Here is a 57,671-nt window from a genome sequence, read left to right on the forward strand (position 1 = left end):
AAATCGCACCAAAACGGAATCCCATACGATTCATTCATCACGCCTGATGCTCTAACCCATTGAATCTACGCATCGTGCTTTCCGAAAATCGATTCCGATTTTCGGGCGAATGCTGTAGCGGCTTGTACTGGAAAGGGCGGCGCGCATCTGTTGGGGTGCGCTGTCTGGAAACGTCCAGTTCCAAAAAAAATACCCCCGGAAGCGTTGCCGCTCCGGGGGTAGTGCAGGGCCCGAAGGACCCTGCGATCTGTTTGCGTGACTTAGAAGTCGCGCTGCAGACGGAACCAACCGGCCCAGTAGTCATCAGCGTAGTACTGATCAGGCGTGTCGGTGTACTGTACGTTCAGCTTGGCGCTCAGGCCTTCGACGATCGTGTAGTCGAACAGGGCACCAGCGGACCAGAAGTCTTCGTTGTCGGCACCCGGAACGTTAGCCGAGGTCCACTGAGCAGCAGGCGTGATCGAGAACTTGTCGGTCACGTTCAGCTTGTAGCCGGCAGCAAGAGCCCACTCGGCGTAGACGCCCGGGATAACGGTCGGGGTCGGCAGCGAGTAGTTGATGAAGTCGTCGTTGCCGTAGGTGTTGGCATAGGCGTTCCAACCGGTGGAGTAGTTCGCACCGAGGTCGAGCGAGCCCGGGCCAAGCGCCAGCGAGGTCATCAGGCGGAACGAAGCTTCTTCGTTGTAGGTGTCGTAACCGACATCAAGCTTGGCGCCAACGCCGCCAGCCTGGAAGCCAACGCGACCGGAAACGCCGAGATGCGGAACATTGTCGCCCGAGTTGGAAAGGCCGATCATGGACGGCTCAAGAGCGTCGAGCGAGATACCGCCTACGAAACCTTCACCGACATAGACGTAACGGATCGAGTTGAAGCGGGTGTTGCCGGACAGGTCATCGATTTCGCCGATGAGACCTTCATCCCAGTAGCTGTAGAAGAAACCGGCCTGGAAGCCGCCGAGTGCGAGGTAGGTCTCGTCGAGGTAGGTGTCGGTCGAGGCGTCGTTCGAATAGTATTCGCTGTTCAGAACGATCGCGCCGGTCAGAGCGCCGAGCTCGGTGTCGGTCTTGGACGTGATAGCGATCTGGCCGCGGGTCCATACGTTCCAGCTGTCCGGGCTGTTAGCGCCGGTCTGGGCGTCGATCTGGAAACGGATGTAACCGCCGACGTTGAGGCAGGTCTCGGTGCCCGGGATGTAGAAGTAGCCGGCGCCGAAAGCGTCGCAGACTTCAACATAGTTGGCCTGTACGGGTTCGATCACGACGACCGGATCAGCTGCCTGGGCAGCGGAGGCAGCGGCGAAAGCTGCTGCGGAGCCCAGGAAAAGGCTTTTGATGGTCATAGTTAAATCCTCAATTTAATCGAGCATGGAAAGGAGGCGCTAGCCCCGATTTAGTGAAGTCCGGTGAATTGCCCCCCGGCTTCTGACAACCATTAACAACGTCTTGTGCGTCCGTCTCAATAAACCATAGGTGGAACTATAAATCATTTGATTGAATAAAGGGGGGTGGTGCAAATTCGCAACAAAAACAGAGGCCGCGCGTCAATGGCGAATCACGCCGGTTGCCGCCGCAGCGCCAAATTGTTTTTCGCGCCCTGGCGCAGAATTCCTTTTAAATCAGACGATTAAACGAGGGGCGCTTCGCAAGCGCACAGGGCTTTGCGGAGATGTATCCTGCATTCGCCCGGTTCGTGAGGCCGCTGAACGGAGGAGAAAATGAACAAAGTGTTAAGACCTTTCCCTTTGCTCGCTCGGACCCTGAGAACGGCCCACCTGAATGACGGGATGACTGTGAACTCAACGCCGGTTGATCGGCGCCTTTATGAAGAAAAACATTTTATAACAATAAGATAGAATGATATTGATGGGTGATTTTCGCTGCCAAATGCGATGACGTCGGGTGGTTTTATCCTCGTATCTGGAAGAGATGCGGCACTGATTCCATCGCGAATTGCGTCAGACGAAAAAAAGACGCGCTCATCGAAATGAGCGCGTCTTATGCAACCTGAGATTTAACGAAGCATTAACGGATGCCGGAATCAGGTCTCCGGATCGCCGCGCCGCATCATTTCGGGGATGGGCATGGACAGGATATTGTAGCCATTATCGACGAAATGAATCTCGCCGGTCACCCCGGAGGCGAGATCGGACAAGAGATAGAGCGCCGAACCGCCCACATCCTCGATCGTGGTCGAGCGGCGCAGTGGCGCGTTGCGCTGCTGCCATGCGTAGACGAGGCGCGCATCGCCGACGCCGGAGCCGGCGAGCGTGCGCACCGGACCAGCCGAAATCGCGTTGACGCGGATTCCCTGCGGCCCGAAGTCGCCGGCAAGATACCGCATCGAAGCCTCGAGACCGGCCTTGGCGACGCCCATCACGTTATAGTTCGGCACCACGGCGGTGGAGCCGCCATAGGTCAGCGTCAGCAGCGATCCGCCATCCGGCATCAGCGCCGCGGCGCGCTTGGCAACTTCGGTGAACGAGAAGCAGGAGATCACCATGGTGCGGACGAAATTTTCCCGCGAGGTGTTGGCGTACTGGCCCTTCAACTCGCTCTTGTCAGAAAAGCCGATCGCGTGAACGAGGAAATCGAGCTTGCCCCAGCGTTCCTCGATTGCGGCAAACACCGAATCGACGCTGGCGATGTCTTCGACGTCGCAGGGGACCACGAAGTCGGAGCCGACCTCTGCCGCCAGCGGATGAACCCGTCGGCCGAGCGCCTCGCCCTGATAGGTGAAGGCAAGCTCCGCGCCCTCGGCGTGAACCGCCTTGGCGATGCCCCAGGCAATCGAATGATTGTTGGCAACGCCCATAATCAGGCCGCGTTTGCCTTTCATAAGTCCGGTCATTTGCGCATTATCCATTGTAGCGCTGGAAGACCAGCGTAGCGTTCGTGCCGCCAAAGCCGAACGAGTTTGAAAGAACAGTGTCGATCTTGGCATTGTCGATGCGCTCGCGCACGATCGGAACGCCTTCGAACTCGGGATCGAGTTCTTCGATATGGGCGCTCTCGCCAATGAAGCCTTCCTGCATCATCAGCAGGCTGTAGATCGCCTCCTGCGCGCCGGCCGCGCCGAGCGAATGACCCGTCAGTGATTTCGTCGACTGGATTTTCGGCAGCTTGTCGCCGAAGACTTCCTTGATCGCGCCGATTTCGCGGGTATCGCCGACCGGGGTCGAGGTGCCGTGGGTGTTGATGTAGTCGACCTCACCGTCAACTGTTTCGATCGCCATCTTCATGCAGCGCACCGCGCCTTCGCCGGAAGGGGCGACCATGTCGTAGCCGTCGGAGGTCGCGCCGTAGCCGACAACCTCGCCGTAGATCTTGGCGCCGCGCGCCTTGGCGTGTTCCAGCTCTTCCAGAACCACGACGCCGGCGCCGCCGGCAATGACGAAGCCGTCGCGGTTGGCGTCATAGGCGCGCGATGCCCGCGTCGGATCGCTTTCGTTGAAGTCACTCGACATCGCGCCCATGGCGTCGAACAGGTTGGACATCGTCCAGTCGAGGTCCTCGTGGCCGCCGGCGAACATCATGTCCTGCTTGCCCCACTGGATCATCTCGACGGCATTGCCGATGCAGTGCGCCGAGGTCGAGCAGGCCGAGGAGATCGAGTAGTTGACGCCGTGGATCTTGAACCATGTGGCGAGCGTCGCCGAGGCCGTCGAAGACATTGCCTTCGGCACGGCGAAGGGGCCGATCCGCTTGGGCGAGCCGTTCTTGCGAGTGATGTCGGCCGCATCGATCAGGGTGCGGGTCGAGGGACCGCCCGAGCCCATGATGATACCGACGCGCGGCTTCTCGCTGTAATCGGCCTCTTCCAGACCGGCATCGGCGATCGCCTGCTTCATGGCGATGTGGTTCCACGCGCCGCCCTGCGAGAGAAACCGCATGGCGCGGCGGTCGACCTTGTCGCTGGTATCGATATCGGGGCTGCCCCAGACCCTGCACTTGAAGCCGTGCTCCGCAAAGTCCGGCGAAAAGGTGATGCCCGATTTGGCCTCACGCAGCGAGGCGGTGACTTCGGCCGCATCGTTTCCGATCGAGGATACGATTCCCAACCCTGTGACGACAACACGTCTCATATCTGTTGACCTCTTTATTTATCTTGCAAGCGAAGCGTCACTCGGCCTTGTCCTTGGACAGGCCGACGCGCAGGTCGCTCGCCTGGTAGATCGTTTCGCCATCGGCCTTCAGCCAGCCATCGGCCGTGCCCAGAACCAGGCGGCCGCGCATGACGCGCTTGAAGTCGATGCCGTATTCGAGAAGTTTCACGGAGGGACGCACCATGCCCTTGAACTTCACCTCGCCGGTGGAGAGCGCCATGCCGCGGCCTTCCTCGCCCAGCCAGCCGAGGAAGAAGCCGGTCAACTGCCACATGCCGTCAAGGCCCAGGCAGCCCGGCATGATCGGGTTGCCCTTGAAGTGACAGGCAAAGTACCAATCGTCGGGGGCCACATCATATTCGGCGCGAATGAAACCCTTGTCGTGGGCGCCGCCGGTCTCCGAAATCTCGGTGATCCTGTGGACCATCAACATCGGCGGAAGCGGCAATTGGGCATTGCCCGGGCCGAAAAGCTCGCCCTCGGCGCACTTGATGATGTCCTCGTAGTCGAACTGCGATTGTCTCGTGCTCATTAAAACTCTGCTTCCCTTCGTTCAGCGAGGGGTTTTCGTGTCTGCTTCAAGATAAGGGCGTAACCGCTTTCCAGCAATGCGCGGCGGCGCACCTTCACCAAAATCTGCAAACCCTTCATCGTTTCACTCCACCCGTGGCCATACAGGAAGCCGCCGCCTGCGACCAGAGTGAAACGCCATTCGGGCCCGTATTTGCAGTTTAATTTCAAGTGCTGCAAGCCCTCGCCCTATTGAAAGCGATTCTCAACCCCGTTATATCGGGCTATATTTATGTTGTGACAGTTCAGGCACCGTAGGAATTATGGCAGCGAGACATCGTATCTCCGAAGAAAGGCTCCGCGAAAGCGGTCTGCGTCCCACGCGTCAGCGTGTCGCGCTGGCCGAACTGCTGTTTGCCAAGGGCGATCGCCATCTGACCGTCGAGGAACTGCATGACGAGGCGATCGAGGCCGGCGTTCCGGTTTCGCTGGCGACCGTCTACAACACGTTGCACCAGTTCACCAATGCCGGCATGATCCGGGTGCTCGCGGTCGAGGGCGCAAAGACCTATTTCGACACCAATACCTCCGATCATCACCATTTCTTTATCGAGGGCGAAAACCAGGTCGTGGACATGCCCGCAAGCAGCATTTCACTCACCGGCATGCCGACCCCGCCCGAGGGCATGGAGATCGCCCATATCGATGTCGTGGTCCGTCTGCGGCCCAAGCGCCGCTGATATGCTTACGGACCACCCGACGAGCGCCGCAGCAGTAACAATCCCGCCCATTCCCTGAGTGCGGTCGATAGCATCATCGCATTGATCATCGGCTTGTCGAAGCTGAAGCCGAACCGGATATTGCCATCGGTGCGATAATCCGCCGGCCACGGCGTGATTTTCATGCGCTGGCGGCCAAACAGCGCCATCGAACGCGGCATGTGATAGGCCGATGTGATGACGATGCAGCTTGCGTCCTTCAAGCCCTGGCTTTCCAGCAATGCCGCCGTCAGGCTGGCGTTTTCCGCGGTATTGCGCGCGCTCGGCTCGTAGATCAGCCGGTCCGCGGCAATACCGTGATCGGCAAAGAACCGAGCGGCGGGCGCGGCTTCGCCACGGATATTGCTCGACAGCGAATTATCGCCGCCAGTCACCAGAATTTTCATCTCCGGATAGAGCCGCGCGAGTCGGAGCGTCTCGATATAGCGGTCGGCCGCGCTGGTGAAGACATAGGTGCCGCGCCGCGCAGAAATGCCGGTGCTGATGCCGCCGCCGAGCACGATCGCAAGCGCCGGCGCCGCCGCAAGTTCCGGGCGGGGGTAGCGGTTTTCCAGTTCCGCCATCAGCATGGCCCCGGTCGTCGTGAAACAGGCGATGCCGAGCGTGATCGTCGCAAGCGCTGCGAAGACCGCCGCCGCCGCGCTCCAGGAAAAGGCGAGGCAGACGAGCGAGGCCAACGTCGTCAGAAAGGCGAAGGCGAGCGGCTGGAAGATCATCCAGAACAGTTTTGAAACGACAAACATCCGACCGCGATTCCAGTCCTGGGCCCTTAGGCCGGGGCCTTTTTCGTCTCGCTTTTGCGGAAGACATAGTCCGTCTCCTGCCGAAGCGTCTCGCCCGGGCGCAGGATGGCGTTTGGAAAGCCCGGATGGTTGACGGCGTCTGGCCAGACCTGGGTTTCCAGACAGAAGCCGGCGAACGGGCCGTAGGGAAAGCCGCTCAGCCCTTCGGGCGTCTCGTCCAGCTTGAAGGCGGTGTAGAACTGCACGCCGGGCTCTGTCGTCAGCACGTCCATGGTAACGCCGGAAGAGGGTGCACGCACGCTGATCACCGGCCGCTTTTCCATGCGCTCCGATGACAGGCAGAAATTGTGGTCGAACAGCGCCTGCCGCCCGTTCGGATATTCCCGTTTCATCGGCTGGGGCTTGCGGAAATCGAACGGCGTGCCCGCCACCGGCGCCAGTTCGCCGGTCGGGATCTGGCGCTCATCGGTCGGCAGATAATGCTCGGCGGCGATCATGATCCGGTGTTCCAGCGTGTCCGTGCCATTGCCGAGATTGAAGTAGCTGTGATTGCAGATATTGGCGATCGTCGGCTTGTCTGTTGTGGTCTCGTAGACCACCGAGAACACGCCGCGCGGCTTGAGCTGAAAATGGGCGCGGATCGTGCAATTGCCGGGAAAGCCGCCGCGACCGTCGCGGTCGACGATCTTCAGCGTCACCCGATCCTCGCCGATCTCCTCGAATTCCCAGAGGCTGACGCTGGTGCCGTCACTGCCGCCATGGAGATTGGTAATGCCGTTTTCGTTGCGGTCAACCTGGTATTCCGTGCCGTCGATCGTGAAGCGGCCATCGGCGATGCGGTTGGAGGAGCGGCCGGGCGTTGCGCCGAAATAGGGCGAATAGTCGAGGTAATTCTCGAACGTCTCGAAGCCCAGCACCAGCGCGTGCGGATGACCGTCCAGGCGCAAATCCTGCACCACCGCGCCCCAGTTGAGTATGTTGGCGGTCAACCCGCCGCCGGAGATCGTGACCCTTTGCACCGCCTGTCCGTCTCGGGTTTTTCCGAAGTCCTGGGGCGTGTTCATTGTTTTTCTCCGCGAAATGTCATTGCGGCGCGATACTGCGCCGGAAAGGGGAGAGCTTCAAGCGCCCTCCCGACCGTTCCCGATTTCTTCCAGATGATAGGGGGTCGTCTGGTAGACCTCGTTGATCCAGTTGCCGAACAAGAGATGGGCGTGCGAGCGCCAGCGGTTCTGCGGCGTGCGCTCGGGGTCGTCGCCAGGGAAATAATTGTGCGGCAGGTCGACCGGCACATTGGCCGCAACGTCGCGCCGGTACTCGTCGCCGAGCGAGTTCGAATCATATTCGATATGGTTGAACATGTAGAGCCGGTTGGCGAATTCCTCATGCGCGAGGCACGGTCCGACCTCCTCGGAATCGATCAGGATCTCCATGCCGGAAGCCTTCGCCAGTTCCGCGCGCCGCACCTCCGTCCAGCGCGACACCGGGACCTGGAAATCATCGGAGAAGCCGTTGAGATAGACCGAGGCCGGCTTCAGGTTCTGGTGGCGATAGATGCCGAAGGCCTTCTTGTCGAGAAGATGCTTGGCGACGCCGTGGAAATGATAGGCCGCCGCCATCGCGCCCCAGCAGATGTTCATCGTCGAGTGGCAATGGGTGGTGGTCCAGTCGAGGATCTCCTTCAGCTCATCCCAGTAGGTGACTTCCTCGAAGGCGAGCGTCTCGACCGGCGCGCCGGTGATGATGAAGCCGTCGAACTTGCGGTCGGCGACCTCGTCCCAGGTATTGTAGAACGACAGCAGATGCTCGATCGGCGTGTTCTTGGCCTTGTGGCCGCCGACGCGAATGAGAGAAAGTTCGATCTGCAACGGCGAGGCGCCGAGCAGGCGGGCGAACTGCAGCTCGGTCTTGATCTTGTTCGGCATGAGATTGAGCAGCCCGAAGTGCAGCGGGCGGATATCCTGCCGCTCCGCAACCGTTTCCGTCTTGACCCGCACGCCTTCCGCAATCAGCGTTTCATAGGCGGGCAGTGTGTCTGGAATCTTGATAGGCATGTTCACATCCATACAAACAGAAAACCGGCCGCGTACAAATCGCAGGCCGGGGGCTTCCGCTCGCTCGGCCCTTTAGCGACTTGTTTAACGTGGCTGCAAGCCGGCCGGCCAAATCACCACGAGGAAGAAGTCAATAGCGCCGCGCGGGGCAGGCGTCAACATTCCGGCTTATGACGCCGCCCGCCGCCATGTCGCCGTGGCAATGCCCATGGCCATCAGCGCGCCGCCGCCGAGGCGGGGCAGAAGGGCGGTGACGGGGGGGGAGGCGAGCTTTTGCCGGAGCCTGTCGGCGGCAAGCGCATAGGCGAGCGCGTTGAGGGCGGCAAGCGTGACGAAGGTCGCGATCAGGATGGCGAATTGCGGGAAAAGCGGCGCCTGCGGCTGCACGAATTGCGGCACGAAGGCGATGAAGAACACGATCGATTTCGGGTTTAGCGCGGTCACCATCAGGGCATGGGTGAAAACATGCCGGGGCGGGAGGGTGGCTTCCGACGCTGAGGGCACGGCATCGCCGACGCCCTTGCTGCGAAACAGCTTGAAGCCGAGATAGACGAGATAGGCCGCGCCGATCCATTTCAGCACCATGAACAATTGCGCCGAGGCCAGCACCAGCGCGCCGAGACCGGCAAGCGAAGCGGTCATGGCGATGAAATCGCCGAGCGCGACGCCGGCGACTGTCGCCAGCGCCACCCGCCGGCCCTGGCTCAAAGCGTAGCTCAGCACCAGCAGGACTGTCGGTCCGGGGATCAGCAGCAGCGCGGTCGATGCGGCGGCGAAGGCGAGCCAGATATGCAGGTCCATGGCGTTTCATCTCCTGTTTCGGCAAGCAAAGACAGAGGTCGAGATCGTTTTCAAGCGTGGTGACAAGAAAAATCGCCGCACCGCCCTTGACCTTCCAGCAACTGGAAGCCCCATCTCTGTCGCAACAGGTTCCAGAAGGAGAATGGCAATGACCGAGACCTTGAAGATTGAAGGCATGGGCTGCGGCGGCTGCGTCGCCACCGTGACCAAGGCGCTTTCCGCCGTGCCGGGCATTTCCGACGTGGCGGTCAGCCTCGATAGCCACGAAGCCAGGTTTCAAATGGCTGCGCCCGCAACGCGCGCGCAGGCGGTAAAGGCCGTCGAGGATGCCGGCTACGACGTGAAGGGCTGAGGCGGAGCCAGCCGATTATGGCTGGGCTGTCTTGATCCGAAAACGCCGCAGCCAACAATCTCCCCCCTTGAGGGCAGGGCTATCGCAGATAACTGTTTCGCATAGCCCCCCAATCTTCTCGCCCCGGAGGGGAGAGATGTCGCGACAGCGACAGTGAGGGGGGAGCCTATCACCGCGAACGCCCTCACTGTTCTGGGAGGCTGCTTTACCCTCACTGCCCCTTTCGGGGCATCTCTCCCGCAAGCGGGAGAGAGTATTGGGAGCAAGCCGCTACGCCGTATGCGATAACCCTAGCCTCAAGGGGGAGAGTGTTTGGAGCGAGCGGCGAGCCATAGACCAAAGGAAAATGACAATGGAACAGACGCTTGCGAAAAAGCCCACCCACATCACCCTGCCGGTGACGGGCATGACCTGCGCGTCCTGTGTGCGCAGCGTGGAGCGGGTCGTGGGCCGAGTGGAGGGCGTTTCGGCGGTCTCCGTCAATCTCGCCACCGAGACGGCCGATGTCGCGCTTGATGACCCCAAGGCCGCCGGCGACGTGGTCGCGGCGATCGAAAAGGCAGGCTATGGCGTGGCGCTGGAAACCGTCGAGCTTGGCATCGAGGGCATGCACTGCGCCTCCTGCGTCGGCAATGTCGAACGCGCGCTGATGGCCGTGCCCGGCGTCGTCTCCGCGCATGTGAACCTTGCAAGCGAGCGGGCGACCATTGAAGCCATGGCCGATACCGCCGCTCTGATGGCCGCCGTCGAGGAGGCCGGTTACACGCCGCGCCGCATCACGGATTCGGCGGCGGAAACCGAGACCCACGCGGATATAAGGGCGAAGGAACAAGCCGCGCTGAAGCGCGATGTTCTGACAGCAGCGATCTTCACCCTGCCGCTGTTCGTGCTGGAAATGGGGTCCCATCTCATTCCCTCGCTCGGCCATGCGCTGATGAACGCGGTCGGCGTCTTTCCTCTCCATATTCTTTATTTCGTGCTGGCGACCATCGTCGTGTTCGGCCCCGGCCGCCGTTTCATCCGCCATGGCGCGGCGTCGTTCAGGCGGCTGTCGCCGGATATGAACGCGCTGGTCATGCTCGGCTCGCTGGCGGCCTGGGGCTATTCGACGCTCGCGACCTTCGTGCCGCAGCTTTTCCCGCAAGGGGCGGCGCAGGTCTATTTCGAAAGTGCGGCCGTCATCGTCACGCTGATCCTGCTCGGCCGCTATCTGGAGGCCAAGGCCAAGGGCCGCACCTCGGCCGCGATCACCCATCTGATGGGCCTGCAGCCGAAGACGGCGCGGGTGGAGCGCGAGGGCGAGACCGCCGATATCCCGATCGCCGATGTGAAGCAGGGCGATATCGTGGTCGTGCGCCCCGGAGAACGGATCGCGGTCGATGGCGCGGTGGTCTCGGGAGCCTCGCATGTGGACGAATCGATGATTTCCGGCGAACCCGTGCCGGTGAAGAAGGCCGAGGGCGATGCCGTCACCGGCGGCACCATCAACAAGACCGGAAGCTTCACCTTCCGCGCCACCGCCATCGGGGCCGATACCGTGCTGGCGCGCATCGTGAAAATGGTGGAAACCGCGCAAGGCGCGAAACTGCCTGTGCAGGCCATGGTCGACAAGGTCACGGCGTGGTTCGTGCCGGCGGTGCTGGCGGCGGCTGCGCTGACCTTCGTCATATGGCTGGTGTTCGGGCCCGCCCCGGCGCTCTCCTTCGCGCTCGTCAACGCCGTGGCGGTGCTGATCATCGCCTGCCCCTGCGCCATGGGGCTCGCCACGCCGACCTCGATCATGGTCGGCACGGGCAGGGCGGCCGAAACGGGGGTGTTGTTCAGGAACGGCGAGGCGCTGCAGACCCTGCGCGATACAAAAATCGTCGCCTTCGACAAGACCGGAACCCTGACCGAGGGTCGGCCGCAGGTCACCGATATCTTCACCGTCGGCGGCTTCGAGGATGATGCGCTGCTGGCGCTCGCCGCTGCGGTGGAGGCGGGTTCGGAGCATCCGCTCGCCGAGGCCGTCGCCGCCGGTGCGCGGGAACGGAAACTCGCCGTTGAAAAGGCGGAGAATTTCGAGGCCGTACCGGGCTATGGCGTCATGGCCTCGGTCGGCGGCAGGTTCGTCGCCGTCGGCGCGCGCCGGTTCATGGAAAAGCTTGTCGTCGATACCGAAGGCCTCGACGACGAGGCCGAAAGGCTGGCGGCGAAGGCGCGCTCTCTGCTGTTCGTCGCGGTCGATGGCCGCCCCGCCGGCGTCATCGGCGTTGCCGACCCGGTCAAACCCTCGGCAAAGGCCGCGATCGCGGCACTGCACGAGGCCGGCGTGAAGACCGCGATGATCACCGGCGACAACGAAAAGACCGGCCGGGCGATCGCAGCCGAGGTCGGGATCGATACCGTGGTTGCCGATGTCCTGCCGGATGGCAAGGTCTCGGCGCTTGAGAAGCTGCGGGCGGAGCACGGGGCGATCGCCTTTGCCGGCGACGGCATCAACGACGCGCCGGCGCTCGCCGCAGCCGATACCGGCATCGCCATCGGCACGGGCACCGATATCGCCATCGAAACGGCCGATGTCGTGCTGATGTCCGGCGATCTCGCTGGCGTGGTCAACGCCATCGCGCTGTCGCGGGCGGTGATGCGCAATATCGCGGAAAACCTGTTCTGGGCCTTCGCCTATAATGTGGTCCTGATCCCGGTCGCCGCCGGCGCGCTCTATCCCGCCACCGGCATCCTGCTGTCGCCGATGCTGGCAGCGGCGGCGATGGGGCTGTCGAGCGTGTTTGTGTTGAGCAATGCGCTCAGGCTGAAGCGGTTTCGGAAGGTGGCGTAGCGGCGCGTTTCAGCGCGCGGCGATCATCGTCACACGGAGGGGCGTTTGCGGTTTGCTCCCAATACTCTCTCCCGCTGGCGGGAGAGATGCCCCGCAAGGGGCAGTGAGGGTGGTGCGGCATCTCGTCTCGTGAGGGCGTTCGTAATGATGGACTCCCCCCTCACTGTCGCTGTCGCGACATCTCTCCCCTCCGGGGCGAGAAGATTGGGGGGCTATGCGGGGAGACCATATGTAAAAACCTCGCCCATGTTCAGCCGCTACTTCGCCGGCCGCAGATACGAGGTCGGGTTGCCGTAAAAGGGGGCGATGCGGGTGATGGCGTGGTCGAGGTTTTCGCGGGTCACGCGCATGGTCGCGCCATTGGCGTGGATCAGTGTCTTGGCGTCCTCCATCAGTCCGACATGGCCTTTCCAGAACACCAGATCGCCGCGTTTGAGGCCGCGCCGGGTCACCGGGTCGCCGTCCATCAGTTCCTGCATGTCGGAATCGCGCGGCACTGTGCGCCCGGCCATCATCATCGCGATCTGCACCAGCGCCGAGCAATCGAGCCCGAAGCCGGAGCGCCCGCCCCAGAGATAGGGCGTTTCGAGAAAGCGCAGCGCCGTCTTCACCGGGTCGCGCTCGAACGGGCGGCCGAACGGAAAGCAATGATCGGCAAAGACGGCGGTGCCGTCCGCTGACAGAAGATAACGGCTGCCGCGAAGCTCCGCCTCGTCCACGAAGGTCATTCGGCTGCCCATGGAAAGCGCGGAGACCGGGCCGGTCTTCAGGTCCGGCTCGGGATAGAGGAAGGTTCGGGGCACGGAGATCACATGGGTCGCCGCCGGATGGGCGCCCTCGGCCACCATATCCTCCGGCAGATAGCCGACATAGCAGTCGAAGCGGGACTGCACCCACAGCCAGCCATTGGCGCGCTCGAATATATCGACCGTCTCGCCGAACAAAAGCTGGGTGTCGACCCCGGCCGCATGTGACGGCTCGCGCCGCACCGAGGCAACCGGGACGATCACCTGCGCCGGGATCGGATCGGAAAACCGCGCCGCGCGGACGATGCCGGAAAGCCGGACATCGGCGAGATCATCCCTGAATGCGTGAAGCCGGCGGTCGAGTTGCATGCGTCAGCCCTTGCGGATGGTTTCGAAAATGGCGCGGATCGCCTGGGCCTCGCCGCCGGCGGGACCGATATCGCGGTCGGCCTGGGCAAAGGCGTAGGCGTAGATGTCAAAATGGGCCCATGCCTTGGCGCGACCGACGAATTGCTTGAGAAACAGCGCGGCGGTGATCGCGCCCGCCATCCCGCCCGAGGGCGCGTTGGTGAGGTCGGCGATGCCGGTCTTCAGCTTGGCCTCGTAGCCGGCAAAAAGCGGCATCCGCCAGACCGGGTCGCGCAGCCGCTCGCCTTCGGCTGCAAGCGCTTCGGCGAAGGCGTCGGAAGTCGCGAAGAACGGGGCGATATCCGGGCCGAGCGCGACGCGCGCAGCCCCCGTCAGCGTCGCCATGTCGATCAGCAGGTCGGGCAGTTCCTCATCCGCATAGGTCAGCGCGTCGGCGAGGATCAGGCGGCCTTCGGCGTCGGTATTGTCGATCTGCACCGTCAGGCCCTTGCGCGAGCGGTAGATGTCGCCGGGGCGGAAGGCGTTGCCGGCTACGGCGTTTTCGACGCTCGGGATGATCACGCGAAGATCGACGTCGAGCCCGGCATCCATGATCATCAGCGCCAGCGCCATCACATTGGACGCACCGCCCATGTCTTTCTTCATGATCAACATGCCGGCGGCGGTCTTGAGGTCCAGCCCGCCGGTGTCGAAGCAGACGCCCTTGCCGACAAGCGTGATCGCCCGCGCGCCGTTGCGGCCCCAGCGCATTTCCATCAGCCGCGGTGCCTTTTCGCCGGCGCGGCCGACGGCGTGGACCAGCGGAAAGCCGGCGGTGAGCAGATCGTCGCCGCGGATCGCGTTGAAGCTGGCGTCATAATGGCGGGCAAGCCCGGACAACACCTCTTCCAGATGGTCGGGCTGCATGTCGTTGGCGGGCGTGTTGACGAGGTCGCGGGCAAGACAGATCGCCGCCCATGCACGCTCGATTTCCGCAGCGTCAACGCCGTCGGGGATCGCCAGCCGCACGACCTTGGCTGCGGGCTTCACATAGCGCTCGAAGCGGTAGGAACCGGCCGCAAAGCCGGTCAGCGCAAGCGCGGCATCGCCGCCATACTGCGCCAGACGCCAGTCGCCGGCCGGCAGCAGTTTCGTCAGACGGCCGAAAACGAAGGGGTTTGCGCCACCGCCGAGGCCGAACAGCGCCGCGCCAAGGCCGCCATCTCCGCCGGGAACCAGCAGGAACTCTCCCTCGTTTCCCGAAAAGCCGGCGGCGCTCGCAAAGGCGTGGACGCTTTCCGGCAACCTGTCCGTCTCGCCCTGGGCGAGTGCGTAGAGCGGCCGGGCGGGCGCGTCGGCGGGACAGAAGGGGAGCGGGCGGGCGATAAACTGGAAATGCGACATGTAACTTTGCTCGGAACTGGTTTTCCCGCGTACTTTCGCGCGAAAAAACTTTCTGTAAAGTAACCAAAGGCGGTGGACGGTGATTCCATACGCCGATCGAGGCGCTGAGAACAGACGGAGATTGCATGAAAACGAACAATCCCACCGGCCATGCATCGCGCGCGGCGATTGTGCTCGCCGCCGGCCTTGTTGCCCTGTCGGGTTGTGCCAGCGTGCGCGGCGGCGGCATCAACACTTCCGGCTACCGCATGGCGGAAGATTTCGCCGGACTTTCGCTGTCGCAGCAGGCGCAGGTGAGCTACCGGCTGGAAAGCGCCTATCTTGCCCGTCCCGGCCGGCTGAACAGCGGTATCGAGTATTCGGAATATCTAAAGGCGACCGGCGATTACAAAAAGGCCAATGAGGTGATGCGACAGGTGGCCGCTCTCAACCCCGGTTCCGGCGAGGCGCAGCTTTTCTACGCCAGGTCCCAGGCCGCACTCGGCTATTATCCGGATGCGCTCAGAACCGTCCGGCAGGCGGCCGCGCTCAGCCCCAATGACTGGCGGGTCTATAACGAGGAGGGCACGATCCTCGACCAGATGGGCCAGCCGATGGAAGCGCGGATGCGCTATCGCAAGGCGCTCAGCCTGTCGCCGAACAATCCCGACGTGCTGTCGGCGATGGCGACCTCCTATGTGCTGACGCACGACCTGCCGACGGCGGAAAACTACCTGCGGGAAGCGGTAAACCAACGCGATGCCGGGTCGGATGTCCGGGTCAATCTCGGCCTCGTTCTGGCGCTTCAGGGCAAGCAGGAAGAGGCCCAGCGCGTTGTCACCGCCGGCGTTTCGGCCGAAGAGGCGCAGCAGAACCTCGCAGCGCTTGCGGCAGCAACCGCGCCGGGAGGGGCATGGGAGCAGTATGCTGTCGGGATGTAGACGGCGCGGGCGGCCTCAATACGCCCGCATATCCCACAATTGCTTCAGCGATTGCCGGTAGTTCGGAAACTCGAACTCGTAGCCGAGCTTGCGCAGCTTGGCGTTGCTCACCCGCTTGTTCTCGCCCCAGAAGGACCTTGCCATCGGCGTCATGTCGGCCTTCTCGAAGGGAATTTCCGGCGGCGGCTCGATGCCCATCAGCCGGGCCGCTTCGGTGATCACGTCCTGCGGCGGAGCCGGTTCGTCGTCGGTGACGTTGAAGATGCCGCCGATCTCGCGCTCGGCCAGAAAGGCCACCGCATAGGCGATATCCTCCACCCGGATGCGGTTGAAGACCTGCCCCTTCTTGATCACCCGTTGCGCCGTGCCATCCATCAGCTTGCGGAACGGGTTGCGGCCGGGGCCGTAAATGCCGGAAAGCCGGAGAATGGCGACCGGAAGCCCGTGTTTCGCGCCGGTCTCCAGCCATTGCTGTTCGGCGGCCAGACGCTGTTTCGAGCGTTCAGAAGTCGGCCGGCATTCGGAGGTCTCGTCCACCCATGCGCCGTCATGATCGCCATAGACGCCGACGGTCGAGAGATAGCAGAGCCATTGCAGGTCCGGCAGTTCGTTGTGGGCCGTGTTGCTGGCGATGTTCAGCAGGCTATCGCCCTCGGGGCCCGGCGGGATCGATTGCACCAGATGGGTGACGCAGGAAAGCTTGTGGCCGAGCGCGGGATCGATGGTCTCGCCGTCAAAGACGAAAGCCTCCATGCCGCAATGGCCGAGGCTGGCCGCCTTCTCCGCGCTGCGGGTGGTGCCGGCGACCTGGCTTGCGGAGGGAGCAAGCGCTGTGGCGATCGCCTTGCCGGAATAGCCGGCGCCGAAAATCATCAGATGCATAGCGTTTCCTCCTCGCGTTGCCATTCGTGGCGGACGGATTCATCACTCTCATGTAAGCGCGTTCTTGCCAATGCCGCAAATTCTTCCGCGGGCATAAGCCGCGCCAGCGCCCAGACAGCCATCGCCCGCACTGCCGCGCTGTCATCGTCGATCAGGCGGCGGCAGAGCGGAACGAGCGTGGCGTCGCCGCTATTGCCCGCCGCGATCAGACAGTTGCGGACAAAGCGGTCGCGGCCGATCCGCTTGATGGGCGAGCCGGTGAAGAAGGCGCGGAAGGCGGCGTCGTCGAAGCCGAGAAACTCGGAAAGGCGCGGGGCCTTCAGATCGTCGCGCGCGATCAGCTTCATCTCCGAGGATTGTTCGGCGAACTTGTTCCAGGGGCAGGCGGCGAGACAGTCGTCGCAGCCATAGATGCGGTTGCCCATCGCCTCGCGAAATTCCAGCGGAATGACGCCATGATGCTCGATGGTGAGGTAGGAAATGCAGCGCCGCGCATCGAGCCGGTAGGGTGCGGGAAAGGCATTTGTCGGGCAGACGTCGAGACAGGCGCGGCAGGAGCCGCAATGGTCGCGCTCGGCAGTATCGGGCGCGAGTTCCTCGGTGGTGAAGATCGAGCCCAGGAACAGCCATGAGCCGAATTGCCGGCTCACCAGATTGGTGTGCTTGCCCTGCCAGCCGATGCCGGCCTTTTCGGCAAGCGGCTTTTCCATCACCGGCGCGGTATCGACAAACACCTTGACGTTGGCCCCCGAACGGGCGGCGAACCGGCCGGCGATCTGCTTCAGCTTACCCTTGATGACGTCGTGGTAGTCGCGGTTTCGGGCATAGACCGAGATATTGGCACGGTCCTTCTGCTTCAGAAGCGGTCGCGGATCGTCTTCCGGCCCGTAATTCATCGCCAGCATGATGACGGAGCGGGCTTCGGGCCAGAGCTTCAGCGGCGAGGACCGGCGCTCGAAGGTTTCCGCCATCCAGGCCATCTCGCCGTAATGGCCCTTGGCGATCCCCTCGGCGAGCGCTTGAGCGGCCTCCGGCATGTCTTCGGCGCGCGCGATCCGGCAGGCGGAAAAGCCTTGCGAGAGGGCCTCCGCGCGCAGGAAGTGTTTCAGCTTTTCGGTACGCTCATCCATGCCACCGCCATTCACGTTGATCGCCCCTTGGACGATGCTTCCCCAAAGGTGGCGTGTTCCGGCCTAAAAATCCAGATCGGCGTAGTGAGAAACCGGCACCACGCCGCGCACCCGATCGGCGAGCAGCGCCCGGAAGGCGGGGCGGGATTTCAGCCGCTGGTACCATTCCTTGGCGGCGGGCGTCTCGTCCCAGTTGATCTCGCCGAGATAATCGAGCGCGGAGATCGCGCCGCCGGCGGCAAGGTCGGCATAGCTCATCCGCTTGCCCGCCAGCCATCCCCGGCTGCCGGCCAGCCAGGCGACATATTTCATGTGCTGGCGGATATTCGCGCGGGCGGCGCGCAGCACCCGCGAATCAGGCGCGCCGCCGCCATATTCGCTGCTCATCTGCAGCTTGTAGACGCGCTCGCGGCACAGCGGATGGGTGACATCCTGTTCGAGCTTCAGCAGGAACCATTCGGTGAGCCGGCGGATTTCGGCGCGCTGGAACGGTTCTTCCGCCAGAAGCCGGCGTTCGCGCTGGAGTACGCCATGGGTCTCGTCCATGAACTCGGCGATCACGAACGGGCCACAAAGCGCGCGCATATTGTCATCGACATAGACCGGCAGCGTGCCGGCCGGGTTGGCCGTCAGGAAGGCCTTGCGTTTTTCCCACGGCCGCTCCTCGATCATGTCGACCTCGAAGGCATATTCGCCGATCACCAGGCGAATGAAGCGTGAGGCGGCGGACATCGGGTGGTGATAGAGCGTAGACATCTGGCTTCCGTCGCGTAGGTCATGGATCGGCGCCCGTCGTAAAGCCGTGAGACGACCCGATCATGTGATTGTTTTGCCGCCCATCTAACCACCGAAGGATTAATGATGGGTGACCGTCAGCCGACGGGACTGATCACGCCGAGCGCGAGCAGGACCAGAAGGCCTGCGCCGAGCGCCACCCGGTAGTAGACGAACGGCATGTAGCTGCGGGTCGAGACCAGCCGCAGGAAGAAGACGATCACGGCATAACCGACGAAGAAGGCGATCGCGGTGGCAAGCGCCGTTGCCCCCCAGCCGACCGGGTTGTCCTCGCCGATGCTCTTGAAGAGCTGGTAGAAGCCCGAGCCGAACACGGCCGGAACGGCCAGCAGGAAGGAATAGCGCGCCGCCGCCTCGCGGGTGTAGCCGAGCAGCAGCCCGGCGCTGATCGTGCCGCCGGAGCGCGAGACGCCCGGTATCAGCGCCATAGCCTGGGCGAAGCCGTAGAGAATGCCGTCGCGCCATGTCAGGCTTTCCAGCCGGATGCGCTTCGCGCCGATCCGGTCGGCAATGCCCATGATGATGCCGAAGATGATCAGCATCGCGGCGGTGATGTAGAGATTGCGCAGCGAGGTCTCGATCTCGTCCTTGAACAGAAGGCCGAGGATGACGATCGGCAGCGAGCCGATGATAATCAGCCAGCCCATACGGATATCGGCCTTGTCATAACCGCTGCCGAGCCGCAGATTATGGCCGAGCCAGGCCTTGGCGATCCGCATGATATCGGACCAGAAATAGACCAGCACGGCGAGTTCGGTGCCGATCTGGGTGATGGCGGTGAAGGCTGCGCCCGGATCGGCCCCTGAAGGCAGGAATGCGCCGGCGATACGCAGATGCGCGCTGGAGGAGATCGGAAGAAACTCCGTCAGTCCCTGCAACAGGCCCAGAAAGGCGGCTTCAATCCAACCGATGGTCATTGAGTGTCATCCGATCTCGAATGAATGAAAGAAACAAGCGGTGCTGAAAACAAGCCCCGGCGTCTGGCGGCGGCCAGACGTGTACTACCGCAAGACAGCGGGCTTGGAAAGAACGTAGGGTGGGAAGATGGTGGCTGTTATTGCACTCCCTGCGCACCGGGCGTAGTCTGACACTGGGACAACAGGGGACAATCATGTCGGAATCATCAAACTCAATTGTCGGCCGCGAACACCGCGAAGTCGGTTTCGTCGAGGCCTTGCAACTCGCCTTCAAGAATTATGCGCTTTTCAGCGGCCGTTCGTCGCGCGGGGCCTTCTGGTTCTGGATCCTGTGGACGATCATCATCAGCGCGGTTCTCGGCGGCGTCGATTCACTCCTGTTCGGGAAGATGGGGTATCTGCAGGGTCTGTGGAACCTCGCGACCTTTATTCCCGCCATCGCCATCGGCGCGCGCCGTCTTCACGACGTCAATCGCAGCGGCTGGTGGCAGCTGATCGGGATTACCGTGATCGGGGTTCTGGTGCTGATCTACTGGTTCATCAAGCCGGGCCAGGAACAGACCAATGATTTCGGCGCCGATGTCGAGGCGGGACGGGCCTGAGGGTCATAAACGCCCTGATAATGCCCTGAAGCGGCCATAATTGATTTATCATTCGGTAACCCTGATGCCCGAGAATCCGCGCGAAAAGGAGAAGCCGGAATGACCAGATCACGCCCGTTTATGGCCGTACGCATCCTCTGCGCCCTGTTTGCGATCGCGCTCGCCTTCCTTGCCGGCGCGGGGTTCTCCACCGTCGCCAACGCCTATGACAGGGGAACCGTCGATCGCCAGTTCTCGCAATGGCTGGCGACCGATATGCGGCAGGCGGCGCTGCGGTCCGGGGTGTCAGCATCGGTCTATGACCGGGTGACGCAGGGGCTTTCGATCAACTGGTCGCTGCCGGATCTGGTGCCGCCCGGCACCAAACCGCCGGCGCAGCGCAAACAGACCCAGCCGGAATTCTCCGAGCCCGGCCCCTATTTCAGCGAGAACAACCTCAACTATCTCGCCGTCAAGGGACGCCAGCTCTACAACCAGTACAAGCCGGTGCTGGACCGGATCGAAGCTCGCTATGGCGTGCCGGGCCGGATCGTGCTCGCCATATGGGGCCGCGAGATGGGCTATGGCGCGGCGGAGGAAAAATACGACATTCTCCAGGTGCTCGGCACCAAGGCGTTCATGAGCGGATCGCGCCAGCAGATGTTCCAGCGCGAATTCATCGCCGCGCTGCAGATCATCCAGAGCGGGGCAGCACCACTGGACAAGCGCAAGGCGTCGTGGGCCGGCGCCTTCGGCCAGCCGCAGCTCATGCCGTCCAATTTCATGAACTACGCCGTCGATTTTGACGGTGACGGCGTCATCGACGTCTGGGATTCGGTGCCCGATTCGCTCGCCACCATCGCCAAGCATCTGGCAAGCGACGGCTGGGAGCGCGGACGCGACTGGGGCTATGAGGCGGTGATCCCGGATAACGTCTCCTGTGCCCAGGAAGGGCCCGACAATGCGCGGGCGATTTCCCAATGGACCAAGCAGGGCATCACCCGCGTCAATGGCAAGGCCTTTCCCGCAGACGAACTGCGCAAGCCCGGCATGATGCTGGTCCCGCAGGGCCGCTACGGGCCGGAATTCATCGTGACGCCGAATTTTTACGTGCTCAAGGAATACAATAATTCCGACCTTTACGCCCTGTTCGTCGGCAATCTCGCCGACCGCATCCAGTATGGTATGGGCGCCTTCGCCCAGCCCTGGCAGCGCACCGGCACGCTGTTGCGCTCCGACGTCGCCGCCATGCAGCGCAAGCTCGAGGGCATGGGCTACGACGTCGGCGGCGCCGACGGCCTCGTCGGCTTCAAGACCCGCCGCTCGATCGGCGACTGGCAGGCGAGAAACCGCGTCAACCAGACCTGCTGGCCGACGCCTGCGCTGAAGAACGAGTTGCTGCGGTAGTTTCAGGGCTGCCGGGATTTGTGCTGAAGCAGATATTGCTTGAAGCAGTGGCCGCATAGCCCCCAATCAATCTCCCCCCTTGAGGGGGAGATGTCGCGAAAGCGACAGAGAGGAGTAAAGGGCGCAAGCCCTGAAAGCCGCAAGCCCCGAATTTGCCGATAGGGTTCACCCCTCTCTGCCCCTGTCGGGGCATCTCCCCCTCAAGGGGGGAGATTGTGGGCTGCGAGGTCTCCAAACCACACCAACGCAACGAAGCCGGTGGTTAAGGCGACCCACACCCCACCATCAATGATGGTGGTGGTGCACGTCGTGGGGGCGGTTGAAGATCGTGTCGCGGGGTGGGATGGCCTGGCGTTCGATCATGCGCCTGACGCGCGGCATGCCGTCTTCCTGGTGCAGTTCGCGCAGCCGGTCGAAATTGTCGGCATCGGCCTGGGTGCGGCGCTGGTTGTGGCGCACGTAATCGACCCAGGTGGGCGCGTGATAGGTCTCGAACCAGACGTCGGGCTCCTCGATATCGCGCATCAGCGCCCATTTGCGCGCGCCGTCGCGCAGCCGGATGCGGCGGCGCTCGACCATCAGTCGCAGGAATTCCTGGGTATCTTCAGCCGCGATCACGAACCGGGTCTCGACCACGATCGGGCCGGAACGAGCGACGAGGCCAAGGGCGGGCTCCGGCGTGCGGAACCGGTTGAGCGGATCGAGGTTCAGGCTTTCGAAGGCCGGCATCTTGAACACGAAGCCGACTGCCGCGCCGAAGGCCGCAACGCCCGCCGCGGCCAGGAAGGCGTGGGTGATGGTGAGATTTTCGGCGACAAAGCCCCACAGCCAGCTTCCGCTCGCCATGCCGCCGAAGGCAGCCGTCTGGTAAAGCGACAGGGCCCGGCCGACGACCCAGCGCGGCGTCGTGAGCTGCACCACCGTGTTGAACAGCGAAAGCGCCATCACCCAGCAAGCGCCGGCTGCGAAAAGCGCAAGACAGTCAATGATCAGCGAGGTCGAAAGCGACATGACCACCGCGCTTGCGCCAAACAGCAGGAAGGCGGCGCGGATGATCGCCTCGTTGGACAATGCGGCTCTGATCCTGGCATTGGCGAAGGCCCCGCCGATCGCGCCGATGCCGAAGGCGCCGAGCATGATGCCAAAGGTCTGCGGTCCGCCGGCGATCACGTCGCGCGCCACCAGCGGCAGCAGTGCCAGGGCGGCAACCGTGGCCAGGCCGAACAGGAAGGCGCGTAGCAACACCTTGAGGATGTTGGGCGACATCAGGACATAGCGTAGTCCGGCGCCGATGGCGGTGGTCATCTTCTCGCGCGGCAGCGCGGTTTCCGGCGGTGTGAACTTCCAGCGAAAGATCACCGTCAGCAGGCCGAGATAGCTCAGCGCGTTGACGATGAAGGCCGCTGCCGCTCCACCGATGGCGACGATGGTGCCGCCGACGGCCGGACCGACGCTGCGGGTAATGTTGAAACCCACGGAATTGAGCGTGACCGCGCCGGGCACATCGGCACGCGGCACCATATCGCCGACGGCGGCCTGCCAGGACGGATTGTTGAGCGCATTGCCGCTGCCGATGAGAAAGGTGAAGGCGAGCAGCATCCACGGCGTAATCACGCCGGCAACCGCCGCAAGCGCCAGCGCCAGGGAGACGACGAACATGAAGCCCTGCGCGGCGAGTATAACCCGCCGGCGATTGTAACTGTCGGCAACCGCGCCGGCGACGAGCGCAAACAGCATCACCGGCAGCGTGGTCGAGGCCTGAACCAGCGCCACCATGCTTTCGGAATTCGAAATCGAGGTCATCATCCAGGCGGCGCCGACGCTCTGGATATTGGTGCCGAGATTGGAGGCGATCGAGGCAAACCAGATATTGCGGAAGGTGGTATGCGCAAACGGGGCGAAAAGCGAGGGTGTCGCCTTGTTCATTTGGTATCGTTCCTCCGGCATTTTGTTGTTTGCGCACGTTGTTGTGTGAGCACGGGCGCGGCGGATGCGATACGGGGATCGATCCGGCTTCTCCCGAACCACAAGTATAGGACCGAAATCAGGCGGTTGCCTATATCCCCTGTGACGGGTTCCAGGGCTCGAACGCTATTAAACTTGCAATTTTCCCTTCAAGGGATTATCTAGGGCTCAAATTCTTGATCGTCAGATGAAGAGTGGGGCCGCACGGACCCGCTCTTTTTTGTTTGGCGCGGCCGCCAGGCGCCGGGAGCCTGATGGGACAGATTTGAGGAACATGGCTGACAAGGTGAGAGAAGAACGGCTGATTATCGAAACCGGCGTCGAGAAGCGGATTGCCGACATGCTGGAACCCGTTCTGGAGGATATCGGTTTCAAGCTGGTACGGGTCAATCTTTCCGGCCAGAACGGGCTGACGCTGCAGATCATGGCCGAGCGATTCGACGGCACGATGACGGTCGAGGACTGCGAGGAAGTGTCCAAGGCGGTCTCGCCGGTGCTCGACGTCGAAGACCCGATCGACCGCGCCTATCACCTGGAAATCTCCTCTCCGGGCATCGACCGGCCGATGGTGCGCAAGTCCGATTTCTATCGCTGGAAGGGTCACTTGCTGAAATGCGAGACCTCGGTGCTTATCGGCGAGCGCAAGCGGTTTCGCGGCCGGATCGTCGAGGCCGACAATGATGGCTTCACGCTTTTGCGCGACGGCGTCGCCTATGGCGAGCCGAGCGAGGTTACGATCCCGTTTTCGGCGCTTTCCGATGCCAAGCTGATCCTGACGGACGACCTGATCCGCGATGCGCTGAAGGCCGACAAGCTGGCCAAGGAAAAGGCCGCCAACGAGAACGACGAAGATAACGGCGTCGACGACACCGAAGAGAATTGAACCGCCTGACCGCTGCTTCGAACGCGCGGGCGTGACGATAATTTCGCGAAGCCTTGAGGCTCGCAGACAAGAATGGAGACAGGAACATGGCAGTAAGTGCGAACCGGCTGGAGCTGTTGCAGATCGCCGACGCGGTGGCGCGGGAAAAATCGATCGATCGCGAGATCGTGCTGACCGCCATGGCTGACGCCATTCAGAAGGCGGCCAAGTCGCGGTACGGATCAGAAACCAATATCCGCGCCGACATCAATCCAAAGACCGGCGAAATCCACCTGCAGCGTTTGCTTGAAGTGGTCGAGGAAGCCGAAGACTACAGCACCCAGATCCCGCTGGCGCTGGCGCTTGACCGCAACCCGGAAGCCAAGCTTGGCGATTTCATCGCCGATCCGCTGCCGCCGATGGATTTCGGTCGCATCGCCGCCCAGTCGGCCAAGCAGGTCATCGTCCAGAAGGTGCGCGAGGCCGAGCGTGACCGTCAGTTCGACGAATACAAGGATCGCATCGGCGAGATCGTCAACGGCACGGTCAAGCGCGTCGAATACGGCAATGTCATCGTCGATCTCGGCCGCGGCGAGGCGATTATCCGTCGCGACGAAATGATCCCGCGCGAAGTGCCGCGCTATGGCGACCGCATTCGCGCCTATGTCTACGACGTGCGCCGCGAGCAGCGCGGCCCGCAGATTTTCCTGTCGCGCACCCATCCGCAGTTCATGGTCAAGCTGTTTGCCATGGAAGTGCCGGAAATCTACGACGGCATCATCACCATCAAGTCGGTTGCCCGCGATCCGGGCTCGCGCGCCAAGATCGCGGTGATCTCGTCCGATTCGTCGATCGACCCGGTCGGCGCCTGCGTCGGCATGCGCGGCAGCCGCGTCCAGGCCGTTGTCGGCGAGCTTCAGGGCGAGAAGATCGACATCATTCCGTGGTCGGAAGATCCCGCCTCCTTCATCGTCAACGCGCTGCAGCCGGCGGAAGTCGCCAAGGTGGTGCTGGACGAAGATGCCGAGCGTATCGACGTCGTGGTGCCGGACGACCAGCTGTCGCTGGCGATCGGCCGTCGCGGCCAGAATGTCCGTCTCGCCTCGCAGCTTACCGGCTGGGATATCGACATCATGACGGAGAACGAGGAATCGGAGCGCCGTCAGAAGGAATTCAACGAACGTTCGCAGCTGTTCATGGATGCCCTCGACGTCGACGAGATGGTCGGTCAGGTGCTGGCCTCGGAAGGCTTCGCGGCCATCGAGGAGCTTGCCTATGTCGATCTCGACGAGATTTCCTCGATCGAGGGCTTCGACGAGGAGACCGCCCAAGAAATCCAGATGCGCGCCCGCGAGCATCTGGAACGCCTTGAGGCCGAGCTTGACGAGAAGCGTCGCGAACTCGGCGTTTCCGACGACCTGCGCCAGATCGACGGCATGACGCTGGCGATGATGGTGGCGCTCGGCGAGGACGACATCAAGACGATGGAAGACTTCGCAGGCTGCGCCGCCGACGATCTGATCGGCTGGACCGAACGTCAGAACGGCCAGACCAAACGTTTCGATGGCACGCTCTCTGCCTTTGCGCTGTCGCGTGTCGAGGCGGAAAACATGATCATGCAGGCGCGTCTCGCCGCAGGCTGGATCACCGAGGAAGACCTTGCCGCCGACCTTCCGGAAGAAGAGGAAGTCGAGGGCGAGGGCGCCGAGGAGCCGGCGGATGACGATCTGAGCGGCGTATTCTCGAAGTCGTGACCTCGCCCCGCAAAGCGGTCGAGGCTGAGGCGATGAGCGAGCGCACCTGCATCGTGACCCGCAAGGCCGGCGATCCGGATGAGCTCATCCGGTTTGTCGCCGGTCCCGATGGTCAGGTCGTGCCGGACCTGAAGCGCGAGCTGCCCGGCCGCGGCTGCTGGGTGGTCGCGGAACGCTGGGCCGTCGACAAGGCGGCAGCCAAGGGCCTGTTTTCCCGGGCGCTGAAACAGAAGGTTCAGGCCGCCGAGGATCTCGGCGCGATGGTTGACATGTTGATGGCGCGCCAGTTGGCGGGTATGATCAACATGGCGATCAAGGCGGGGGAATTCGTGACGGGCTCCGCCAAGGTCGATCTTGCGATCAGAAGCGGCGCGGCGATTGCCGTGTTTCATTCCGCCGATGCAGCGCCGGATGGCGTTCGCAAGCTCGATCAGGCCCGCACGGCCTTCATGCATCTAAGCGAGTCGGATGCGCCGGTTCCGGCGCTCAGACCCTTCAATGCGGCGGAAATCGGCCCTCTTTTGCATGAGAATGCGTTTAAACACGCCGCAGTGCTTGCGGGAAAGGCCGGTGAGGGTGTAGTGAAGCGCGCAATGATACTTCAAAGGTACCGCGCAGATGCCGGAACCGAAGGAAAAGCCGCGATGACGAACACATGACGACGTCACGGAAGTTGGCCGGACGCCAGAATATGAATTTTTAGGGCGGGCATACTGTCTCCGATCGGAGACGGTTCCCGCGCCAAGGAACGGGAACCGAATGACGGACAGTAAAGACGACAAGACACTCGACAATGAAGGCAAGAAGACGCTCAAGCTGAAGCCGTCGGGTGTGAGCCAGGGCACCGTGCGCCAGGATATGGGCCGCGGTCGCAGCAAGGCGGTCGTGGTGGAAACACGCAAACGCCGGATCCACAAGCCCGGCGAAGACACTTCAGCATCAGCCTCGCGCGCGCCGGCTTCTCAGAGCCCCCAGCCGCGCCAGGGCGAAACCCGCCGCAATGATGACCGGCCGACGCACCAGCCCAAGGGCCAGCCCTCGCGGCCGGGCGCGCAGAACCGCCAGCGCGGCGGCCAGCCGGATCGCGGTAATGCTGACCGTGGCGGCCAGAACCGCCAGCGCGGCAATGTGCTGCACGATCTCTCCCAGGGCGAGATGGACGCCCGCCGCCGCGCGCTGGTAATGGCGCAGCAGCGCGAGGCCGAGGACGCCGAACGCCGCAAGCGCGAAGCCGAAGAGGCCCGCATCGCCGAGGAAAAGGCAAAGCGCGAAGCCGAGGAAAAGGCCAAGCGCGAGGCGGAAGAGGCCAAGGCCCGCGCCGCGGAGCCCGCGCCCGCCGTCGAAGAGACGCCGGCCGAGGCCGAAGCGCCGGTTGTGCCCGATCTGCCGCCGGGTGAAGACGCCAAACCGAGCCGGACCGCGCAGCGTCCGCGCCCTGCCGCGCGCACGACTGAAGATGATGATGACGCAGCCCGCGGCCGCAAGCCGCGCCGCGAAGGCGAGAGCGAGGGCGGACCGGCGCGCGGCAAGGCGCTGCGCCCCGATACCGCGCCGAAGCCCGCATCGCGCCCGAAGGGCACCGGCGAGCGTCGTCGCGGCAAGCTGACCGTGACCGCGGTTACCGGCGACGACGAGGGCGGCAGCCAGCGCGGCCGTTCGCTTTCGGCCATGCGCCGCCGCCAGGAAAAGATGCGTCGCGCCCATTCGCAGGAGCCGCGTGAAAAGGTTCTGCGCGAGGTCGTGCTGCCGGAAACCATCACCATTCAGGAACTGTCGCAGCGCATGTCCGAACGTTCGGTCGATGTGATCAAGTACCTGATGAAGGAAGGGCAGATGATGAAGCCCGGCGACGTGATCGATGCCGATCTCGCCGAGCTGATTGCCACCGAATTCGGCCACACCGTCAAGCGCGTTGCCGAATCGGACGTGGAAGAGGGCATTTTCGACGTCAAGGATGACGAGGGCGATCTGGAGCCGCGCGCGCCGGTGGTCACCATCATGGGCCACGTCGACCACGGTAAGACCTCGCTGCTTGATGCCATCCGCCACGCCAACGTGGTCTCCGGCGAAGCCGGCGGGATCACCCAGCATATCGGCGCCTATCAGGTCGAGCAGGACGGTCAGAAGATCACCTTCATCGACACGCCCGGCCACGCCGCCTTTACGGCGATGCGCGCCCGCGGTGCGGAAGTGACCGACATCGCCATTCTGGTGGTGGCGGCGGACGACAGCGTCATGCCGCAGACTATCGAATCGATCAATCACGCCAAGGCCGCCGGCGTGCCGATCATTGTTGCCATCAACAAGATCGACAAACCCGCCGCCGACGCCCAGAAGGTGCGCACCGAACTGCTTCAGCACGAAGTGTTCGTTGAAACCATGGGCGGTGAAACGCTGGAAGTCGAAGTCTCCGCCAAGACCGGCAAGAACCTCGACAAGCTGCTGGAAGCGATCCTGCTTCAGGCCGAACTTCTCGACCTCAAGGCCAATGCCGATCGCACCGCCGAAGGCGTCGTGATCGAGGCCCAGCTTGACCGTGGCCGTGGTTCGGTCGCGACCGTTCTGGTGCAGAAGGGCACGCTGAAGCCCGGCCAGATCGTGGTTGCCGGTGATCAGTGGGGACGCGTGCGCGCGCTCGTCAACGATCGCGGCGAGCATGTGAAGGAAGCCGGACCGTCCATGCCGGTCGAGATCCTTGGTCTCAGCGGCACGCCCGCTGCCGGCGATCGTTTTGCCGTCGTCGAAAACGAGGGCAAGGCCCGCGAGGTTTCCGAATACCGCCAGCGGCTTGCCCGCGACAAGGCGGCGGCCCGCCAGTCGGGTTCGCGCGGCTCGCTCGAGCAGATGATGAGCCAGTTGCAGGATACCGGCCTCAAGGAGTTCCCGCTCCTGATCAAGGGCGACGTGCAGGGCTCGGTCGAAGCGATTTCGGCAGCGCTCGAGAAGCTCGGGACCGACGAAGTGCGGGCCCGGATCGTCCACGCGGCGGTCGGCGGGATTACCGAGTCGGACATTTCGCTTGCCGAAGCCTCCAATGCGGCGATCATCGGCTTCAATGTCCGCGCCAATGCCCAGGCCCGCAAGGTGTCCGAGCAGGAAGGCATCGAGATCCGCTACTACAACATCATCTACGATCTGGTGGATGACGTGAAGTCGGCGATGTCGGGCCTTCTGTCGCCGGAACGGCGCGAGACCTTCCTCGGCAATGCGGAGATCCTCGAAGTGTTCAACATTTCGAAGGTCGGCAAGGTCGCGGGTTGCCGCGTCACCGAAGGCCGCATGGAACGCGGCGCCGGCGTGCGCCTTGTCCGCGACAACGTGGTCATCCACGAGGGCAAGCTGAAGACGCTGAAGCGGTTCAAGGACGAAGTCTCCGAAGTGCCGGTCGGCCAGGAATGCGGCATGGCCTTCGAGAACTACGAAGACATCCGCGCCGGCGACGTCATCGAAGCCTTCCGCGTCGAGCACGTCACCCGCACGCTCTGATTTTCAGGGCACAACGGAAATCGAAAGGGCCGGCAGCGATGCCGGCCTTTTGCTGTTTGTGTATGGTTGCTTACGGTTGCCGCGATGGTTGGGATTGTCGTGCGAAGAGCCATGCAGCCCACAATCTCTCCCCTTGAGGGAGAGATGCCCCGACAGGGGCAGAGAGGGGTGAACCCTATCCGAGAGCACGGCGTCTGGGGCTTATGCCCGATACCCCTCTCTGTCGCTTTCGCGACATCTCCCCCTCAAGGGGGGAGATTGGGAACGGGGAGGTTTTGCGTGAGGTTGATGCCTCATTATTCTGTCATTCAGCGAGGCTCAGAAAGTCCCACACCCAATGCCCGTTCGCCCCATCACTCCGCCGGCGGCGTTGCCGTAGCCGCCGCGCCAAGCGGGCGGATGCGGAGTTTGGTGATGCGGTTCTTCTCGCGTTTCATCACGATGAAGCGCTTGCCGTAGAAGGTGAAGGACTGGCGCTCTTCGGGGATCGTCTGGCTTTCGTGGATGACGAGACCGGCGATCGTGGTCGCTTCCTCGTCGGGCAGGTTCCAGTCGAGCGCGCGGTTGAGGTCGCGGATCGGGACCGTGCCGTCGACCACGATCGAGCCGTCGGCCTCCTGCTGGACGCCGGAGATTTCCAGATCGTGCTCGTCGGCGATATCGCCCACGATTTCCTCCAGAATATCCTCCAGCGTGACGATGCCCTGCACCTCGCCATATTCGTCGACCACCACCGCGATATGCACCTTGCGGCGCAGGAAGGCGTTGAGCTGGTCCTTCAGATTGGTACTGTCGGGCACGAACCACGGCTTTTGCGAGACCTTGACGATGTCGATCGTGGAGGGCGCGGCATGCGGTTCGGCGAGCGCGCGCGAAAGATCCTTCGAATGGATGACGCCGATGATGTTGTCGATCGAGCCGCGCCACACCGGAAGCCGCGTATAGGGGCTTTCGAGCACGGTCCGGACGGCCTGCTCCGGCGCGTCATCGGCATTGACCGCGCGCATGGCGGTGCGGTGGATCATCACGTCGGAGACTTCGAGCTCGCCGAGGTCGAGCACGCCGCCGAGGCGGTCGCGGTCGGCCTTGATCACCGAACCCTCGCGGTGGAGCAGATCGACCGCGCCGCGCAGTTCCTCGTGTGCGGTCAGCATTTCCGTGCCCTTGGTCAGCGTCACGCCGAAGATGCGCAGGATGCCGCGCACCACGATGTTGACGAGACTGGAAAGCGGACCGACCACCAGAACGAACAGCCGCACGAAGGGCGACACCACAAGCGCGAACCGGTCGGTGGCCGAGATCGCCCAGCTTTTCGGCAGCACTTCGGCGAATATCACCAGAAGCGTCGTCATGATCAGCGTCGCATAGGCAACGCCGCTGTCGCCGAAAATGCTCAGGAACAGCGTGGTCGTCAGCGACGAGGCCAGGATATTGACGAGGTTGTTGCCGATCAGAAGCGCGCCGATCAGCCGGTCGCGCCGGGCGATCATGGCATTGACGAAGCCCGCGCGGCGGTCGCCCTGCTGCTCGAGCGTGTGCATGCGCGCGCGTGAGACGGCGGTCAGTGCCGTCTCGGAACCGGAGAAGAAGCCCGACACGATGATCAGGGCGAGAATGATCGCCATGGTCAGCCCGTAATCGGAAAAGAATTGCGAAATGTCGCCTGTGGTCATTGCGGATGTTTTTCCGTCAGAAACGCCAGAACCTCGGAGGGCGGCACATCATCTGCGATGAAGGCTTCTCCGATGCCGCGGGTGAGAATGAAGGTCAGCTTGCCGCCCTTCACCTTTTTGTCCTGGCCGATGGCATCCAGCATTATATCAGGCGGCGGCAGGTCTCCGTCAATATCGCCAAGCGATGTCGGCAGGCCGGCTTCCTTCAGATGGGCGGCCACGCGTTTGGCGTCGTCGGGACTTGCGAGGTTCATGCGCGCGGAAAATTCGTGCGCCAGCACCATGCCAATCGCGACCCCCTCGCCATGGACCAGCCGGGCGCTGTCGTAGCCGGTCGCCTTTTCCAGCGCATGGCCGAAGGTGTGGCCGAGGTTCAGGAGCGCGCGTCGTCCGTTCTCGCGCTCGTCGGCGGCAACGACGGCGGCCTTGGCCGCGCAGCTTTGCGCGATCGCCTCGATCCGGGCATCGCCGCCGGCAAACACCGCCTCGCGGTGCTTTTCCAGCCAGTGGAAGAAGTCCGGCTGGTCGATCAGGCCGTATTTGACGACTTCGGCATAGCCCGCGGCAAATTCGCGCGGGCTCAGCGTATCGAGCGTCGCGGTGTCGGCCAGCACCAGATCGGGCTGGTGGAAGGCGCCGATCAGGTTCTTGCCGTGGCGCGAATTGATGCCGGTCTTGCCGCCGACGGAACTGTCGACCTGGGCCAGCAGCGAGGTCGGGACCTGGATGAAGCGCACGCCGCGCCGGGCGATGGCGGCGGCAAAGCCGGTGAGGTCGCCGATCACCCCGCCGCCGAGCGCGATCACCGCATCGGCGCGTTCGATCCGGGCGTCTAGGATGAAATCGACCACGGCGGTGAGATTGTCGAAGCTCTTGGTCTTCTCGCCGGCCGCAAGCGTCAGCGCGAAGGTCTCGATGCCATCGGTCTGCAGGCTTTCGACGAGCGTGTCGAGATAGAGCGGTGCGACATTGACGTCGGAGACGATCGCGACCTTGCGGCAGTTGAGCCGGGCGAGCGTCTCGCCGCCAGCGCTGGTCAGAAGGTCCGGGCCGATGAGGATGTCATAGCTGCGGTCGGCGAGATCGACGCGGACGATCCGCTTGTCGGATACGCTTTCAGTCATGGGAATATTTTCCTTCATCAACGGCGGCGAGCGCCTTCAGCACATCGCGCATCACGGCTTCCTTGCGGACATTGCGGGAGTGAACTGTGACGTCGGCCTCGGCATAGACCGGATAGCGCTTGTCCATCAGGTCCTTCAGCGTTTGCTTCGGGTTCTCGGTCTTCAGCAGCGGACGGGTCTGGCGGCGCTTGACCCTGTCCCACAATGTCTCGAGGTCGGCTTTCAGCCACAGCGACAGGCCGGAACGGGCGATCAGGTCGCGGTTCACCGGGTTGATGAACGCGCCGCCGCCGGTCGACACGATCGCGGGCCCCCCCGCCAGAACACGCTCGATCACCCGTGTCTCGAGCGCGCGGAATTCCGGCTCGCCATAGGCGGCAAAGATATCGGCGATCGACATCTGGGCGGCGGCCTCGATTTCGTGGTCGGTATCGATATAGGGCAGACCGAGCTGCGCGGCGACGAGCTTGCCGATCGCGCTCTTGCCGGCGCCCATCAGGCCGACCAGGATCAGATTGCGCCCGGCAAGGCCGGCAATCGCCTTTTGCCGCAGTCCCGCGCCGCCGGTATCTTGTTTTACGTTCATAGCGTGCCCATTCTTGTCCTGCCACGTATCGGCAAATGCCGTGTTGGCGTCAAGGCGAAGGGCGCCGAATTCCGGTTTCGGACAACAGGGAGTTAACCGCATTGGATCTTTCCGGCGCCCATATCGAGGCGTTCATCGAAATGCTGAGCGCGGAGCGCGGGGCGGCCATCAATACGCTTGCAGCCTATCAGCGCGATCTCGACGACTATCGCGATTTCATGATCGACCGCGGGGTTGCTGTCGATGACGCGGCGTCCGGCGATGTATCCGCCTATCTCTCGGACCTCGCAAAACGCGGCTTTGCTGCCAGTTCTCAGGCAAGGCGGCTTTCGGCGCTGAAGCAGTTCTATCAGTTTCTCTATGCGGAAGGGCTCAGGGGCGACGATCCGACCGGCGTCATCGATGCGCCGAAAAAGGCGCGGCCGCTGCCGAAGACGCTTTCGGTCGCCGATGTCGATCGGCTGCTGGATCAGGCGGCGGCGGAGGCGAGCGCGCCCGGTCCACAGCATTTTGAGAAGCTGCGCATGAGCGCGCTTCTGGAAACGCTCTATGCCAGCGGCATGCGGGTTTCCGAACTGGTGACGCTGCCGGCGAACGTGATGAAGAGGAGGGAGCGGTTTCTGACGGTGCGCGGCAAGGGCAACAAGGAGCGCGCCGTGCCGCTGTCGCGCCGCGCTCTGGAGGCGCTTGTCGCTTTCGACGCCGAGCGGCAGAAGGCCGCGGATGACGATGAAAACCCCTATCTGTTCGCCTCAAGGGGTGCTGCCGGGCATTTGTCGCGCCAGGTCTTCGCGCGGGACCTTAAAGGCCTTGCCGCGCGGGCGGGGCTTAAGACCACCGCGATCTCGCCGCATGTGCTGCGCCATGCCTTTGCCAGCCATCTGCTGCAGAACGGTGCGGACCTGCGCGCGGTGCAGGAAATGCTCGGCCATGCCGATATCTCGACCACCCAAATCTACACCCATGTGCTGGAAGAAAGGCTTCGGGAACTGGTGGAAATGCATCACCCCCTTGCAAAAGAAGCCAAAAAACGGGATTAAGCGGCACAATATTGTAAGTGGAAGCCCGAGAACGCGGTTCCGGGCGCGGCGGAAAACCCAGGGAAATTGCGACAATGTACAGCTATCTCGATTTCGAAAGGCCGATCTCCGACCTGGAGGCCAAGATTATCGAGCTGAAGAAACTGGCCGACGACGGCGAGAGCATCGACACGTCGGAAGAGATCGCGCGCCTGGAAACCCGCGTCAGCGAGGCGATGAGCGATATCTACGGCAAGCTTTCGCCATGGCAGAAGGCGCAAGTTGCCCGCCACCCCCAGCGCCCGCACTTTCTCGACTACGCCAAGCGGCTGTTCACCGATTTCACCACGATTGCCGGCGACCGCAATTTCGGCGAGGACGCGGCGATCCAGGCGGGCCTTGCCCGCTTCCGTGGACGTCCCGTTGCCGTGATCGGCGAGGAAAAGGGCCACGACACCAAGAGCCGGCTGAAGCACAATTTCGGCATGCCCCGGCCGGAAGGCTATCGCAAGGCGATCCGTCTGATGGAGCTTGCCGACCGCTTCAAACTGCCGGTGATCTCGATCGTCGATACCCAGGGCGCCTATCCGGGCGTCGGCGCTGAAGAGCGTGGACAGGCCGAGGCGATCGCGCGCTCGACCCAGATGTGTCTGAGGCTCGGCGTTCCCATGATCACGCTGGTGATCGGCGAGGGCATGTCGGGCGGCGCGATCGCGATTGCGGCGGCCAACCGGGTCTATATGCTGGAACACGCGATTTATTCGGTGATTTCGCCGGAAGGCGCGGCCTCGATCCTGTGGCGCGATTCTGCCCGCGCCAAGGAAGCGGCCACCAACATGAAGATCACCGCGCAGGACCTGAAGGGTTTCGGCATCGTCGAGGAGATTATTCCCGAGCCGGTCGGCGGCGCGCACCGCCATGCCGATACCGTGATCGATGCTTCGGGCGACCAGATCGCCGAGGGGCTCAACGAATTCGAAGGCAAGTCGGCCGAAGAAATCCGCAATATGCGCCGGCAGAAATTCCTCGCCATCGGCCGCAATCTCTGAGGGCTGTGCGCTCTTGCCGGGTTGCCGCTATCGGGGCGGAAAGAAAGACTTAACGCTTTCTTGAAGTTTGACTGTGCATTATGGTGCCGTAGCGCGACGGGCGACCGTTGCGTTTGAAGGCAAAATCCGGCAGGTTCTATCCATGCGCTTGACTGTACTGGCCCCGATAATGTTCGCCGCTGTGGCGCTGACGGGCTGCAACAGCTTTTTTGACAGTACCGACTTCTCCTCCGTGCAGGAGAAGATGAACTATTCTTTGCCGTCTTCCATGGTGGCGAAGATGAGCAAGCGCGACATGGCCAAGAACGCGCCGATCACCATTCGCATCTTCAAGGAAGAGGGCGTTCTGGAAATCTGGAAGCAGAAGCGCGACGGCACCTATGGCGAACTTGAGACCTACGAGATCTGCGCCTGGTCCGGCAAACTCGGCCCGAAGAAGAAGGAAGGCGACCGGCAGGCGCCCGAGGGCTTCTATCCGCTTTCCAAGGGCCTTCTGAACCCCTATTCGCAGTATTTCCTGGCGATCAATACCGGCTATCCGAACCGTTACGACCGCGCCAACCAGTTCACCGGTTCCGATCTGATGATCCATGGCGCCTGCTCCTCGCGCGGCTGCTATTCGATGACCGACGAGCAGATACTGGAAATCTTCGCCTTTGCGCGCGACGCCTTCTCCGGTGGCCAGCAGGCGATCATGCTGCAGGCCTATCCCTTCCGCATGACCGCGGAAAACATGGTGCGCCACCGCTATAACGAAAATTATCCCTTCTGGCAGATGCTGAAGGAAGGCTACGACTATTTCGACGTGACCCACAAGATTCCGGACGTCGATGTCTGCGGCGGCGAATATCTGTTCAACAAGGACCCGGTCAATGGCGGCGATGTCGCCTCCGACCGCGCCTGCCCGGTCATGGCCTCCAATCTTTCCGCACAGGACAAGATGGCGCTGGCGAAGAACCAGAGCGACTATCAGGAGCAATTCGCCAAGGCGCTTGCCGAGAACGACGGCAAGGTCTGGATCGATCCGAGCGAAGCCGAACGCAAGGCCATCGTTGCCGATCTGCGCGAGGACCCGACCGATGCGCTTTACCAGCCCACCGGTTCCTCGCTGGAGGCCGGTCGTTTCGTGACCGTCGAACAGTATCGGATTTCGAAATACGGCCCGCTCGAAACGCCGGCTGATATTCCCGGCGAAATCGATACCGTCACCCAGACGGCCGCGATCCCGGATGTTCCGGAGGTGCCGGTTTCCTCTGCGGTGCCGATCCCCGAGCCGAGCCCGATGGCGGCCTATGCCGAGCCGGAGCAGCCCACCAAAGGCGACAGGCCTTTCTGGAAATTCTGGTGAGCGACGGCTTCGTGCCGCAGTCCTTCCATTATGATCTGAAGGGGCTGAAGTGCCCGCTGCCGGCGTTGAAGGCCGGCAAGCGCCTGGCCGAGCTTGCGCCCGGAAGTCTGCTGACGGTGGAGACCACCGATCCGCTTGCCGTGATCGACATCCCGCATCTGTGCCAGCAGAACGGCCACCGACTCATTGAAAGCGTGGCGACTGAGAGCGGTCATCGTTTCGTGATCGCGCGGAGCTGAACCCTGTCAGCGTCTGAAACCGAAGGCCGCAAGCGGATTTTCCTCAAGTGCCGCCCGGTCCGGGCGGTCGACCGCCGGCCGGTCCAGGAAGCTTGCAAACAGATCGCGCACCGCCTTTTCACTGAGGTCAGCGCCAATCACGACAATCCGCGTTTCAGGCGCGCTGTCCTGTGGCCAGCCGGCGAGATAACGCGACGGATAGACCGTGGCGCCGACGCCGTGGATCACGAGCGGTCGGGGCTCGCCGGCAAGCGCCACGATTCCCTTGATGCGCAGGATATGGTCGCCGTGTTCGCGGGCAAGACGATGCTGGAAGGCATCGATGATCTGTCGCGACGGAAGCGCGCCTGCAACAAGCGCGAAGGCGCGGATATGCTCGTCATGGCGATTGACGTCGTGATGGTGGTGATCGTGACCGGTTTCGGCCGCCCGTAGCCATTCACCGACTTGCGGCGATTTGCGTGCCAGGTCGAACAGACCCGCCACCAGAAGGCCGGGGTTCTTGGCCATGGGCGTCGCGCCATCGACGATTTCGGCGGTCGGATTGATGGCGGCGAGCCGTTCGGCGAAGCGTGCCACAACCTCGGCGGAGACAAGATCGGTCTTGGTGATGACGAGGCGATCGGCGACGGCGACCTGGCGGGCCGCTTCATCGTGGCGCTCCAGCGTTTCTATCCCGGTCATCGCGTCCACCAGAGTCACCACGCCGTCAACCGTAAAGGCGGCGGCGATCGCCGGATGCGCCATGATCGCCATCAGCACGGGAACCGGATCGGCAAGGCCGGTGGTCTCGATGATCACCCGGTTGACCGGTTTGATCCTGCCGGTCTGCATCCGGTCGAGCAGGTCGGCGAGCGTGTCGATCAGTTCGCCGCGCACGGTGCAGCACAGGCAACCATTGGCAAGCTCGATGACCGAATCGCCGGAGCGTTCGACCAGGAGATGGTCGATGCCGACCTCCCCGAACTCGTTGATGATCACGGCGGCATCGGCCAGCGCCGGATCAGCGAGAAGGCGGTTCAGCAGCGTCGATTTGCCCGCGCCGAGAAAGCCGGTCACGATCGAGACGGGGATGGGATGCTGGGGTTGATACATTCTGGCTTCTACTGCGTGGGCCGCGCATAGGGCAGCGGCACATAGGAGAGATTGTCGAGCGCGCTTTCCACGGTTTCGGTGTCGTTGGGCAGGCGGAAGGCGTCAACGGTCGCGTACTCCTTCGGCAGCGGCTTAAGATAGGGCGATTTGAAGATGTAATTGCCATCCTCATCGCGGATATCGCCGCGATCCTGCACCGCCTGCGCGCTGCAGACCTCATTGGTGATATCGGCGACTGGGCGGTCGGGCGCGGGTGGCGGCAGATAGGTCGAAAGCTCTGGCCCGGAGCGGTCATTGGTCGTCAGGCCTGCCTGCAGCAGTTCGGCGGCCTTGTCGGCGCGCGCCGGCACGCTGTTGGCGCCGAAGGCGACGGCGATCACCTCGCGGCCGCCGCGCTTGGCCGAGGAGACCTGATTATAGCCCGAGGCGCAGACGAAGCCGGTCTTCATGCCGGTGGCGCCGTCGAAATTTCCTACCAGAAGGTTGGTGTTGCGGTATTTGCCGCTGTCGGCGGCAATGCCGGGGATGGTGAAGTAGAAGTGATATTCCGGAAAATCACGGTCGATCGCGAGCGCCAGCACCGCCATGTCGCGCGCGGTGGTATATTGGCCGGTCTGCGGATTGGCCATCGAGGTCATGCCGTTGGCGTTGACGAAATGGGTGTCGACCATGCCGAGTTGCCTGGCCTTTTCATTCATGCGCGCGATAAAGGCGTCGCGGCCGCCGATCGCGGCGTCGGCAACGGCATGGGCGGCGTCGTTGGCCGAGTGTACCAGCATCATCTTCAGCGCGTTGTCGACCGTCACGCGGGTGCCGGGGGCGAAATACATCTTCGAGGCCGGCTCATTGGCGGCGGCGGCGGAAAAGGTGATCGCCGCGCGCGGATCGAGCCGGCCCGCTTTCATGTCCTCGAACACCAGATAGGCCGTCATCAGCTTGGTAAGCGAAGCCGGATACCATTTCTTGAATGGCTCATTGGCAAACAGCACGCGCCCGGTTTTGGCGTCGACCACGATATAGGGATTGGCGAAGACGGCGGCACTGGAAAACATCAGCGCTGCGAGCATCAGTCCCGCAAACAGCATTGCGCCGGTTATCCTCCGGCCAGGGTGCCGGATTGTCGATTTCGTCCTGGCGATTTGAAACACGGTAGCTCTCTCTACTTGCCTGTCGGCTGCTATCGATATACCCCTTGAAGGGTTCGTCTTCTTGATGCGGACACGCTTTGATCCCACTTAATATTAGCGTGTTTTACAACGAATTTTGCAAAAATGCAGGGGTATCATTAATGCCGGTGCTGAACTACGCCGCCGAACTTCAAAGTCAAGCGACCGAATGGCGCCATCACCTTCATCGGCATCCGGAACTTCTCTACGACGTCGAGGCGACGGCGGGCTTCATAGCAGAACAATTGCGGCAGTTCGGTGTCGACGAGGTGGTTGAAGGCATCGGCCGCACCGGGCTTGTCGGCGTTATCCATGGACGCGCGGGCGAGGGGCGCACGATCGGCCTGCGCGCCGATATGGATGCGCTGCCCATCAACGAAAAAACCGGCAAGCCGTGGGCCTCGACGGTTCCCGGCAAGATGCATGCTTGCGGCCATGACGGCCATATGGCGATGTTGCTGGGTGCTGCGAAATATCTCGCCGAGACGCGGAATTTCAGGGGCAGGGTCATCGTGATCTTCCAGCCGGCGGAAGAGGGCGGCGGCGGCGGCAAGGCGATGATCGAGGACGGGCTGATGGAGCGGTTCTCGATTGCCGAGGTCTACGGCATGCATAATTTCCCCGGCCTTCCGGTCGGCGAATTCGCGATCCGTCCGGGCCCGATCATGGCAGCGACGGACGAATTCCGGATCCTGGTGCGGGGCAGGGGCGGTCACGCCGCCCAGCCGCACACCGCCATCGATCCGGTGGTGATCGGCAGCCAGATCGTCGGCGCGCTGCAGACCATCGTCTCGCGCAGCGCCGATCCGGTCGGCGCGCTGGTGGTCTCGGTGACCGAATTCCATGCGGGCTTTGCCCATAACGTCATTCCATCCGAGGCCGAACTCGGCGGCACGGTGCGCTCGTTCACGCCGGAAAACCGCGACATGGCGGAGCAGCGGCTCAAGTCCATTGCCGAAGGCCTTGCCGCCGCCCAGGGCGGCGAGGCCGTGGTGACATACACCCGCAACTATCCGCCGACGGTCAATCACGAGGAAGAGACGCGCCATGCCGCCGACGCGGCAATCGCGGTTGCCGGAGAGGCGGCGGTCAATACCGCGGTTGCGCCCTGGACGGCGGCGGAGGATTTTTCCTACATGCTGGAGGCCCGGCCCGGCGCCTTCATCATGCTCGGCAATGGCGACAGCGCCGGCCTGCACAATCCGGACTATGATTTCAACGACGAAGCGCTCGCCCACGGCATTTCCTACTGGGTTCGTCTGGCCGAAGCCCGTCTCGCGGCCTGAGCCTCGGTTGTCGCAAGGCAAAAACAGGGCTTTTCATCGGAGCCCTGCTTTTGTATGGAGAGGCGAGTGGTCCCGTAGCTCAGCAGGATAGAGCATCAGATTCCTAATCTGAGGGTCGCGCGTTCGAATCGCGCCGGGATCACCATTCATTTCATCGGGAAATGTAGAGTTTTGTCGCGATGCGGCGCGTGCTTGCCTGTCGAGGCGTCTGCGCATCGGCGAACGGGCTGTGAGCCCTGGGGCGCAGTCATCGGGTTCAGCCGGGCGGGAATGATCCCGCCCGGCTGAGAGGTCTTTAAGATCAGAACTTTACCTGGAGCCTTGCATTGACGCCGTTGTAGCTGACGTCGTCGCCGAACTGGCCCTGGTAGGACACGCCGATCGTGGTGTTGGCCGACAGGTCGAAGTCGAGGCCGGCCTCGACCACGGCGGCATCCTCGGCGACGGCGACGCCGGTGACGGCGAACGGCGTCGAGCCCACAAAGGCCTGCGTGACGGACGGCGTGATGTCGCCAAAGGCATGACGCCAGCCGATCATCCCGCTTGCCTTTGCCCGCGTCGCGCCGATCATGAAGTCGGAGGAGACGCGCACACCCACGGTGGTGAAGGTCGTGTCGGAGCTGCCGCTTGCGCCGTTCAATGCCGCTGCGCCGCCGCTCTCGCTGTAGCCATCCGTATCCAGATTGACATAGGCGAGGTTTGCGAACGGCTCCAGCTGAACGTCGGAGAGATCGAACTGATAGCCGAGTTCTCCGAACGCCTGGAAGGTGCCGGCGTCATAGCTGCTGTCGAGCGCATTCGTAAGGCCCGGGATGTACACCGAACGGCTGGTGTCGATCTGGTGCCAGGTATAGGCGAGGCCCGAGCGGAAGCCGAGGCCGCCCCATTGCGAACCGGCATAGAGGCCGAGCGAGTAGTTGTCGCTGGAACCCGAAGACGCGCGGTCATCACTGTCGAAGCTCGAATGGCTGTAGCCGGCGAGCGCGCCGACGCGCCAGGTTTCGGCAACCGGAATGTCGACGCCGACAAGCAGGCCGCCCGTCGCGCTGTCGAGGCCGGCGGCATTGGCGTTGCCGTCGAACTTGTTCCACGCTCCGAAGGCGCTGCCCCAGGCGGCGATGCCGTTTGCCTGATCGGGAGCGACGAGGTTTGCACCTTCCGGGCCATAGGCCAGAACCGGCGCCGACGATGCGCCGACCGTGCCGAAGGCTGCCCGCAGGCGATCGGCTTCCGCGCCACGGACGATGCCGCTTTCCTCGATCAGCGCGGATTTGACCGAGGCATGGATCTCGCCGGAAAGCTGGTCGAAGCCGTTGCGGATGAAATCGGGATCGTCCGGCAGCATGACGATCGCGTCATAGAGCGCGTTTCCGGCGGTAAAGCCGATCGACTCGACGCTTGCCGCGACGGCCGCCTGATTGGCGGTTTGAGCCACCGATGCGAAATCGCGGTCGTTGCGCTGCAGCTTCAGGCCGATTTCGCTCGTGCCATACATGAAGTCGGGCGTCAGGAAGGCGAAGTCGGAGGTGACGCTTGCGAACTGGCCCTCGATTTCACCGGCCGACAGCACGGTGTAGGTCGAGCGCGGATCGTAGACGCCGTCGAAGCCGATATGCGCCAGCGTCCCGTCCAGCGAGGCCTTGCCGGTCACCGTCACCGCGTCGCTGCGCCCGCTTTCCGGGTCGACTTCGACGGCGAAGATCGAGCCGCTGGCGAAGGCGAGGTCGCCATCGATGGTCAGCGTGCCGATGGAGTTGCCCGGCGAGAGCGTGCCGCCCGCGGCGATCGAGACCAGCGATCCCGCGCCGGAGCCGATCGTGCCGGAACCGCCGAGAACAGCGCCGTCATTGACGGTCATGCTGCCGCCGAGCTTGCCGACGCCGTTTTCGTCGCCCACCAGCAGCTTGCCCTGGTTGACCAGCGTGGTGCCGGCAAAGCCGGAGCTGTCGGCCGTCAGGAGGAGGGTGCCCACACCGCGCTTTTCAAACGTGCCGTCGCCGGAGAACGTCTTCAGAGCGGTTACCGGAACCGTCGGATGGGAAACATCGATCCAGCCGCGGCCGTCGAAACGGATGGCCTTGTCGATCGACGTGATCGGCCCGGTCCACTGAGCCCAGTCATCGTCCGGGCCGGCGGTGCGGATGCCGCCATTGTTAAGCGTGATCAGGCCGTCGGTCGAGCCGAGCGCGGCGCTCTCGTCGATCGCCACGGTTTTGCCGGCGGTGACGACGATATCGCGGAAGCGCTCATGATCGTCCACGCACATCGCGCGGGCGCCCTGAAGTGAAAGATGCTGTGCGTCGGCGCAGTTAAGCGCCAGCTTGAGGGGGGCGAAGGGGTCGTTTTCGAAGTCGAGCCCGGTCTTCGCGGAAAGCGCGGCGCGCACGGCCGGATCGTTGAGGCCGAGCGTTGCGACAAGCTCGTCCCAGGCCGGATTTTCCGGCTTGGTTTCGAAGGCAAGGTCCTCATCGACATATTTCATGAGGATATCGCCCCATTGCTCCCAGCTCATGTCGCTGATGCTGCCGATGCCCGGGAATTCGTCGCGATGCGCCTGGAAATAGTCATCGAGGACGTTGCGGAAGAATTCCGGATTGGAAGTGTCCGTCAGCTTGTCGAGATAGGCCTTGTAAACCGCCTGCTGTTCGGCGGGCACGTAGAGGGCAAGTTCCTCCTGGAAGGCTTCCGGGTCATGACGGTCATAGACCGCGTTGGCGAGCAGGAAGCCGAGGCGGTCCTCGGTGACTTCCGGAGCCTGCGCATAGATCGGGCGGCCATCCTCATCGGAAAGCTGGCCGAGATAGACATCCGTGCGGTGGTTGTTGCGCGACAGCCGGAATTCATTGGCGCGCTCCGCGGAATCACGCGTGTTGGCGTCGAATGTCAGGCGGACCTTGCCGCTATCGTCGCCGATTTCCTCGACATTGGGGCCCTTCCAGCGGATTTCGTGGGCGAGCGGCTCGTGGTCGGAGAGCGCGTGACCCTCGTCCGTCGTGCTGATGTCCTGGTCAAGAACGCCGCCGACATAGCGGTCGTCTTCGGCATCCGCCAGTTCCCACCACTTGGCATAGGGGCGCGAGGCAATGAAGTGGTCGATCTGGGTGCGGCCCCAGGACGGCCATTTGAAGGCCTCGTCGTCTTCCTCGACGCTCGGCCATGTTGTGCTGCCGTCGGCCAGCTTGTGCGGCGCGAAGCGCTCGCGATCCTCGGGGTTTTGCAGGATCTGGTACTGCTTCTTCAAGAGGTTCATCGTGTAGGGCGTGTTGCCCGCCACGGGATAGGTCTCGTCGGTAAACAGGCCTTCCGGCATGGTGTTGGACTTGCGGTTGATATAGGCTTCGGCGGCGGCGTATTTTTCCGAGCCGATGGCGTGATTGCGCGCGACATATTGCAGCGCCCAGGCCTTGTGGTCCGCATTGCCTGTCTCGCGCGCGCGTTTCATCATGAATTCCTGCTGAACCACTTCCAGCAGTCCGCGCTCGGAGATGTCACCCGCGTTGAAATCGCCGGTCATGATGATGGGGCTCGCCTTGCCTGCGGCCCAGTCGTTCAGCTCATGGGCTTCGCGGTTACGATGGAGAAAGGGATCATCGCGATAGTCCAGATGCTCCGTCGCGATGATGGTCTGCGGGCGGCCGTTCTCGCCGCCGACAACCACGTGGACCGGCTCATCGGTATTGCTGTAATCGATGATGTCCTTGTCGCGCCAGGCAAGGCCGGTATCGCCCTTCTCGTGCAGCGAATAGTCGCCGGCGCCAAGGTCGGACATCTTCTTCTGGATGTCGACGCCGTAGCTGTTGCGGTATTCCTGGATGGTGATGAAGTCGTAATTGCCCGATGAAAGAAGGTCGGCGGCTTCGGGAACGAGCGTCGATGCCCCCCAGGTGTTCAGGGAGATGATGCGCAGCGCATTGTCTTCGGCCTTTGCCGGAACCGCGCTGACGGCCAGCAGCGAAACGCCGCTCAGAAGGCCGAGCATCTTGCCTGAAATATGCGCGCGGCTTCCCAGCCGCTGAATGATACCATTCATCGGGTATTCCTTTCGTAATCGGAACGCTATGAAATTTCGATTTGCGTCGTCAGGTTAACATGTTTCGAAAGCGACATATAACCCCCGTATATGTCATATTTACAACATTTTTATAGATTCCTTGCGTACACGCCCTCGGTGTTTCAAAAAGGGGGCACAGAATCGGAAATGGTGCTGGAGGTGGTGTGGACGTGGAAAGCAACGGAGAAGAAAGAAAGAAGGAAAGCCGTCAGTCGTCGATACTGCGATTGATGGAGAAGAACTTCTATATCTCGGTAGAGGAGATTTCCGATTTCTTCACGGTGACCACGCAGACGGCCCGGCGCGACATTCTTGCGCTTGAAAAGGCGGGCCGCGTGCGCCGTCTTCATGGCGGCGCGGTTCTTGTCGGCCCGCTCGAGGAAACCGTCTACCGCCGTCGTCGCGTCGACAATGCGGAGCAGAAGCAGCGCATCGGCGAACTTGTCGCCGATCTTGTGCCCGATGGCGCGTCGATCTTCATCGATTCCGGCACGACCTGCGAGGCGATCGCGCGCGCGCTTTCGCGCCGCAATCATCTCAGGGTTTTGACCTACAGCCTCAGGGTCGCGACGATCCTGAACGAGAACACCAATTTCACGCTGGCCGTCCCCGGCGGTTTCGTGCGTCCCATCCATGGCGGCATCTTCCAGGAGGAGACGCCCGAATTCATCCGCAACTTCAAGTTCGACAGTGCGATCATCTCGGTGAGCGGCATCGACAATGACGGGGACCTTTGCGACGACGACCATGCCGAAAGCGTTGTCGCGACGGCGGCGATGGCGCAATCGCGCCGTACGCTTGTGGCCGTCGACAGCAGCAAGTTCGGCAAGCGGGCCATGGTGCGGCTGGGGTCGATCGCCGATGTGAATACCCTGGTTACGGATACCATGCCGGAAGGGGACATCCGCCGTCTTCTGGATGAAAACGGCGTCGAGATCGTTTGCTGAAGCGCGGCGGAAGCGCGCCGCCGGCCGCTTTTCCGCTGTCTGTTTCATGTCCTTGAAGCCGGTGTGTTTTCGAATACTTCCGTGGCGAGCGTCTGGATCCCCGGAAGGCAGACGTCGCATAGAGGCTGCAGGACGTCGCGCGTTCCCGTTCCCGTCAAAACGCCGACCTTGAGGCCCGCCCCGCCGGATATCGCCATGTTCATGTCATGGGGATTGTCGCCGACGACCGCGGTTTGCGCGGGGGAAACGCCCATCGCCTCGCAGAATGCCAGCAGCATGCCCGGTTCCGGTTTGACGCCGTAGCCGCTGTCATAGCCGGCGATGAAATCGATCCATGGCGTCAGCGAAAGGCGCTCCACAAGACTTTCGATCGCTGCCTGGCTGTCGCTGCTGGCGATGCCGAGTTTGAAGCCGCGCTCATGGAGATTGCGAAACAGCTTGACCAGATTGGTGACCGGAACGGCGTCGGATACCGCGGCGGTAAACAGCGTATCGAGCGCTGCGGTCAGTTCGCCGACGCTGAAACGCGCGCCGGCCTCGATCCAGGCCCTGGCGATCTCATCGGTATTGCCGGCGGCCAGCAGGCTGTTTGACGATGTCAGTCCGCTTTCGGCGTCCATGCCGCCAACGCTCAGAAGATGCGCGGCAAGCGCCGGATCGCCGCTCGCGGCAAGCTCGGCGGCGGCCCGGTTGATGGGCGCCCAGGTACGCTGGTAATCGAGAAGGGTGCCATCCTTGTCGAAAAGGATGGCCTTGATGGGGGAGGCCGTCATGGCGTTTTCCGCTCTTATCTTATGAGATTTACGTTCTTGACGCCGGCGAGCCGCATCAGCACGCGTACGACGATCAGGCAAAGCACGACGATCCCCATGATGCAGACCGAAAAGGCGGCCGCCTGGTTGATCGCGCCGCGATCCGACAATTGCAGCACCGAAACGGAGGCAAGCTGGGTCGAGGGGGTGACGAGGAAGATCACCGCCGACAACGAGACCATGGAACGCATGAAATAGAACACGCCCACACCCAGAAGGGTCGGCCACACCAGCGGCAGCGTGACCTTGCGCAAGGTCGTCATTGAGGTGCCGCCCAGCGTCGTCGAGGCCTCGTCGAAGGTCGCGCCGATCTGCTTCAGGCTGGTGGACGAGATCAGGAAGGCATGGGCGTGGTTGTAATAGACCTCGAGAATGACGATCAGCGCAAAGGTGCCGTAGAGGAAATTGAGCGGATTGTGGGGGTCGTTGAACACCAGGATATAGCCGAGACCGAGCACGATGCCGGGCACGGCGGCCGGCAGGATCGCCAGGAAGGACAGCGGACCGGTGAACGCGGTCTTGAATTTGTGCACCACAATCGCGCCGAGCCCGGTGACGATGATGCCGACAATGGCGGTCGCGAAAGCCACGAAAACGCTGTTCCAGAGCGGATCCGTGCCGTTCTGCACGTCGAACCGGTAGTGGCGCAGCGTGAAGCTCATATTGTAGGGCCACAGATGCACGAAGCTTGCGAACACGACGATGGCGACGACGGAGACGATCAGCCCCGCGACCACATAGGCATAGAGCGAGAAGAACAGGTCGCGTCGCGCCGAGGGTTTTGGCGTCAGCGGGCGGGACTGCTCGGTGACCAGAGCGTGCTGACGCGCCGTCATCCGCTTTTCGATCAGCTTGGCGAACATGGCGGGCACCAGCAGCGCCACGCCGATGACCGCGCCAAGGCCGAACTGGGCCTGACCGATGACCTGATTGTAGACTTCCGTCGCCAGCACGTTGAAGTCGCCGCCGATCACCATCGGATTGCCGAAATCGGTGATTGCCAGCATGAACACGATGAACAGCGTGGCCGCCAACCCGTAACGGGTGGCGGGCAGCGTCACGTCGCGGAAAATCCGCAGCGGGCCGGCGCCAAGCGCCTCCGCGCTCTCATAAATCCGGGCATCCGCTACGGCGAGTGCTGCCGACAGAATCAGGAAGGCATAGGGAAAGGCATAAAGCGCATTGGCGATGGCAACGCCCCAGAAACCGTAAATATCGAGATCGAAACCGAGATAACGGTTGAGGATGCCGTTGCGTCCGAGAAGCAGGATCAGGCCCTGCGCCTGAACCAGCGACGGCGCGAACAGCGGCACCAGAACCACGATCCTGAGCAGCCATTTGCCGGGGATGATCGCGCGTTGCAGCGCATAGGCATAGCCATAGGCAATCACCACCACGATCGCCGTGGAGGTGAGCGAGACCAGAATGCTGTCGCCGACAAGCTCCCAGAACCGCATGGTCGAGAAGGTGGCGATGAAATTGCCAAGGCCGAGACCGTCGGGGGTCTCGAGACTGCGCATCAGGATACCCAGCAGCGGCAGCAGCAGGAAGATGATCAGGAGGGCTGCGACGAACAGCGTCATCGCCCAGACGCTGGCGCGGTCGGCGAGGTCGGTGCCGCGGGCGGGGCGGCTTGCGGACTTCACGGCGTTGCTCATGCGAGCACCCTCAGGGCTTCCGCCGGAATGACGATGCCGAGGCGCTCGCCCACTTTCGGAACCGCGCTCGCGCCGTGCAACTCGACGCTGATCGGTGCCTTGGGCTCGGCATCCGTTACCACCTCGACGCGGGTGATATTGCCGAGATAGGTGACGCCGGAGACGGTTGCGGGAAGCGTGTTGTCGCCGGCGGCGTCCGTGTCGGTCAGCGAAATCATTTCCGGGCGCACCCCGAGGGCCGTTATATGGTCCGCCGTGTGTGCGCTGTCGGCAAGGTGAAGCGCGACGCCGCCGAAGCTCGGCTGCATGCGCGCGTTCTCATCCAGCCGCAAGATATTCATGCGGCCGATGAAATCGGCGACGAAGGCGGTTTTCGGCTCGGCATAGAGTTCGCGCGGAGAGCCGATCTGTTCGATGCGTCCCTTGTTCATGACCACGACGACATCCGCCATCGCCAGCGCCTCTTCCTGATCATGGGTCACCATGATCGTGGTCAGCTTCAGGCGCTGCTGGAGGCTGCGGATTTCCACGCGCAGTTCCTCGCGCACCTTGGCGTCAAGCGCCGACAGCGGTTCGTCGAGCAGAAGCAGGGAGGGATCGGGCGCGAGCGCGCGCGCCAGCGCGATGCGCTGCTGCTGGCCGCCCGACATCTGCGCCGGCAGCTTGGCGCGATGGTCGGCAAGGTGCACGAGGTCGAGCATCTCGTCGACGCGGCTGCCGATCTTGGCCTTGTCCCAGCGCCGGCATTCAAGCCCGTAGCCGACATTGCGCGCCGCGCTCATATTGGGAAACAGCGAATAGGACTGGAACACGACGCCGAAATTGCGCGCCCGCGTTGGCACCGCCGTCAGATCCTCGCCGCCGAGCTGGATCGTGCCTTCATCGGCATCTTCAAGCCCGGCGATGACGCGCAGCAACGTGGTCTTGCCGCAGCCAGACGGCCCGAGAAAGCAGACGAAGTTTCCGTGCGGGACATCGAGCGTGACGTTGTCGAGTGCTGTCAGCCTGTCGAAGCGCTTGACAAGGTTGCGGATCGAAAGGTCCATCGCGCGTTCTCTCCTGATGCGGGTTTGGGCGTGCGGGCCGGGGAAGGGATGCCGGTATTCTCCGGACGCACGAAAAAGCAATTAAATCGAATTGGTCAGCCGAAGCTTGCCTCCGCCGAAATGCTTTGGGCGGAAACGCCGGCGGGCAACATCGCCCGCCGGCTACGTCATCGTCTGGCGTTTCTTAGCGCTCGTAGCGCTCCTGCCAGGTGTTGATGATTTCCGTGCGATCTTCGGCCGCGGCGCGGAAATCGACCGGGAACAGCGCGGCCGGAACATCCTCGGGCAGGCCGGCGGAAATGAACCGCTCCGGCACATCGCCGCCCGGAACCGTCACGATCGTCTTCCAGTCATAATAGGCGGTCGCCGCTTCCGGGCTGAGGGTCCAATCGAGGAAACGCTTGGCTGCATCCTTGTGCTCGGAGGAGGCGACCAGCGCATTGCCTTCCAGCTCGTTGCCTGCGCCTTCGGAGGGCACGACCATGGTGATCGGATAGCCTTCCTCGATGTTCTTGATCGCGCGCATGGCATAGGAAGCGCCGACGGTGTATTCGCCCATCGAGGCGACGTTGCAGGGGCGGGAGCCGGACTTGATGTACTGCGCGACATTCTTGTCGAGCTTGTCCAGGAAGCTCCAGCCTTCGTCTTCGCCCATCATCTGCAGCAGCGCGTCGATCTGGATATAGCCGGTGCCCGAGCTTGCCGGGTTGGGCATGACGACTTCATCGGCAAAGGACGGGTCGGTGAGATCGGCCCAGGAGGTCGGCATTTCCAGGCCCTCGGCCTCGAGGCGTTCATTGTTGACGCAAAACGCCGCCATATAGCCGGTGACCGCGAACCACTTGTTGTCGGGATCACGGAACTGTTCGGGAACGGTATCGATGCCCTTCGGCTCATAGGCTTCCAGCGTTTCCTCGATCTGCGGGTTGACCATGGAGGTGACCGCAAAGCCCCAAAGAACGTCATGCTGGGGATTGGCCTTTTCCGCGATGATGCGGGCGGCGAGATCGCCGGTGGAGAGCCTCAGAAGATTGACGTCGATATCGGGCATGGCCTCCTTTGCCTTTTCGAGAAAGGCCGCGGCTTCATCTTCTTCGTAAGAGGTGTAAACGGTGATCGTCTCGGCGAAGGCAGCGCTCGAGATCAGCGCGCCGGTGAGTGCGCCAAGCGTCAAAAAACCAAACTTCTTCATTTCTTTCTCCTTTGTATCTGAGGCGACATAAATGTATGTTTAGCAACATTTACATCCTTAAAATGAATGTTTTGCGACAATAAGGGCGTTTTTCAACAGATACAAGGCCCCGCAGGGTGCTTTTCCGGACAAGGGGGAAATCGGAGACGTTTTGGAAGGGGCAATCGGCCCGTCAGATTAAACAGGCTTGGCGTGGACTTGCGTCCGGGGCGATGTCTTCATTTGCATCGCCCGCCGGGACTCGATTTTTCCGTGGCAACGCCCTGCAAGGCATTTTCCAATGCGCCGCATGACGCGCCTTGCTCATGCCCAGCGCGCGCCGCTCCCGGAAGAAGACCTTGCGGTTGTCGCGGACGAGGCACAGAAGCGACCGGTCCTATGGTAACGGCGCAATGTGAGGAACGGCCACGGACGACGCACCTCTTCATGGGCTTCCGTCATGGCGCTCCGGACTTTCTGGCTTATGGTCTCTTCGGCGCCTTGAAGTCACAGCCAATCGCAATAGTTTCCATGATGGTCCGTTCAGGGCGAAGGCGTCTCCGCGGCCTGCGCCGGTTCGAAGAAACGTCCGCCGGCCTGGCGGAAGCCGCTGCTCACCAGATCGTCATTGTCTTCCAGCTCCTTGTACAGCGCCGCCATGGCGGTGTAGCGGCTGTGACGCAGCGCGTCGCTGGAGGAAATCGACGAGATGTCGAGAAGCAGGATATTCATCTCCTTGGCGGCTTCCACGACCTCCGGATCGGTGATGTCGAATTGCCCGGCGCGCTGGCGGTTGCCCTGCAAAAGGCGCGATACGCGCAAGGCGTAGTCGTCGCTCGAAACCATCACCATCATCGGCGGATCGAGCGGACCGATGGCTTCGACCTGGGTGGCGAATACATCCTCGTCGATATCGGGCGCCGCCAGTATGACGTTGAGCTTTTTCAGCGCCTTGACGTCGCCCTCAAGGCTGAGCTGCCGGAGCGCCTCCATGGTCAGCCAGCCGCCCATGCTGTGGCCGAACAAGAGAACCGAGCGCACGCCCGGCTGGCCGGTGACCTGCTGCAGCACGTCGGTCAGGCCGTCGCGGGAGAAGGTCGCGGATTCCTTGTCGGTCACGTAGTCGAAGATACGGGCCTGGGAGGGCCAGGAGAACAGGATCGGCACGCCGGATATGTTGGAATCAGCCGAAAGCTGCGCGATCCGGAACACCGCCTCCTGGAAGCTGACATTGAAGCCGTGGACGAACATTGCCGCCTTGCCGCTTTCGCGGGCGGCCCGGCCGATCCGGCTATCGAACGCGGCCCGCGACAGCGCCGTATGGCGAAGCACGGTGAAATCCTCATCCGGACGGGCCTTGCGGGAAAGCGGCCATTCGATCTCGCCGGGAACATGGTTTGGCGGGATCGAAATCACGAATTCGGCATAGCTAAGTTCGTCTTCGCGCTCCCGCGTATACCCCTCGACGCGGTTTTCGGCCGGCTCCCGCGTGGTCGCGACATAGATCGTCACGGTCCGCGCCGGCGCGGCGGCATCGGGATGCGGATAGAGGACTTCGGTTCCGGGCCGCTTGCCGCATCCGGCGAGCGCAAACAGCAGCAGGCAAAATAAGATCGCGCGCAGGGCGCCGGCCAGCATGCGGCGCGGATCTGCAAATTCCTGCTGTGGCACAATGTCGTTTCCGCCGTAAATCGCGATCCGCATTGTCGCTGCTCCCGGTAAGTCGTGATTTGACGTCCAGCGGAAATGCACTGCCGCACCCCTTGGGTTTTTACTACGGACGAACCCGCCGAAAATCAATGGCGTGTGCTTACGGCGCGGCCAATCCAAGCATGGAGGCGGTGATCGTGAAATAGAGCAGCAGGCCGGTGAGGTCGACAATGGTGGTCAGCGCCGGGCCGGAGACGACGGCCGGGTCCTGCCTCACGGCGACGGCGGCAAGCGGCAGCACCGCACCGATCAACGTCGCGGAGATGACCTGGGCGGCAAGCGCGATCGCGATTGCGAAGCCGATCCCCTCGAGCGTCATCGTGGCGGGCACGTCGGCGGCGTTGGAGATCAGCAACACCTTCAGGAAGGCGAACAGGAACAAGGTTCCGGCCATCAGCAGTGACACGCGCGTCTCTCGCCACAATATCCAGAGCGTCTCGCGCGTCTTGACGTCGCCGGTCGTGAGCGCGCGCGTCACAAGGCTTGCGGACTGGGTGCCGACATTGCCGCCGGTATCTGCGACCATCGGCATATAGAGGGCGAGGATCACCAGCGCGTCGAGCGCATCTTCGTAGATGTGGACGACATAGCCGGCGGCAAGGCCCGCAACGGCAAGCGCCAGCACCCAGGGCACCCGCCGGCGGAAATCGGACCAGACGGTGTGATCGAAGTAATCATCCTTCACCCCGCCCGCGATACCGACCCAGCGATCGGCGTCTTCATGCAGTTCCTCGACCAGAAAGGCGTTGGCCTTCTCGGCGTGAATCACGCCGGCCACGCGGCCATCCCGCTCCAGCACCGGCATGATGTCGATGCCGCGGTCGATCATGTCATAAGCCGTCCGTTCGGCCCCGGCCTCGCCGCGCCTGACGGTGGGAACCTTCGTCGCCATGACCGCTTTTATGGGACCGCTCCCGTTGAGGCAGTCCCTGAGGCTGACGATACCGAGAAGATGGCCATCGTCATCGACCACACAGGCGCGGGTGTGAAAGGCGCCGCTTCGGCTGGCAAAGCGATCCGTCGCCTCCGGGCAGGTGAGGTCGGGGGCAAGCAGCAGCGGCGCGGCGTCCCAGATCGCTTCCACTGGATGTTCCGGCGCGAGCATGGAACTGGCAATATCGGTCATTTCGTCGTCCCCCATTTCCTTCGGCACGGGCCTTGCGGCGCTTTTGCCGGTCATCGGCGCCGCAGCAATACCGCGCCAGCATTAAAGTTTTTCGAAAGCCGCGAACGCGGCCAACGACGAGCGTCAGACAGTATCAGCTTACCGTCACTCCTTGACCCGAAGTCAACCGCTGGGTACTTCTTTTGCTGGTTCCAGATTAGGGGAGAGACCTGTGGCTGACAAATCCGTCGAAGACGAACTATTCGATCCGAATGACGAAACTTACGGTTCTGCAGATTTCCTGACCGTTTTGCCCAAAACGGAATTCCCGCAGAAAACCCGCGCGCCGCGTTCGGCCTATGCCGCGGTCAAGGACGAGTTGATGATGGACGGCAATGCCCGCCAGAACCTCGCCACCTTCTGCCAGACCTGGGAAGAACCCGAAGTCCATCAGTTGATGGACGACTGCATCGACAAGAACATGGTCGACAAGGATGAGTATCCGCAGACCGCCGAGATCGAGGCGCGTTGCGTGAGCATGCTCGCCGACCTGTGGAACGCGCCCGAGGGGCCGGCGACCGGGGCCTCGACGACGGGGTCTTCCGAGGCCGCGATGCTGGGCGGCCTCGCCATGAAGCGGCGCTGGGAAGCGCGGCGCAAGGCCGAGGGCAAGCCCACCGACAAGCCGAACCTGATCACCGGACCGGTGCAGATCTGCTGGCACAAGTTCACGCGCTACTGGGATATCGAGCATCGCGAAATCCCGATGGAAAATGGCCGGCTTCTGATGACGCCTGAAGAAGTGCTGAAGCTGTGCGACGAAAACACGATCGGCGTGGTGCCGACGCTTGGCGTCACCTTTACCGGAGAATACGAGCCGGTGAAGGCCGTCGCGGAGGCGCTCGATGACCTTGAGGCGCGCACCGGGCTGGATATCCCGATCCATGTCGATGGCGCGAGCGGCGGCTTCCTGGCGCCGTTCTGCGCGCCCGAGCTCGAATGGGATTTCCGGATTCCGCGGGTGAAATCGATCAATGCATCCGGCCACAAGTTCGGTCTCGCGCCGCTTGGCGTGGGCTGGGTGGTCTGGCGCGAGGAAAAGGACCTGCCCGAGGAGATGATCTTCTGGGTCAACTATCTCGGCGGCAATATGCGCGACATCACGCTAAATTTCTCGCGTCCCGGCGGCCAGGTCGTCTGCCAGTACTACAATTTCCTGCGCCTCGGCCGCGACGGCTATCGCAAGGTGCATGAGGCCTGCTATCGCAGCGCCGCTTATCTCGCCGACGAGCTGGAAAAGACCGGGCTGGTCGATATCGTCTTCGATGGCGACATGAAGCGCGGCATTCCAGCTGTGTCATGGAAGCTCAAGGAAGGCGTGAAGACCGAATACACGCTATTCGATCTCGCCGACAGGCTGCGTTCGCGCGGCTGGCAGGTGCCGGCCTATACGCTTCCCGCCAATTGCGAGGATCAGGCGGTGCAGCGCATTCTGGTGCGGAACGGCGTCAGCATCGATCTCTGCTCGCTGCTGATCCGCGATATCAAGGCGTCGGTGGACTATTTCAAGTCCCATCCGATCACCAGATCGGTCTCCGAGGAGGAAGCTTCGGGCTTCCATCACTGAGCCTAGCTGCGGCGCTTTGACGCCGCCGCGCACCCAAATATTGGCGCGATGGCCATCAAGCGCAGAACGCCATTGATGGCGACTTGGAGTATCGGGCGTTGAATTGGCATCGCCCGATACTCCAGATTCTCTTTTCGACGTGTCGGATCAACGAAAACCGGATCCCACTTATTCGTCCGACGCTCTATGAAGCCATCTACGGCAACTCAGAAGCGAAGATTGAGTTTTCCGGCCACGTTCTGGCTTTCATAACCGCCGCCGAACAGGCCGGTATAGTTCAACTCGATGCTGAGCGTCTCGCTGAGTTTTGAGGCGATGCCGACGCTGATGACGGCCTGATCTTCCGCAATCGGTGCGCCATATATGCCGAACACATCGCCGCCGGCGAAATAGACCTCCGAACTCGGGTCCACGTCGCCATAGGCATGACGCCAGCCCAGTTCGCCGGTTACCTCGGCCTCGTACTGCCCCGCCGCGAAGGCATAAGCGGCGCGAAGGCCAAGCGTAGTGAAGCCGACCGAGCTGTCCGAGCCATTGCGCGACAGCGCCGCGATGCCGCCGGTCTCGGTAAAGGAATCCGTCTGCTGGTAGACATAGGCGGCGTTGGCGAAAGGTTCCACGCGGAAATTGTCATCGACTTGCACGGTGTAGCCGATATCGCCGTAGATCTGGAAGGTCCCGGCGGTGTAGTCGCCCGACAGCTGTTCCGACAGGCCGGTGAAGCTGACATAGCGCTTGGCGGAGACGTCGTGCCAGGTATAGGCCGCGCCGAAGTCGATGCCGATCGCATCCCACTGACCGCCGCCATAGGCGCCGAGCGTGAAATCATTGCTGTTTCCCGAGGCGTTGCGGCCGTCGACATCGAAGTTCGAGCGGCCATAACCCACCAGCGCCCCGAAACGCATCGTGTCAAAGGCGGCTACATCCGCGCCGATGAAGAAGCCGCCGACCGAACTCGTAATGCTGGCCGCACCGTCGCTACCCTTCAGGTCGGACCAGGAGCCATAGCCGGCAAGCCAGACCGCAACGCCGCTGTTGTCATCGCCGAAGAGGCCGAAGGGCGAATCGCTCTCGGGAGCTGCGGCGTAGTTGCTGGCGGTAGAGGCCTCCTCGCCGGTGGTGATGCCGCCAAAGGCGTTGCGCATCCGCTTGCTCATCGCATCGCGAACATAGTAGCTGTTGGCGATCATTGCATTGCCGATCGAGGAATATGTGTCGCCGGAAAGCTGGGACAGGGCGTTGTCGACCGCGTTCGCCGGCAGCGACTGGATAATCTGGTAGAGCGGATTGTCCGGACCAAGGCTGTGGATGCCGTTCGCCGTGGCGCATTCATTGGCGTTCATGCCGGGAAGGCAGAAGCCCGCGCTTTCATCCGCCTTCAACGTCAGGATGACGCTGGTTGCGGTGTAGCCGAGCGTGGCCTGCAGATAGGCGAGATTGCTCGTAACCGTGTCGAAGCCGGCATTGCCGTCGCTATTGCCATCCTCGGTCGTCACCGTATCCGTCGTGCTGACAATGGTATATTGCTGTCCGTCGGCAAATGTGCTGCCGTTCGCGACCATGTCGACGCTGCCGCCCGCAATGGTGACAGGACCGGTTGCGGAGAGGAGGTCGCCCGCCCCGTCATCCGAGAGATTGACGAGATAGGTCGACCCGTCGGCAAAGCTCAGGCTGCCGGTCGACAGGGTGGCAATGTCCGATGCCGTGCCAGCAGTGATTGAGCCGTCGGCCTCCACGGTGACATTGCCAAGTTTGCCATAGCCCTGCAGCCAGCCGCCCGCGACATGAATATCGCCGCCAAGTGCCGCGTTCCGGGCGATTTCAAGCGTGCCGTTCAGGACGTGGCTTGTTCCGGCGAAACCGGAATTGTCGGCCGTCATGCGGGTTGTGCCGCTGCCGATCTGGGCGAAGCCGCCGGTGCCGGAGAGGGCGTTGCCGAAATCGAAGCTGTCGCTGCGCATGATGGCGAGTGTGCCGTCGCCGCCGACCGCGACCGTGCCGGAAACGGACCCGTTGGCGCCGCCATTGCCAAGTTGCAACGTCCCGCGGGAGACAGTGGTGCCGCCGCCATAGCTGTTATTCGCCGTCATCGCCAGCGTGCCGGAACCCGATTTCGTGAGCGCGCCGCTGCCGACGATATTGCCGCTCATGGTCAGGGTATCGGCATTGCCGACAACCGCGATCGTGCCGCCGAGCGAACCGAGCGTGACGCCGCGCTTTGTCTCGAACGTGCCGGAGACCGAGAGCGTGGCGCTGGATATGCCAATGCCGCCGCCCGATGCACCGAGATTGGCATCGCTGGAAATCGCAAGCGTGCCGGCCGATATTCGCGTTCCGCCGGAATAGGAATTGGCTCCTGAAAGCACCAGCGTTCCGTCACCGGACTTGGCAAGACCCGATGCGCCTGCAAGAGCGACAGCCAGGGTTGCTGTATCACCCGCATTTGTCACTTCCGCCGTAACATAGGTCGTGCCGGTCGGAGCGGTCAGCGTCAGTTTGTCGCTTGCCGTTCTGCCGGCAACAGTGTAGCCGTCGATCTCGAACTTCATGCCTCCGACCGCGATTGGGGTAGCGCTGTCCACCGTGACCCGCGGCGTTGGCGTTGCCCCTGGCGTCGTCGAGAAGATCGCGGTCGCGCCGTCATGCCATGCGCGGTTGATCGCGCCAGCATTGTCCGTCCAGTTGAGGCGTCCGTCGGCCTTCCATATGCCGTCGCCGCCGACAATGCCGGTGCCGCTGGTCTTGGTGCCGTTCCAGTACAGCATGTCTGTCTGGGTGATCACCTGCAGCACGATATCGGAGCCGACCTGGTTGAGCTGGGCGACGGTGCCTGCCGCAAGCGGGGCCATGGTGTTGAGCGTCAGCCCGCCAATGGAGCCGCCGGCCAGGCTGGTGTAGCTGATCAGCGCATAATTGCCGGCAGCAAGCGTGACCGCGCTTGTCGGCTCGATTGTGCCGTAAAGCGACAGATTGCCGGTTGTCACGGGCGCGGGGTCGCTGGTGTTGCGCAGGTTGGCGATATAGGTCGATCCCGGCGTCGAGCCGGTTCCGGGCGTGAGCACCAGGCTTGCAAAACTCATCGGCGCGGCATAGTCGGCCGACAGCGCTCCGCCGTCGGCGACGGTCACTGTGCCGCCGCTGCTGCCGCTCGTCGCGCCGTTCTGCAATGTCGCGCCCGACTGAACGTTGATATCGCCGGAAAGCGATCCGCCAAGTTGGAGCGTACCGGCGGCCACCGTTGTTGCGCCGGAGAAGGTGTTTGCGGTGCCGGAAATCAGCAGCGTGCCGGTTCCGCTCTTTTTCAGAGTGCCGGCGGGTGTCGTGAGATCGGCGAGAACGCCGGCCATGGTCAGCGTCGCGCCGCCATTCACGTTTACCGTGCCGCCGGTGCTGTCGATGTCGATCTCGCGGCTGGTGCTGAAGGTTGCCGATGCCGTAAGCGCGCCGCCGGACAGCGTGACCTTGCCGGAAGCATCGCCGAGATTGGCATCGGCGCCGACGACAAGACTGCCACCCTCGATGCTGGTGCCGCCGCTATAGGCATTGGCCGCCGAGGTCAGGGTCAGTGCGCCGGCGCCCGTCTTGCGCAACTGGCCCGATCC

45 protein-coding genes, 1 tRNA gene and 1 riboswitch (1 of these 47 running past the window's edge) are annotated in these 57,671 nt (G+C 62.8%); of the genes, 18 read left to right on the forward strand and 28 right to left on the reverse strand.

What is annotated here, in order from left to right:
- Positions 1-260 precede the first annotated feature (260 nt).
- From V6767_RS14355 to fabA, 4 genes are all read right to left on the reverse strand, one after another.
- Positions 261-1,340 carry a porin gene (locus tag V6767_RS14355; RefSeq protein WP_448474102.1) on the reverse strand — a complete coding sequence of 360 codons (1,080 nt, stop codon included), beginning with the start codon at positions 1,338-1,340 and terminating at the stop codon, positions 261-263.
- Between the two features lie 698 nt (positions 1,341-2,038).
- Positions 2,039-2,848, reverse strand: a complete 810-nt coding sequence (fabI, locus tag V6767_RS14360; RefSeq protein ID WP_018064540.1) for an enoyl-ACP reductase FabI — start codon at positions 2,846-2,848, stop codon at positions 2,039-2,041.
- A 7-nt stretch (positions 2,849-2,855) separates the two neighbouring features.
- The gene (gene fabB / locus V6767_RS14365; protein ID WP_448474103.1) at positions 2,856-4,082 is read right to left on the reverse strand and encodes a beta-ketoacyl-ACP synthase I; all 1,227 of its coding nucleotides are present in this window, start codon (positions 4,080-4,082) and stop codon (positions 2,856-2,858) included.
- A gap of 37 nt (positions 4,083-4,119) precedes the next feature.
- Positions 4,120-4,635: a 3-hydroxyacyl-[acyl-carrier-protein] dehydratase FabA gene (gene fabA / locus V6767_RS14370; RefSeq protein WP_292055248.1), complete on the reverse strand. Its 516-nt coding sequence runs from the start codon at positions 4,633-4,635 to the stop codon at positions 4,120-4,122.
- Positions 4,636-4,936: 301 nt separating this feature from the next.
- On the opposite strand from fabA, the gene irrA reads away from it, so the two are divergent.
- The gene (irrA, locus tag V6767_RS14375) at positions 4,937-5,353 is read left to right on the forward strand and encodes an iron response transcriptional regulator IrrA (protein WP_448427059.1); all 417 of its coding nucleotides are present in this window, start codon (positions 4,937-4,939) and stop codon (positions 5,351-5,353) included.
- A 5-nt stretch (positions 5,354-5,358) separates the two neighbouring features.
- Here irrA and V6767_RS14380 read toward each other — a convergent pair whose 3' ends face one another.
- The 4 genes from V6767_RS14380 to V6767_RS14395 form a co-directional block, all read right to left on the reverse strand.
- On the reverse strand, positions 5,359-6,135 hold the full coding sequence (locus V6767_RS14380) for a YdcF family protein (RefSeq protein ID WP_448474104.1): 777 nt from the start codon (positions 6,133-6,135) through the stop codon (positions 5,359-5,361).
- Positions 6,136-6,161: 26 nt separating this feature from the next.
- Positions 6,162-7,199, reverse strand: a complete 1,038-nt coding sequence (locus tag V6767_RS14385) for an aldose epimerase family protein (RefSeq protein WP_448474105.1) — start codon at positions 7,197-7,199, stop codon at positions 6,162-6,164.
- A 57-nt stretch (positions 7,200-7,256) separates the two neighbouring features.
- Positions 7,257-8,189, reverse strand: a complete 933-nt coding sequence (locus V6767_RS14390) for a homoserine O-succinyltransferase (RefSeq protein ID WP_448474106.1) — start codon at positions 8,187-8,189, stop codon at positions 7,257-7,259.
- A gap of 52 nt (positions 8,190-8,241) precedes the next feature.
- Positions 8,242-8,319: riboswitch (SAM riboswitch) on the reverse strand.
- A gap of 38 nt (positions 8,320-8,357) precedes the next feature.
- Positions 8,358-8,990 carry a LysE family translocator gene (locus tag V6767_RS14395; protein WP_448474107.1) on the reverse strand — a complete coding sequence of 211 codons (633 nt, stop codon included), beginning with the start codon at positions 8,988-8,990 and terminating at the stop codon, positions 8,358-8,360.
- A 148-nt stretch (positions 8,991-9,138) separates the two neighbouring features.
- Here V6767_RS14395 and V6767_RS14400 point away from each other — a divergent pair, with 148 nt between their 5' ends.
- The gene (locus V6767_RS14400) at positions 9,139-9,342 is read left to right on the forward strand and encodes a heavy-metal-associated domain-containing protein (protein WP_448474108.1); all 204 of its coding nucleotides are present in this window, start codon (positions 9,139-9,141) and stop codon (positions 9,340-9,342) included.
- 352 nt (positions 9,343-9,694) lie between these two features.
- Entirely contained in the window at positions 9,695-12,160 is a 2,466-nt protein-coding gene (locus tag V6767_RS14405) for a heavy metal translocating P-type ATPase (protein ID WP_448474109.1), read from the forward strand.
- Between the two features lie 257 nt (positions 12,161-12,417).
- On the opposite strand, the gene V6767_RS14410 is transcribed toward V6767_RS14405, so the two are convergent.
- Both V6767_RS14410 and V6767_RS14415 read right to left on the reverse strand, forming a co-directional pair.
- Positions 12,418-13,275: a C40 family peptidase gene (locus tag V6767_RS14410; RefSeq protein ID WP_448474110.1), complete on the reverse strand. Its 858-nt coding sequence runs from the start codon at positions 13,273-13,275 to the stop codon at positions 12,418-12,420.
- A 3-nt stretch (positions 13,276-13,278) separates the two neighbouring features.
- Positions 13,279-14,658, reverse strand: coding sequence for a leucyl aminopeptidase family protein (locus V6767_RS14415; protein ID WP_448474111.1), 1,380 nt, complete (start codon positions 14,656-14,658; stop codon positions 13,279-13,281).
- A 125-nt stretch (positions 14,659-14,783) separates the two neighbouring features.
- Between V6767_RS14415 and V6767_RS14420 the strand changes: the two genes are divergently transcribed.
- Positions 14,784-15,578, forward strand: coding sequence for a tetratricopeptide repeat protein (locus V6767_RS14420; RefSeq protein ID WP_448474112.1), 795 nt, complete (start codon positions 14,784-14,786; stop codon positions 15,576-15,578).
- A 15-nt stretch (positions 15,579-15,593) separates the two neighbouring features.
- Here the strand turns inward: V6767_RS14420 and V6767_RS14425 are convergent, their stop codons facing one another.
- The 4 genes from V6767_RS14425 to V6767_RS14440 form a co-directional block, all read right to left on the reverse strand.
- Positions 15,594-16,460: an SDR family oxidoreductase gene (locus tag V6767_RS14425; protein ID WP_448474113.1), complete on the reverse strand. Its 867-nt coding sequence runs from the start codon at positions 16,458-16,460 to the stop codon at positions 15,594-15,596.
- A complete protein-coding gene (queG, locus tag V6767_RS14430) occupies positions 16,451-17,590 on the reverse strand; it encodes a tRNA epoxyqueuosine(34) reductase QueG (protein WP_448474114.1) in 1,140 nt (379 codons plus the stop codon). Before queG ends, V6767_RS14425 begins: the two co-directional genes overlap by 10 nt.
- 63 nt (positions 17,591-17,653) lie before the next feature.
- Complete coding sequence (locus V6767_RS14435) at positions 17,654-18,346, reverse strand: glutathione S-transferase family protein (RefSeq protein ID WP_448427080.1); 693 nt, start codon at positions 18,344-18,346, stop codon at positions 17,654-17,656.
- 116 nt (positions 18,347-18,462) lie between these two features.
- Positions 18,463-19,302 (reverse strand): undecaprenyl-diphosphate phosphatase, encoded by an 840-nt coding sequence (locus V6767_RS14440; RefSeq protein ID WP_448474115.1) that lies wholly within the window; start codon positions 19,300-19,302, stop codon positions 18,463-18,465.
- Between the two features lie 194 nt (positions 19,303-19,496).
- Here V6767_RS14440 and V6767_RS14445 point away from each other — a divergent pair, with 194 nt between their 5' ends.
- Both V6767_RS14445 and V6767_RS14450 read left to right on the forward strand, forming a co-directional pair.
- Entirely contained in the window at positions 19,497-19,904 is a 408-nt protein-coding gene (locus V6767_RS14445) for a DUF805 domain-containing protein (RefSeq protein ID WP_448474116.1), read from the forward strand.
- Positions 19,905-20,003: 99 nt separating this feature from the next.
- Positions 20,004-21,290 carry a lytic murein transglycosylase gene (locus V6767_RS14450; RefSeq protein ID WP_448474117.1) on the forward strand — a complete coding sequence of 429 codons (1,287 nt, stop codon included), beginning with the start codon at positions 20,004-20,006 and terminating at the stop codon, positions 21,288-21,290.
- 285 nt (positions 21,291-21,575) lie between these two features.
- On the opposite strand, the gene V6767_RS14455 is transcribed toward V6767_RS14450, so the two are convergent.
- Positions 21,576-23,216 (reverse strand): MFS transporter, encoded by a 1,641-nt coding sequence (locus tag V6767_RS14455; RefSeq protein WP_448474118.1) that lies wholly within the window; start codon positions 23,214-23,216, stop codon positions 21,576-21,578.
- Between the two features lie 313 nt (positions 23,217-23,529).
- Between V6767_RS14455 and rimP the strand changes: the two genes are divergently transcribed.
- The 4 genes from rimP to infB all read left to right on the forward strand — a co-directional run bounded on the left by rimP (position 23,530) and on the right by infB (position 29,357).
- Positions 23,530-24,138, forward strand: a complete 609-nt coding sequence (gene rimP / locus V6767_RS14460) for a ribosome maturation factor RimP (protein ID WP_448474119.1) — start codon at positions 23,530-23,532, stop codon at positions 24,136-24,138.
- 86 nt (positions 24,139-24,224) lie between these two features.
- Positions 24,225-25,871, forward strand: coding sequence for a transcription termination factor NusA (gene nusA, locus V6767_RS14465; RefSeq protein ID WP_448474120.1), 1,647 nt, complete (start codon positions 24,225-24,227; stop codon positions 25,869-25,871).
- A complete protein-coding gene (locus V6767_RS14470) occupies positions 25,868-26,530 on the forward strand; it encodes an RNA-binding protein (protein WP_448474121.1) in 663 nt (220 codons plus the stop codon). The genes nusA and V6767_RS14470 overlap by 4 nt, the downstream gene beginning before the upstream one ends.
- Before the next feature lie 100 nt (positions 26,531-26,630).
- On the forward strand, positions 26,631-29,357 hold the full coding sequence (infB, locus tag V6767_RS14475) for a translation initiation factor IF-2 (RefSeq protein ID WP_448474122.1): 2,727 nt from the start codon (positions 26,631-26,633) through the stop codon (positions 29,355-29,357).
- A gap of 353 nt (positions 29,358-29,710) precedes the next feature.
- Here the strand turns inward: infB and V6767_RS14480 are convergent, their stop codons facing one another.
- From V6767_RS14480 to V6767_RS14490, 3 genes are read right to left on the reverse strand one after another with little or no spacing between them, the layout of a single operon-like run.
- Positions 29,711-31,030, reverse strand: coding sequence for an HlyC/CorC family transporter (locus V6767_RS14480; RefSeq protein WP_448474123.1), 1,320 nt, complete (start codon positions 31,028-31,030; stop codon positions 29,711-29,713).
- Positions 31,027-32,154 (reverse strand): 3-dehydroquinate synthase, encoded by a 1,128-nt coding sequence (aroB, locus tag V6767_RS14485; protein WP_448474124.1) that lies wholly within the window; start codon positions 32,152-32,154, stop codon positions 31,027-31,029. The genes V6767_RS14480 and aroB overlap by 4 nt, the downstream gene beginning before the upstream one ends.
- Positions 32,147-32,740, reverse strand: coding sequence for a shikimate kinase (locus V6767_RS14490; protein ID WP_448474125.1), 594 nt, complete (start codon positions 32,738-32,740; stop codon positions 32,147-32,149). Before V6767_RS14490 ends, aroB begins: the two co-directional genes overlap by 8 nt.
- 101 nt (positions 32,741-32,841) lie before the next feature.
- Between V6767_RS14490 and xerD the strand changes: the two genes are divergently transcribed.
- The 4 genes from xerD to V6767_RS14510 all read left to right on the forward strand — a co-directional run bounded on the left by xerD (position 32,842) and on the right by V6767_RS14510 (position 36,395).
- Complete coding sequence (gene xerD, locus V6767_RS14495) at positions 32,842-33,780, forward strand: site-specific tyrosine recombinase XerD (RefSeq protein WP_448474126.1); 939 nt, start codon at positions 32,842-32,844, stop codon at positions 33,778-33,780.
- 74 nt (positions 33,781-33,854) lie between these two features.
- Positions 33,855-34,808, forward strand: a complete 954-nt coding sequence (locus V6767_RS14500; protein WP_448474127.1) for an acetyl-CoA carboxylase carboxyltransferase subunit alpha — start codon at positions 33,855-33,857, stop codon at positions 34,806-34,808.
- 142 nt (positions 34,809-34,950) lie between these two features.
- Positions 34,951-36,156, forward strand: coding sequence for a L,D-transpeptidase family protein (locus V6767_RS14505; RefSeq protein WP_448474128.1), 1,206 nt, complete (start codon positions 34,951-34,953; stop codon positions 36,154-36,156).
- Positions 36,153-36,395: a sulfurtransferase TusA family protein gene (locus V6767_RS14510; RefSeq protein WP_292052664.1), complete on the forward strand. Its 243-nt coding sequence runs from the start codon at positions 36,153-36,155 to the stop codon at positions 36,393-36,395. The genes V6767_RS14505 and V6767_RS14510 overlap by 4 nt, the downstream gene beginning before the upstream one ends.
- 6 nt (positions 36,396-36,401) lie before the next feature.
- Here the strand turns inward: V6767_RS14510 and V6767_RS14515 are convergent, their stop codons facing one another.
- Together V6767_RS14515 and V6767_RS14520 are read right to left on the reverse strand one after the other, a co-directional pair.
- On the reverse strand, positions 36,402-37,490 hold the full coding sequence (locus V6767_RS14515; RefSeq protein ID WP_448474129.1) for a CobW family GTP-binding protein: 1,089 nt from the start codon (positions 37,488-37,490) through the stop codon (positions 36,402-36,404).
- Between the two features lie 8 nt (positions 37,491-37,498).
- Positions 37,499-38,575, reverse strand: coding sequence for a D-alanyl-D-alanine carboxypeptidase family protein (locus V6767_RS14520; protein WP_448474130.1), 1,077 nt, complete (start codon positions 38,573-38,575; stop codon positions 37,499-37,501).
- Positions 38,576-38,778: 203 nt separating this feature from the next.
- On the opposite strand from V6767_RS14520, the gene V6767_RS14525 reads away from it, so the two are divergent.
- On the forward strand, positions 38,779-39,942 hold the full coding sequence (locus tag V6767_RS14525; protein WP_448474131.1) for a M20 aminoacylase family protein: 1,164 nt from the start codon (positions 38,779-38,781) through the stop codon (positions 39,940-39,942).
- A 68-nt stretch (positions 39,943-40,010) separates the two neighbouring features.
- Positions 40,011-40,087, forward strand: a tRNA-Arg gene (locus tag V6767_RS14530).
- A gap of 156 nt (positions 40,088-40,243) precedes the next feature.
- On the opposite strand, the gene V6767_RS14535 is transcribed toward V6767_RS14530, so the two are convergent.
- Complete coding sequence (locus V6767_RS14535) at positions 40,244-43,972, reverse strand: autotransporter domain-containing protein (protein ID WP_448474132.1); 3,729 nt, start codon at positions 43,970-43,972, stop codon at positions 40,244-40,246.
- 191 nt (positions 43,973-44,163) lie between these two features.
- Here V6767_RS14535 and V6767_RS14540 point away from each other — a divergent pair, with 191 nt between their 5' ends.
- Complete coding sequence (locus tag V6767_RS14540) at positions 44,164-44,940, forward strand: DeoR/GlpR family DNA-binding transcription regulator (protein ID WP_448474133.1); 777 nt, start codon at positions 44,164-44,166, stop codon at positions 44,938-44,940.
- Positions 44,941-44,984: 44 nt separating this feature from the next.
- On the opposite strand, the gene V6767_RS14545 is transcribed toward V6767_RS14540, so the two are convergent.
- From V6767_RS14545 to V6767_RS14570, 6 genes are all read right to left on the reverse strand, one after another.
- Positions 44,985-45,713: an HAD family hydrolase gene (locus V6767_RS14545; RefSeq protein WP_448474134.1), complete on the reverse strand. Its 729-nt coding sequence runs from the start codon at positions 45,711-45,713 to the stop codon at positions 44,985-44,987.
- A gap of 14 nt (positions 45,714-45,727) precedes the next feature.
- Positions 45,728-47,410 carry an ABC transporter permease subunit gene (locus V6767_RS14550; protein WP_448474135.1) on the reverse strand — a complete coding sequence of 561 codons (1,683 nt, stop codon included), beginning with the start codon at positions 47,408-47,410 and terminating at the stop codon, positions 45,728-45,730.
- Positions 47,407-48,456 carry an ABC transporter ATP-binding protein gene (locus tag V6767_RS14555; RefSeq protein ID WP_448474136.1) on the reverse strand — a complete coding sequence of 350 codons (1,050 nt, stop codon included), beginning with the start codon at positions 48,454-48,456 and terminating at the stop codon, positions 47,407-47,409. Before V6767_RS14555 ends, V6767_RS14550 begins: the two co-directional genes overlap by 4 nt.
- Positions 48,457-48,640: 184 nt before the next feature.
- Complete coding sequence (locus V6767_RS14560) at positions 48,641-49,648, reverse strand: ABC transporter substrate-binding protein (protein WP_448474137.1); 1,008 nt, start codon at positions 49,646-49,648, stop codon at positions 48,641-48,643.
- A 522-nt stretch (positions 49,649-50,170) separates the two neighbouring features.
- Positions 50,171-51,331: an alpha/beta hydrolase gene (locus tag V6767_RS14565; RefSeq protein ID WP_448474138.1), complete on the reverse strand. Its 1,161-nt coding sequence runs from the start codon at positions 51,329-51,331 to the stop codon at positions 50,171-50,173.
- A 106-nt stretch (positions 51,332-51,437) separates the two neighbouring features.
- Positions 51,438-52,463 carry a magnesium transporter gene (locus V6767_RS14570; RefSeq protein WP_448474139.1) on the reverse strand — a complete coding sequence of 342 codons (1,026 nt, stop codon included), beginning with the start codon at positions 52,461-52,463 and terminating at the stop codon, positions 51,438-51,440.
- Positions 52,464-52,674: 211 nt separating this feature from the next.
- Here V6767_RS14570 and V6767_RS14575 point away from each other — a divergent pair, with 211 nt between their 5' ends.
- Complete coding sequence (locus V6767_RS14575) at positions 52,675-54,069, forward strand: glutamate decarboxylase (RefSeq protein ID WP_448474140.1); 1,395 nt, start codon at positions 52,675-52,677, stop codon at positions 54,067-54,069.
- 206 nt (positions 54,070-54,275) lie between these two features.
- On the opposite strand, the gene V6767_RS14580 is transcribed toward V6767_RS14575, so the two are convergent.
- Positions 54,276-57,671, reverse strand: the final stretch of a protein-coding gene (locus tag V6767_RS14580) for an autotransporter-associated beta strand repeat-containing protein (RefSeq protein ID WP_448474141.1). It continues 9,156 nt past the right edge of the window; 3,396 of the gene's 12,552 nt are visible here — the last part of the coding sequence; its start codon lies off the right edge, out of view — the gene reads right to left on this strand; its stop codon occupies positions 54,276-54,278.

The sequence above is a fragment of the Martelella sp. FLE1502 genome (assembly GCF_053484255.1).

Coding starts and splice junctions, on each gene's coding strand:
- V6767_RS14355 (WP_448474102.1), bottom strand. CDS start 1,340: ATGACCATCAAAAGCCTTTTCCTGGGCTCCGCAGCAGCTTTCGCCGCT.
- fabI (WP_018064540.1), bottom strand. CDS start 2,848: ATGACCGGACTTATGAAAGGCAAACGCGGCCTGATTATGGGCGTTGCC.
- fabB (WP_448474103.1), bottom strand. CDS start 4,082: ATGAGACGTGTTGTCGTCACAGGGTTGGGAATCGTATCCTCGATCGGA.
- fabA (WP_292055248.1), bottom strand. CDS start 4,635: ATGAGCACGAGACAATCGCAGTTCGACTACGAGGACATCATCAAGTGC.
- irrA (WP_448427059.1), top strand. CDS start 4,937: ATGGCAGCGAGACATCGTATCTCCGAAGAAAGGCTCCGCGAAAGCGGT.
- V6767_RS14380 (WP_448474104.1), bottom strand. CDS start 6,135: ATGTTTGTCGTTTCAAAACTGTTCTGGATGATCTTCCAGCCGCTCGCC.
- V6767_RS14385 (WP_448474105.1), bottom strand. CDS start 7,199: ATGAACACGCCCCAGGACTTCGGAAAAACCCGAGACGGACAGGCGGTG.
- V6767_RS14390 (WP_448474106.1), bottom strand. CDS start 8,189: ATGCCTATCAAGATTCCAGACACACTGCCCGCCTATGAAACGCTGATT.
- V6767_RS14395 (WP_448474107.1), bottom strand. CDS start 8,990: ATGGACCTGCATATCTGGCTCGCCTTCGCCGCCGCATCGACCGCGCTG.
- V6767_RS14400 (WP_448474108.1), top strand. CDS start 9,139: ATGACCGAGACCTTGAAGATTGAAGGCATGGGCTGCGGCGGCTGCGTC.
- V6767_RS14405 (WP_448474109.1), top strand. CDS start 9,695: ATGGAACAGACGCTTGCGAAAAAGCCCACCCACATCACCCTGCCGGTG.
- V6767_RS14410 (WP_448474110.1), bottom strand. CDS start 13,275: ATGCAACTCGACCGCCGGCTTCACGCATTCAGGGATGATCTCGCCGAT.
- V6767_RS14415 (WP_448474111.1), bottom strand. CDS start 14,658: ATGTCGCATTTCCAGTTTATCGCCCGCCCGCTCCCCTTCTGTCCCGCC.
- V6767_RS14420 (WP_448474112.1), top strand. CDS start 14,784: ATGAAAACGAACAATCCCACCGGCCATGCATCGCGCGCGGCGATTGTG.
- V6767_RS14425 (WP_448474113.1), bottom strand. CDS start 16,460: ATGCATCTGATGATTTTCGGCGCCGGCTATTCCGGCAAGGCGATCGCC.
- queG (WP_448474114.1), bottom strand. CDS start 17,590: ATGGATGAGCGTACCGAAAAGCTGAAACACTTCCTGCGCGCGGAGGCC.
- V6767_RS14435 (WP_448427080.1), bottom strand. CDS start 18,346: ATGTCTACGCTCTATCACCACCCGATGTCCGCCGCCTCACGCTTCATT.
- V6767_RS14440 (WP_448474115.1), bottom strand. CDS start 19,302: ATGACCATCGGTTGGATTGAAGCCGCCTTTCTGGGCCTGTTGCAGGGA.
- V6767_RS14445 (WP_448474116.1), top strand. CDS start 19,497: ATGTCGGAATCATCAAACTCAATTGTCGGCCGCGAACACCGCGAAGTC.
- V6767_RS14450 (WP_448474117.1), top strand. CDS start 20,004: ATGACCAGATCACGCCCGTTTATGGCCGTACGCATCCTCTGCGCCCTG.
- V6767_RS14455 (WP_448474118.1), bottom strand. CDS start 23,216: ATGAACAAGGCGACACCCTCGCTTTTCGCCCCGTTTGCGCATACCACC.
- rimP (WP_448474119.1), top strand. CDS start 23,530: ATGGCTGACAAGGTGAGAGAAGAACGGCTGATTATCGAAACCGGCGTC.
- nusA (WP_448474120.1), top strand. CDS start 24,225: ATGGCAGTAAGTGCGAACCGGCTGGAGCTGTTGCAGATCGCCGACGCG.
- infB (WP_448474122.1), top strand. CDS start 26,631: ATGACGGACAGTAAAGACGACAAGACACTCGACAATGAAGGCAAGAAG.
- V6767_RS14480 (WP_448474123.1), bottom strand. CDS start 31,030: ATGACCACAGGCGACATTTCGCAATTCTTTTCCGATTACGGGCTGACC.
- aroB (WP_448474124.1), bottom strand. CDS start 32,154: ATGACTGAAAGCGTATCCGACAAGCGGATCGTCCGCGTCGATCTCGCC.
- V6767_RS14490 (WP_448474125.1), bottom strand. CDS start 32,740: ATGAACGTAAAACAAGATACCGGCGGCGCGGGACTGCGGCAAAAGGCG.
- V6767_RS14500 (WP_448474127.1), top strand. CDS start 33,855: ATGTACAGCTATCTCGATTTCGAAAGGCCGATCTCCGACCTGGAGGCC.
- V6767_RS14505 (WP_448474128.1), top strand. CDS start 34,951: ATGCGCTTGACTGTACTGGCCCCGATAATGTTCGCCGCTGTGGCGCTG.
- V6767_RS14515 (WP_448474129.1), bottom strand. CDS start 37,490: ATGTATCAACCCCAGCATCCCATCCCCGTCTCGATCGTGACCGGCTTT.
- V6767_RS14520 (WP_448474130.1), bottom strand. CDS start 38,575: ATGCTGTTTGCGGGACTGATGCTCGCAGCGCTGATGTTTTCCAGTGCC.
- V6767_RS14525 (WP_448474131.1), top strand. CDS start 38,779: ATGCCGGTGCTGAACTACGCCGCCGAACTTCAAAGTCAAGCGACCGAA.
- V6767_RS14535 (WP_448474132.1), bottom strand. CDS start 43,972: ATGAATGGTATCATTCAGCGGCTGGGAAGCCGCGCGCATATTTCAGGC.
- V6767_RS14545 (WP_448474134.1), bottom strand. CDS start 45,713: ATGACGGCCTCCCCCATCAAGGCCATCCTTTTCGACAAGGATGGCACC.
- V6767_RS14550 (WP_448474135.1), bottom strand. CDS start 47,410: ATGAGCAACGCCGTGAAGTCCGCAAGCCGCCCCGCCCGCGGCACCGAC.
- V6767_RS14555 (WP_448474136.1), bottom strand. CDS start 48,456: ATGGACCTTTCGATCCGCAACCTTGTCAAGCGCTTCGACAGGCTGACA.
- V6767_RS14560 (WP_448474137.1), bottom strand. CDS start 49,648: ATGAAGAAGTTTGGTTTTTTGACGCTTGGCGCACTCACCGGCGCGCTG.
- V6767_RS14565 (WP_448474138.1), bottom strand. CDS start 51,331: ATGCGGATCGCGATTTACGGCGGAAACGACATTGTGCCACAGCAGGAA.
- V6767_RS14570 (WP_448474139.1), bottom strand. CDS start 52,463: ATGACCGATATTGCCAGTTCCATGCTCGCGCCGGAACATCCAGTGGAA.